The organism is Azospirillum canadense (assembly GCF_025961225.1).
Taxonomy (GTDB): domain Bacteria; phylum Pseudomonadota; class Alphaproteobacteria; order Azospirillales; family Azospirillaceae; genus Azospirillum; species Azospirillum canadense.
Genome location: NZ_JAOQNG010000002.1, coordinates 345,444 through 401,320 on the forward strand (window position 1 = coordinate 345,444; position 55,877 = coordinate 401,320).

The window sequence follows — 55,877 nt, forward strand, 5'->3', positions numbered from 1 at the left end:
ATGTTCATCCCGGCGACCTCGGTTCGATGGTGGATGCCGCTTCAAGCTGGGCCTTGTCTCTGCGGCCCTCCTCAAGCCGGCGGATGCGCCAGACGGCGATGGTGTTGAGGATGAGCAGCGCGGCGTCCGACAGGGCGAAGGCGGCGGTCATGGCGATGACGGCGCCGAGCGCCGGCAGGTCCAGCCACCAGACCGCCAGCATCGATCCGGCCACGGTCAGGAGCCGCCCGACCTCCCACGCCGACATCCAGCGGTTCAGGCCGTAGAGGTGCAGGCAGGAGGTCGCCTGGGCGGCGACGCCGACGATGCTGGACAGAACGACGATCCCGGCGAAGCGCCCGGCCTCCTGCCACGCCGCGCCGAATACGAAGCCGAAGATCTCCGGCCCGTAGGCGGTCAGGATCAGGCCCGGCGTCATCAGGGCGAATAGGCCGGCGTTGAAGATCAGGAACAGCAGCCAGAGCCGCCGCGGATTCTCGGTCTGGAGGCGGGCGGCGTTGCCCCACAGGACTTGGTTGGCCGCTTGCCCCAGCAGGGCCGTCGGCTGCCACAGGACCCGGTGCGCCAGCGACCATTGGCCGGCCATGGCAAGCCCATAGAGCGACGGCAGGACCACGTTGGGAAGCTGGCGCCCCACTCCGTTGATCACGCCGGACGGCGCTGTCAGGAGCGCGAACTGGCGGTATTCGACGGCGACGCGGCGCAGGCGGTTCAAGGACATTCCCCGGACGCTGCGCTCCAGGTCGGGCCGGCACTGGCTGGCCGCCCGGACCAGGCCCAGGGCGTAACCGCCGATGAAGCCGATCATCAGCCCATCGGCGTCCGGCTTCACCGCCGCGACCGCCAGCTGGCACACCGCGGTGCCCAGCAACGTCACGAAGCGCTGCCCGGCCACCTGCGGGAAACCCTGGTTGCGGATCAGCCAACTGGTCACGATTTCGTTCAGCCCGACGATCAGAAGCGCCGCGGCGAGGAGCAGGGCGTCGGCGAGGCGGATCTCCACCCAATCCTGCGGGAGGGCCACGGCCAGCGCCCCCACCAGCGCGACCAGCACCGGCACCGCGACGGTCACCACCAGGCACAGCGCCAGCAGGTCGGTCGCCGTCTCCTCGTCCTTCGGCAGCGGCAATGCCCAGCCGTAGCGCAGCGAGGCCAGCGGCGTCAGGATGGTGACGATGGCGCCCAGGATCGTGAAGTGCCCGAAATCGGCCGGGTCGTAGAGGCGGGTCAGCAGGGGCGAGGCGGCGAAGACCAGCGCCTGCGCCAGCCCCACCGCGCCCGCGATGCGCAAAACGTCGGCCGAGACCCGCCGGAAGAACGTGCCGTGATGCCGCACGCCGTCCCGGAAGCCTTCGGCCGCCTGCGCCAGCCTGCTCATTCCGCAGCGGCCTGCACGGCCCCGAGGCCCGACAGCAGGCTGTCGGCGATGTAGCGCTGGTCCTCCTCGGCCAGATAGGGGTGCATTGGCAGGCTCAGCACCGTGTCCATCAGCCGGTCGGTGACGGGGAGTGTCCCGCCTCCCGCTACGGGGTAATGCCGGTAGGCGCCCTGGCGGTGCAGCGGGCGGGCGTAGTAGACCGCCGACGGCACGCCATGCTCCTTCAACCGCGCCATAACCGCGTCGCGCGAGCCCGTGCGCAGCGTGTATTGCGCCCAGGCGGAGGTGCAGCCGGGCAACAGGACGGGCCGGGCCAGATCCGGCGGCAGCAGGGCATCGTAGCGGTCCGCCACCTGGGCGCGGGCCTCCAGCTCCCCGGCGAACAGCTCCAGCTTCTCGATCAGGATGACGGCCTGCAGGGTGTCCATGCGGCCGTTCAGGCCGAGCCGGACGTTGTCGTACTTGTCCGTCCCCTGCCCGTGCACGCGCAGTGATTTCAGGACGGCCGCGGTCTCGTCGTCGTCGGTGAAGATCGCCCCGCCGTCGCCGTAGCAGCCCAGCGGCTTGGCCGGGAAGAAACTGGTGGTGGTAATGTCGCCGATGGTGCCGACGTGGCGGCCGCGGTACATGGCGCCGAAGGCCTGGGCCGCATCGCAGATCAGCCACAGCCCGTTCTCGCGCACGATCGGCTCGATGGCGTCGTAGTCGACGGCTTGGCCGAACAGGTCCACGGTGATGACGCCGGCCAGCGGCAGCCCCTGCTCCCGTGCGGTCAGGACGGCAGCCTTCAGGCTGTCGGGGTCGAGGTTGAAGGTGTCCTCACGCACGTCGGCGAAGATCGGCACGCCGCCCAGCAGGCTGACCGCCTCGGCGGTCGCGCAGAAGGTGAAGCTGGGGACGATGACGGCCTCGCCGGGCTTCAGCCCCTTGGCCATCAGCGCCATGACGATGGCGTCGGTGCCGTTCGCGCAGGAGATGGTGTGGCGGGCGCCGCAGAAGGCGGAGAGCCGGCGTTCCAGCTCGGCCACCTCCGGCCCCATGATGTAGGCGCCGTGGTCCAGCACGCGCGCGAGGGCGGCGTCCAGCTTGGGGCGGATGCGCTTCTGCTGCTCGACCAGATCGATGAAGGCGATCGGGCGGCGCAGAGGAGTGGTGTCGGTCATCCTTGTTCTTCCTTTTGGGTCTGTTCCCTCTCCCCAGGGGGAGAGGGTTAATTGCCGGTCACGCGATTTTCGCTTCCTCGACGACCTCCACCAGACGGTTCGGGCCGTCGAGGCGGTAGCGGGTGCCGGTGCGCGGGCAGACCAGATCCGGGCCAAGCTTCTCGCCGGCGTGGCTCATCCAGCCGATGCGGCGGGCCGGGTTGCCGGCGACCAGCGCGTGAGGCGGCACGTCCTTGGTGACGACGGCGCCCGCCGCGACGAAGCTGTAGGCGCCCAGGCTGTGGCCGCAGACGATGGTGGCGTTGGCGCCGATGGTTGCGCCGCGGCCGACGGGGGTCGGGCGGAACTCGTCCTTGCGCTCGACCTCGGCGCGCGGGTTGTTGACGTTGGTGAAGACGCAGGACGGGCCGCAGAAGACGCCGTCCTCAAGCGTCACACCGGCATAGAGGCTGACGTTGTTCTGGATCTTGCAGCGGTCGCCGACCGTCACGTTGGGGCCGATCACCACATTCTGCCCGATGGTGCAGTCGCGGCCGATCACCGTGTTCTTCAGGATGTGGCTGAAGTGCCAGATCTTCGTGCCCGCCCCGATCGCCGCCCCGTCGTCGACGCAGGCGGTTGCGTGCGCCGTGTAGGGAGGCGGGGGAGGAGCTGCCGCCGGCTCCGCCGTGGTGAGGTCCACCGCTGCGCCGGACTTCATGGAGCGCTGCGCGGCCTCCAGCACCGCCAGCACGCCGATGCCCTCGGTCACGTCGGTGCGCGGCTGCTTGCCGTCGCGCACGCAGTCGAGGAAATGCAGGCACTCCAGCCGCAGCGGCTCGGCCGGAAGCACCTCGATGGGGATGGCGTCTGCCTTGTTCGGCTCCGGCATGCCGTCTCGCCAGTCCACACGGTGCGGGTAGAGCATCAGCTTGCTCGCCCAGGGCTCGCCGTCGTTGAACACCGCCATGCCCGCGTCGCCGACGACGACCAGCTTCTGCTCCTTGACGGGGTGCAGCCAGGAAACGTGGATGTGCCCGCTGATCCCGTTGCGGAAGGTCATGTGCGTGGTCGTCAGGTCGGCGATGCCGGTGTAGAGGAAGCTGTGGCCGACCGCGTGGACGCGGTCTGGCGGCCCGCCGGTGAGCGCCAGGATCATCGAGATGTCGTGGGGCGCGAAGCTCCAGAACACGTTCTCGGTGTTGCGGAATTTGCCCAGGTTCAGCCGGTTCGAATAGACGTAGCGCAGCCGGCCGAGCCGCCCTTCCGCCACCATCTGCTTCAGCCGCAGGAAGGCCGGATGGTATTGCAGCAGGTGCCCGACCATCACGACGCGCCCGTGCGCCTCGGCGGCCCGGCGCACCATCGCGGCGTCCGTCTCGGCAAGCGCCAGCGGCTTCTCGACGAAGACGTGCTTGCCGGCCTCGATGGCGCGGATCGCCAGGGCGGCGTGGGTTTCCGCCGGAGTGGCGAGCACCACCGCGTGGATGGCCGGGTCGGCCAGCACCGCCTCGAACGGCAGGGCCGGGACTTCGAACTGCCGGGACAGCTCGTCGGCCCGCGTCGGCGAGGCTTCGGAGATGGCCGCCAGCGCGCCCAGCGCGTGGAAATTGCGCACCAGGTTGATGCCCCAGTAACCGCAACCCACCACGGCCACGCGCACGGCCGGGCCCAGGGTGGAGTTTGGCACCGGTGCGACGTCGCTCTTCGGGGCGTCGTCTTTTTCGGCCTCTTTGGAGATGATCGTCATGCCTTGGCCACCACGTTCGCGAAATCGGAATGGAGCCCCAGCGCGCCGACGGTGTTGCGGGTGTCGATCACCAGCTTGGAGAAGCGCAGGAGCTTGACGTAGTCGACGTTGTCGTGATCGGTGACGATCACCGCCGCGTCGTAGCGGGCGAGCGCGTAATCCTCGAACGGGATGCACGCCTTGCCGGCGAGCGACGCGTGCTGGCGCGTCGGCGGGATGACCGCGAAATGGGGGTCGTAATAGTCGACCTTCGCGCCGGCCCGGTCGAAAAGCTCCATGACCGTCAGGGCGGGGCTTTCGCGCATGTCGGACACGTTCTTCTTGTAGGCGATGCCCATCACCAGGATGCGCGCGCCGGACAGGCCCTTGTGGAAGCGCCGGTCAAGCTCGTCGCGGGTGCGGTTGAGCACATAGGCCGGCATGCCGTTGTTGACCTCGCCCGCCAGCTCGATGAAATGCGTGGCGACGCCGAGTTCCCGCGCCTTCCAGGTCAGGTAGAAGGGATCGATCGGGATGCAGTGCCCGCCCAAGCCGGGGCCGGGGTAGAAGGGCATGTAGCCGAATGGCTTGGTCTTCGCGGCCTCGATCACTTCCCAGATGTCGATGCCCATGCGGTCGTAGACGATCTTCAGCTCGTTCACGAGCGCGATGTTGACGGAGCGGAAGATGTTTTCCGTCAGCTTCACCGCCTCCGCCGTTTCCGGCGAGGACACGGGCACCGTCTTGACGAACTGGTCGTAGAGCGCGGTGGCCAGCGCCAGCGCCGCCTCCCCATCGCCGGACACCACCTTGGGGATGCGCGCCGTCTCGAACTGGGCGTTGCCGGGGTCCTCGCGCTCCGGCGAATAGGCGAGGAAGAAGTCCTCGCCGGAGCGCAGGCCGCCGGCCTCCAGGATCGGCCGCATGACCTCGCGCGTGGTGCCGGGGTAGGTCGTCGATTCCAGCACGACCAGCTGGCCGGGGCGGAGATGCCGGGCGATGACCCGCGTCGTCTCCTCCACGAAGGACAGGTCGGGCTCGTGGTGGGGGCCCAGCGGGGTCGGCACGCAGATGAGGATGGCGTCGGCCTGCTCGAAACAGGCGCTGTCCACCGACGCGGCGAAGCGGGCGTCGGCAACCACCTGGCCGATGCGGTCGTCGCCGATGTGGCTGAGCGGGCTGCGGCCGGCGTTCAGGCGGGCGACGGTCGCGGCGTCGATGTCGTAGCCGAGGACGTGGAAGCCGGCCTCGCAGGCGGCGAGCGACAGGGGAAGGCCGACGTAGCCGAGCCCGACCACCGCAACGGTCGCGGTCCGCTCCTGGTAGCGCGCCAGCAAAGCCCCGACATCCGGGCGCCCGGCGTGTGCCGCCCGGCTCGACGTCGCGGGATCGGCGATCAGCCGCGCGGCCGCCCCGTCGTCAAGCGCCTTCAACGCTGTGCTGTCGATCTGGTGCATGTGACGTTTCCCTGCGCTGGGATCCGCCGGGCGCGCCGGCGGCATTGGTTGCGTTTTTGTTTTGCGGCGCTTTCGATTGCGCCACTATCTTATCTTATTGATCGGGCCGGTTCCGGATGGAAAAGGAGAAGTCCGGCGCCCGCGTGGGGCTAGTCCCGAATGGACGCCCGGCTTTCCGGCTTGCGCCCCTCCGGCTTGCGGAAGCGGTCCAGCGGGGAGCCCGCCGGCAGGCCGACGCCGAAGACCGCCAAAAGCCCGCGGACCACCCACAGGGCGTCCTGCGCCAGGGTGCGCCGCGGGAAATAGTGCAGGTCGGCCCGCGCCTTCGCCGGAAACAGCACGGTGACGTAGAATTCGTGCGGGTCGGCGTTGGCGGGGAACAGCGCGCCCTCGTTGCGGAAATACACCTGGTTGGGGCCGAAGATGCCCGGCCGGTGGTCGAGCACGGCGCGGTACCCGCCCTGGAAGCAGTCCGCGAAGTCCAGCGTCTCCGGTCGCGGGCCGACGATCGCCATGTCCCCTTTCAGCACGTTCCAGAGCTGGGGCACCTCGTCGATCTTCGTGCGCTCCAGGAAGCGGCCGACGCGGGTCATGCGCTCGTCGTTCTTCAGCGTCACCGCCCGCCCACCGGAGCCGTCGCGGAATTTCCGGAATTTGTAGAGGCGGAAAAGACGACCATGCTGCCCCAGCCGCGGCTGCGAAAAGAAAACCGGGCCGGCCGAGTCGAGCTTGATGGCGATGATGACCGGGATCAGGACCGGCAGGAAGCACAGGATGCCGGCCAGCGCGGTCACGATGTCGAACGCCCGGCGCACGGCCGCCTCCGGGCTGAGGGCGGCCGCCGGCCCTTCGCGGAATTGGGACTCGCTGGTCATTCCGACCCCTCCAGTTCCGCCACGCCTCGGACGTCCGCCCTGGAAAGCGCACGGACCAGCGCCTGAACCACCGTTTCCACCTGCGCGTCCTCCATCCTGGGATGCAGCGGCAGGGTCAGCTCGCGCCGGGCGAACGCCTCGGTCAGCGGCAGCGCGACACCCGGGCAACGTTCCCGGTACAGGGTGAAGAGGTGCACCGGCGCGTAATGGACGCTGGTCTGGATGCCGTCCGCGCGCAGGGCGTCCATCACGGCCTCCCGGTCGATCTCCGGCGGGAGCAGGACCGGCAGGATGTGGTTGGAGGACGCCTGGGCGTCGGCGAAGGGCATGAGCACATCCGGGCACTCGCTCCGCAATCGCTCGCGATAAAGCTCGGTGAGCGCCCGCCGCCGGGCGTTCCAGGCCGGCAGCTTGCCGAGTTGGACCAGACCGACCGCGGCGCGCAGCTCGTCCATCCGGTGGTTGTAGCCGAGCATCGTGACGTCGTAGCCCTGGGCGTGCCCGGTTAGGCGCTGGCGCGTGCTGCTGGTCATGCCATGGCCGCGCAGCCGGCGGATGCGTTCCAGCACGTCGGGATCGCGGGCGAAGACCATGCCTCCTTCGGCAGTGGTCATGTTCTTGTTGCCGTAGAAGCTGAAGACGCCGGCGTCGCCGATCGCCCCGGCGCCCTCGGCCCCGGCGGCGTGCGCCGCATCTTCGATCAGGCGCAGGTTGTGCGCGGCGGCGAAGGCGCGCCAGACGTCGGGATCGGGCAGAGCGCCGGCGTAGTCCACCAGGATCACCGCCTTGGTGCGGGCGGTGCGCTTGGCCTCGGCGTCAGTGAGCGACATCAGCGGCCGGTCGAGCGCGTCGATGTCCACGAAGACCGGCGTCGCGCCGGCGTGCAGCACGGCGTTGGCGGTGGCGACGAAGGTCATCGCCGGCACCAGCACCTCGTCCCCCGGCCCGATGCCGAGGCTTTCCAGCACGAGGTGAAGGCCCGCGGTGCAGGACCCCACGGCCACGGCGTCGTCGACACCGTGCGCGGCGGCGAACGCCTTCTCAAAAGCGGCCACGCGGTCGCCCATGGTGATCCAGCCGCTGTCGATGACGGCCGCAAGGGCGGCCTTTTCCTCCTCACCGAGGGTCGGCTCGGCTACCAGAAGCATGATGGTCTTCTCCGCAGGCCAGCAAAATTCAGGTCAGGCATGATTGGACGCGCCATTACGCGACCACGCGCGTCTCGTAGGCCGCCGGCCACTGCTCGTCCCAGGCCATCTCCTGCACCTTCTGGAAGTCCTCGACCCGCCCGATGTCGAGCCACAGGCCGCCGTGCTGGAAGGTGCTGACCGGTTCCTGCGCGGCCAGCATGGCGTGCATCAGGTTGTCGAAGCCGAAGGCGACTCCGTCGGGGATGTAGGACAGGATGTCTGGCTCCATGCAGTAGACGCCCATGCTGACGAGGTGGGTCAGGGTGGGCTTTTCCTGGAAGCGGACGACCCGATTGCCTTTTTCCTCGATGATGCCGAAGTCGGTCTGGATGGTGCGGCTGGCCGTCGCGATGGTCAGCATCGTCTCCTGCCGGCGGTGGAAATCGGCCAGGGCTGCGATGTTCAGGTCGGTCAGCACGTCGCCGTTGATGACCAGGAAGGTCTCGTCCAGCTCTTCCCGCAGCAGGCGCAGCGCGCCGACGGTGCCGAGCGGCTCCAGCTCTTCGGTGTAGCGGATGCGCAGGCCCCACTGCCGCCCGTCGCCGCAGACCGTGCGGATCAGGTGGCCCAGGTAGCCGGTGGTGATGAACACCTCCTGCACGCCGTTGCGGCGCAGCCACTTCAGCAGCAGTTCCAGGACCGGCTTCGATCCGACGGGCATGAGGGGTTTCGGCAGGACCATGGTGTAGGGTCGCAGCCGCATTCCCTTGCCACCGCATTGAATGACACCCTTCATTCCTCCCCTCCTCCTGTGCCGTGATCCGGTCGTTGTCGTGAGCGACCCGTCCGGGAGAGAGCCGCCTGTGGTCGCCGCATGCGGCCGGGTCGGCGATGCCGCGCCCCGGCGACGCCACGAGGCGTCTTACCGTCATGCTTTCTTATGCTATCGATAACGGGCGGTGTAAACACGCTCGCTGGATGTAAGCATAAGGCGCGATAGGATGAGGGATGGGTCGCGTTTTCGCAGTGCAGAACGCGGAAAGAAAGTGGCAGGAGGGCGCTCCCAGGGCCCATGCCATACCCCGCTTTAGGGCGGCGCTGCGTCCCGGACGTAACCTGTTTTTTCGCTTTCGGTTCATTTTCTTGCGTCTTACTCTCCAAAAACCGGCGAAAACGTGGAATCGGCCTGGCATTAAGTCGGGGCGCCCTCCCTGGCGCGCGATTCCGCCGATAAGAAAAGACGATGGCCGGCACCGTGCCTTCCATGACGGGGAAAGAGAAAGCCAATGGATCAGTTCGAGATCGTGCCCGCAGGCGTCCGCGATCCGGCGCCCTATGTGGTCCAGGACGCCGACGGCCCGGGTGGGGGTGGCGAGATCGACACCGTGGCGGCGCTGAAACGCCGGAAGGGTCTGATCGCGCTCGTGGTCGCGGGCGTCGCCCTGCTGGCCTTCCTGGTGACCCGCCTCATGACGCCGCTCTACGAGGCGGAGGCCGGCATCATGTTCAAGCCGCACGAGCTGACGCCCATGGGCACGCCGACCCAGATCGGGACGATGCTTCCGTCGGAGGAGACGGCGCGCAAGAACGAGATCGCCGTGATCCGCTCCCGCGAGCTGGCCGACGCCGTGGTGACCCGCCTCCAACTCGACCAGTTGCCGGAGTTCAACCCGGCCCTGCGGCCGCCCTCGCAGATCGACCATCTGCTGGACACGGCGCGCACGACGATCGCGTCCTGGGCCGAACGGCTTCCCGACGAGATCGCCGCCCCGATCGCCGCCCTGACGCTGAAGCAGCCTGAGAACTGGACGCCCGACCGCATCCGCAACGAGGTGATCGAGCGATTCCAGCGCCGGCTGGAAACCTCCTCCGCCGACGCGTCGCGAGTCGTGGGCATCCGGTTCTATTCGGAGGACGCACAGCGCTCCACCCTGGTCGCCAACACGATCGCGGAGACCTTCATCGACCGGAAGCGCGCCCGCGACCTGGCCGGGGCGGAGGCGCTCGTCGCCAACCTGACGCAGGAAATCGGCACACTGAACCACGACATCCAGGACTCGGAACGCAAGGTCGACGAGCGGAAGCTGTCGCTGGGCCTGTCCGCCAACGGCACCCGGGCGCTGGAGGAACGGCTGGCCGAGTTGAGCCGCCAACTGATGGGCGCCACCGCCGAACGCGTGCGGGCGGAGGCGCAGTTCGCCGAAGCGCAGCAGGTTCGCAATTCCGGCGACCTTCAGGCGGCGGCGCAGGTGCTCGGCTCGTCCCTGATCCAGCGCTTGCAGGAAGCGCAGGCGATGGCGACCGCTCGCGCCGGGCAGCTGGCGCTGCGCTACCAGGAAAACCACCCCCAGATGCAGGCCGCCCGGCAGGAACTGCGCGACATCCGCGCCAAGCTGGGTGAGGAGATGAACAAGATCCAAACCGCACGCCTGAACGCCGTCGCCATCGGCAAGGCGACCGAGGCCGGGCTGCACCGCCAAGTGGACGAGCTGAAGGCCCAGATGACCAAGGCCAACGCCGCCCAGGTGGACGTCGGCATCATGGAGCGCGAGGTGGAGGCCAAGCGGGCGCTGATGCCGCAGCTGACCGCGCGGCTCAACAGCGTCAACGCGCAGATCGACTACATGAAGAACCGCGGCGCCGACACCGAGGTGCTATCCCAGGCGGTGGTGCCGCGCCGCGCCAGCTACCCGCCGACCCTGGCGATCATGGCGACGGCCGTGATCATGGCCGCGGGCGGCGGCGGCATCCTGGCCGTCATGCTGGAACGCGCCGACAACACGATCCAGAGCACGTCGCAGCTGCGCCGCATGACCCCGCTGCGCGTCATCGGCACCCTGCCGGTGGTTCGCCGGCGCCGCCGGCGCGGTCCCCCGGCCGCGGAAGTGCTGAACGGCGGCGACACCTCCTTCCAGGAGCATCTGCGCACCATCGCGCTCCGCTCCGGCGTGTGCGGGCCGGCCTCGGCGAAGGTGATGCTGATCACCTCGGCCGTGTCGGGCGAGGGCAAGAGCAGCACGGCCTCCTCGCTCGCCCGCATGCTGTCGCTGTCCGGCCGGCGGACGATCATCGTGGACGCCGACCTGCGCGCGCCGGTGCTCCACCGCATCTTCGGGCTCCAGCGCGGGCCGGGACTCGCCGAATGCATCGAGGAGGGACTCGGGCTGGAGGAGGTGATCCAGCGCGACGAGGCGACCGGCACGCATGTCATCGCCGCCGGACAGGCCCGTGGGGCTTCGTCCGACGTGCTGCAATCGCGCCGTATGCAGGATTTGGTCGGGGAGCTGGCGCTCCACTACGACAACGTCATCATCGACTCGCCGCCGGTCCTGGCGGTCTACGACTCCAACATCCTGGCGCGGCTGGTCGACCGGACGCTGATGATCGTCCGCTGGCGGTCGACCCATTCCTCGACGCTGGCGACGGCCCTGCAGCGGCTGTCCGACGACAATGTCCCCGTGGACGGCATCGTTCTGTCGCAGGTGGACGGGCGCAAGTACAGCGTCTACGGCTACCCCGACTCGGAGGTCTTTTCTCCGGGCTTCCGCAAATACTACCAGAACTAAGGGTCCGCGGATGATGAGCCCGACGCCGAGCCGCCGTTCCCTTCTGGTCGCGCTTTCGATCCTGGGCGTGGCGATCGCATTGCCCGCAAGCGCCCTGCCCTCAAACGGACGTGCGGCGGGCGATCTGTTCGTCGCGGAGGGGGGATCGGACGGCAATCCCGGCACGCGGGAGGCTCCCTTCCGCACCATCGCGAAGGCCGCGGCGGCGGCGCGGCCGGGGATGACGGTCCATGTGGCGCCCGGCGTCTACCCCGGCGGCTTCAAGACCACGGCCGACGGCGTGACCTACCGGTCCGACGTCCCATGGGGCGCGCGGATCGAGCCGCCGCCGGGCGGTGCCGACATTGCTTGGGAAAACCGCGGTGCCAGTGTCGTCATCGACGGGTTCGAGGTGTCTGGAGCAATGTTCCGCATCGGGCTCTACACGACCGGCAGCGACTCGGTCGTGCAGAACGCAAGGGTGCACGACCTCGGCACCTTCCTGAACGGCCGCGGCGGGGCCGGCATTTACGGCGACGGCTATTACGGGGGCATGAACATCACGCTGCGCAACAACGAGGTCTTCCGGATCGGCCCGCCAAACACGAAGAGCCGGCTGGTGCACGGCCTCTACCACAGCACGACCGGCCTGATCGCCAACAACCTCGCCCACAACAACGCCGGTGCCGGCATCCACCTGTGGCACGACGCGCGCGACCTGGTGATCGTGAACAACACCCTGTTCCAGAACCACATCGGCGCCTGGATCGGGGCGAACGAGCATTACCGCCACCAGGGACCGGCCGACCGCATCACCTTCGCCAACAACATTGTCTACGACAATCGCGGCTACGGCATCGTGGAAGGCGGGGAAACCGGCACGAACAACCGGTACATGACCAACCTCGTCTTTGGGAACGGCACGGACATCCGCCTGCAGAACGGCCTGACGGCGACGGGAACCATCACCGCCGATCCGGGTTTCCTGCGCTACGCGCCGGACGGTGGGGGTGACTACCGTCCGGGTCCGGGGTCCCCGGCCATAGGGGCCGGCACCGTCGCCGTGGCCCCGCCGAGCGACCTCAGCGGCGGTCCGCAAGACGCGGCGGTGGACATTGGGGCCTTCGCGCATCGTGGGGCTCCGGTCGGTGCAACGGCGCCCGCCCTGCCGAAGCGGCCGAGTTCCGGATAAATCGCATGTCTCCGTTGAGTTGCCGCCCCGCCGATCGCGTTTTCGTACGGCGCCAAAGCGTAGCGTCCGGCGCGAACGCATAACCACTCCAAGCAACGGAATGAAAAAGCGTTGGTCACGAAAGGCCAATTGTCAGGAACCGTGCGTATTGGCGATGATGTGTGACGCTTTTTTATGCATTGCCAAGACAACACCGTCCACTCGGTGGGCATAGGACGATCTCACGTGCATAAGCCCGGCATTTTGTCCGGGTTGGCGCCAGGGATGAATGGGCCGTACAACGTTGGCGAGGCCGCCTGCGATGGACGATACGAACGCATCGGCATGTCGTGTTGACCATTGTCCGCCTTTTACGGTCTCGTCATTGTTGCGATGCGGCAGAGTGCCTCGAAAATCGATGTTTTGTTTGATCACCGATGTCAACGCCGTGACGTGCGCACCGATCGACTTGCGGCATTAGAACCGTCGGCGGTCAATTGCCGGCGGTCAATTCGGCCCATTCTCCATCCGGCTGCGGAGAATGATGACCAGTTTTTGGGCGGAGTCTTCCGCCTGACCATGGAATGAGCAAGCCGGTTCGTGCCGAAACGCAAGGCCACGGAGATGGCCGCGACAAACGAGCACCGGGGACAGGAGCCACGATAGGGAGGGGGTGGCATGGTCAGGATCAGTCTGCGGGGCATCTCCGTGACAGAGGCGGAATGTGCCCTGGCCAAGCTCTGGTGCCGGGTGGAGGAACTCGACGCCGCTCCACCCCGGCTGCGGTTCCGCTTTCTCCCGGACGGCCGTATCACCGTCCTGGCGAGCTTCCCCGACCCGGACACCGCCCAAAGGATCGTCCAGGCGCTCGGCTGGCTGCCCGGGCCTCATCTCGCCCGGTCAAACGCCCGAACGGCGGCGAACCCGCCGGAGGAACCCGCCGCGCAAGTTTAAAGCGGATTGCGATCCGCTTTGGACCGCGACGGCGGTCCCGGCCGCCCGTGCGGCCGAAGCCCGACCGGCGAATGAGGTCATATGAATCTAAAGCGAATGCAAATTCGCTTTAGGGCGGAAGCGCCCGTTGCGGAGGCATCCGATTTTCGGCCCAATGTGCCCCGTTGTGGCATTTTTGGGTGTGTCGCGGCCGGCACGCCGGTCAAAATACCCTCCGGATCCCAAAAATTATACACAAACATGACCGACTTTCGCCCCAAGGGGTCGGTCTATGCTGTTCTCACGAATGGGGCCACACCGGGCCGCACCGTTCTTGCCCTTGCCGCAGCCGGCAAGACGAACGGTGCATCGGCGCGGCAGCCCCTTTTGGGACAGCAAACAGGAGTTCCCGGCAATGGCGACCGGAACCGAAATTCCATCCTAGCCCTTCCCTTGACGAAGTCCGTTCGCCGGGCGTGACGCCGCCGGCCGAACCGCTGCGCACCGCGTGACGCCGCATCGGCGCGACGGACAGGGAAAAATCGATACCCGCAAGGCCAGGGCCGCGGGAACACGCGCGAATGACCGCGCCCCGCATGGGCCGCCCCGCATTGGCCGGTGACCGGCGAGGACGTCCAGCTTGGGACGCCCCTTTGGACGCCCATGACCGGCCACGCCCTGACCAATTGCGGCTTCAAAATTTTCGCAAAGCGAATGAATCAGAAGGACTGGTTTGACCATGGCTGATCTTTACGTTTCCACCACGGGCTCGGATTCCGGCAACGGCACCAAAGATTCGCCCTTCCGCACCATCGCGAAGGCCTCGCAGGCGGCCGGCACCGGCACCACGGTCCACGTGGCGAACGGCACCTACCAGGGCGGCTTCTCGACCTCGGCCAACGGCGTGACCTACGTCTCCGACACCAAGTACGGCGCCAAGATCGTCGCCCCGTCGGGCGGCGCCGACATGGCCTGGAGCAACAGCGGCTCCAACGTGACCATCAACGGTTTCGAGGTGTCCGGCTCGTCCTTCCGCATCGGGCTCTACACCACCGGCAGCAACTCGGTGATCGAGAACTCCAAGGTGCACGACATCGGGAACAACCTGAGTGGCACCGGTGGCGCCGGCATCTACGCCGATAGCTACAGCGGCGGCACCAACATGACGATCAAGAACAACGAGGTGTACAACGTCGGGCCGGCCGGGACGAACAGCAGCCTCGTCCACGCGATCTACCACAGCTCCACGGGCACCATCGCCAACAACCTCGTGTACGACAACGCGGGCGTCGGCATCCACCTGTGGCACGATGCCCATGACTTGACGATCGTGAACAACACGACCTTCAACAACTACATGGGCGCGTGGATCGGCGCGGACGAGCACTACACCTACAGTGGTGCGGCCGACAACATCAAGTTCGCCAACAACATCGTCTACGACAACCGCGCTTACGGCGTCGCGGAAGGCGGTACGACCGGCACGCACAACACCTACACGAACAACCTCGTGTACGACAACAGCACGGACTTCCGCCTGCAGAACGGCCTGAAGGCCACCGGCACGGTCGCGTCCGACCCGAAGTTCGTGAAGTACGTGGCCGACGGCGGCGGCGACTACCACCTCGCGGCGGGTTCGCCGGCCATCAACGCGGGCACCTCGACCAACGCCCCGACGACCGACATGAGCGGCGCGTCGCGCGAGGGGGCCGTGGACATCGGCGCCTACGAGTACAAATCCACGACCAGCGGCGGCAACACCCCGACGGCGCCCTCCGCCCCGAGCACGCCCACCACGCCGACCTCCCCCACCGCGGGCAGCTCGACCATCACGGTGAACGCGTCGGGCAACCCGGCCGGCGGCGTCAACGCCCACTTCAACCTGCTGATCGACGGCAAGAAGGTCGGCGAGGGCATGGCCGGCACGACCGCCAAGGACTTCACCTTCACGACCAACGCGACCGCCGACCAGGCGCACAAGGTCCAGGTGCAGTACGACAACGACGGCACCGTGAACGGCCAGGACCGCAACCTGATGGTCAACAAGATCACCATCAACGGCCATGCCGTGAACCCGACCGACAGCATCGTGTCCTATGACAAGGGCGCGCTGGACGGCCAGGACGTGGTGAAGGGCCAGTCGGGCATGTGGTGGAACGGCACGCTGGCCGTCAGCGCCGACAAGTCCTACTTCCCGGCGGGCGGCTCCGCCCCGACGGCCGGCAGCTCGAGCATCACGGTCAACGCGTCGGGCAATGCGGCCGGCGGCGTGAACGCCCACTTCAACCTACTGGTCGACGGCAAGAAGGTCGGTGAAGGCGTCGCCGACACGACCGCCAAGGACTACACCTTCAAGACCGATCTGGCGTCCGGCCAGGCGCACAAGGTCCAGGTGCAGTACGACAATGACGGCACGGTGAACGGCCAGGACCGCAACCTGACGGTCAACAAGGTCACCATCAACGGCCATGCCTCCAACGCCACGGACGCCAACGTGTCCTACGACAAGGGCGCGCTGGACGGGCAGGACGTGGTGAAGGGCCAGTCCGGGATGTGGTGGAACGGCACGCTGGTCGTCAGCGCCGACAAGAGCTGGTTCCCGGCTTCCGCCACCACCGCCGGCACGGCCACGGCCCAGTCGCTGGGCGACCAGACCGACGTGTGGACCCACATCGCCGTGCAGAACGTCGAGCATCCGGTGACCACCGCCGTGGACACGCAGGTCGCCTCGGTGGAGACCTACGACCACGGGCTGGACGCGGCGCACCTGCTGGCGCTGCACCACGACACGCACCTGTCGTCGGCGGCCTGACGCTCGGCGTCATTTGGCGGCCTGACGCTCTGCGTCACCGATTGGGAATACGGTTGGGAATGGGGTCGGCAGCCTGCGCTGCCGGCCCCTTTTCCGTTCTTGGCGTTTTCCCGGCTTATTTGCCTGTTGGTCTGCGTGATCATTTTGCGACGGCGGATGGCATGGCGTCGCAGGCCCGGCCTTGTGGTAGGATGTGGGCCGAACGACAGACGCCTTGGACCCCATGTCGAGCCTCTCCTCCGGCCTCAACTCCCTCGTCGCCACCGTGCTGGGCAGCCACCCGGCGCTGCGCCTGCTGCCGATCTCCCGCTACACGCAGGAGCAGGCGGCCGTCTACGCCACCGCCAACGGGCGGGCCATCGCGCACGAGGTGGATGAGGAGGGGCGGCAGTCGCTCCTCGTCGCGCTGGAAGGGCTCGACTACGTCAGCGTCTGCGACCTGGAGCATGATCTGAGCCCGCCGGGCGACCGGCCGCTGTCGCTTCTGATCCCGGAATTGCGGAGCGGCCTGCTGGCCCGATTCGCGCCGAAGACCGCCGGCGACGTGTGCCGCATCGTCGAGGCGGTCTGCCCGGCCTGACCGTCAGTCCGCCGCGTCCAGCGCTGGGGGCGGGGCCAAATCCGCCCGCTCTGCCCGCAGCGTGCCGAGCTTGGCCTCCAGCTTGCGGATCTTCCTATCGAGCTTCTTCAGGCGCTTGGCCGTCTTCTTCCGGTCGGCCCTCGGCTCCTCCAGGCCGAGCGCGCGCAGGCGCCCAACGATGGCGGCCTTCGTGTCGTCGGACAGGCGCTTCCAGTGCTTCACCTCGCTGCGCGTCCGCAGGCAGCCGAGGCAGGTGCCGGCCGAATCGAATCGGCAGACCTTGATGCAGGGGTTCCGGGTGTCGGGCGTGCTCATGGCCGAAAAGGATGGGAGCGCTGGCGCCCGATCGGAAGGGCCGTTCACGTGTCCGTGACCATCTGCGTTCACCGCATGGCCTACTGCGTTGCGCGCGCCGGCCGGCACGCCGCGCGCGCCTTCGCGTCCACGCTCCGGGCCAGGCTGCTGACCTCCCCGATGGCCGCGGCCGTGGGGGTGCTGCGGTAAAGCGCCGCCGGCAGCGGATAGCCGGTCCGCTCCCCCTCCCGCACATGCCACGCCAGGATGCAGGAGCACAGCCGCGTCGCCTCGGCCACGTCAGAACCGCTGCCAGATGCAAAGGGGCTGGCCTCGCAGGCGGCGAGGAAGCCGCGGTTGTCCACCGCGCGTCCGGAGTCGTCGGATGGGGTCCGGCCGAATACGATCAGGGCCGCGACGCAGCAGACGGCAAACAGAACCAGCAGGGAGCGCGGGCTTCGAAACACGGGTGTTTGTCTCCGGACCAGGGCGCGGCGTGGCCGCCACCCTCCTTTTGCACCAGAACCCTCCCCTCCTGCATCCCCTCATCGCGCTGGCACCGGGCGCAGGCTCTTTGAAATCCGTTGAGCGAAACCCGTTGAGCAAACCCCAGCGAGGAGGCCGTGGCCATGCCCAAACGCCGTGCCGCCTGGATCGGGGCGTTCGCCGTGCTGTTCCCCGCAGCGGCGGCCGCCCAGGGCTACACCCCCTACGACACCTACCGGGACGCCTATGGCGGCCCGCATTACACCAACAATCTGTCGCCCGACCGGGACGACCGCACCGCCCTGGGCCCGGTCGCCGGGGCCGGCGACCCATTCCTGGTCCGCACCCGGCCCGCCCGCGGCTGGGGCGAGGTGGATGACATCGGCGCCGGCTTCTGGGAATGGCAGGAGGACCGCATCCGCCAGCGCCGCCAATCGCACGACGAGCAGGACGCTTTCCGGCACGACCGCGACTTACGCCGGCGATAGCCAGAGTTGGGCGGGCAAAGATTTAGAGCGATTCAAAACGTATGAACAGCTGTTCATATAGATTGACGTTCCGAACCGGGCACTATACGGTCCGCCCCGTCATTGGGGAGTAGCCACCCTCCGTGGAGAGGGGCGCGTGCCAACAGACTCGGGGGTTCCCCCGTGGTGCGTGCGGCCGCCGGACTTCGGATCCGGCCAGCCCGGCAAGACCGATGGTGCGGCTGCAACCCGAAGGCCAAACGGGGGGCGGACGCGCTGTCGTGTCCGTTTGGCCGGAGTCACGTCCCATGTTCGGCTTCACCTCCCTCGCGCTCGCCGTCAGCCTTTCCATGGACAGCTTCGCCGCCGCTCTCGGTCGCGGCGCGGCGCAGAAGCGCCCGGGCGTGTCCGAGGCGATCCGCGTCGGCGCCACCTTCGGGGCCTGCCAGTTGGGAATGGCCGCCATCGGCTGGGGCGTGGGCGCGGCTTTTGCCGAAATGGTCCAGGCGGTCGACCACTGGATCGCCTTCAGCCTGCTGCTGCTGATCGGCGGATCGATGGTCCGCAACGCCGTCAAGGGCGAGGCGGACGACGAGGCGGCGGCGACCCGGTCGGGCTGGCTGGCCCTGCTGACCATGGCCGTGGCGACGAGCATCGACGCCAGCGCGGTCGGGGTCGGCCTTGCCATGGCCGACGTCGACATCGCCGTGACCGCGACGCTGATTGGCGTCGTCACCTTCCTGATGGGCTTCGGCGGGGTTCTGCTTGGCCGCGCTGCCGGCCCGCTGCTCGGCCGACGCGCGGAATTGGTGGGAGGGCTTGGCCTGATCGCCATCGGCGCCAAGATTCTGGTCGAACACACGCTGCTCTGATCGGAACAGGTTTCATGCACACCCATTCGCTGGACCGCTGGCGGCACGACCACGCCTTCGGGCAAGAGGAAGCCAGCGCCGCCGAGCGCCGGACCCTGGTCGTGGTCGCGCTGACCGCCGTCACCATGGTGGTGGAGGTCGCGGCCGGCCTGTGGACCGGCTCCATGGCCCTGCTGGCCGACGGCGTCCACATGGCCTCGCACGTGCTGGCGCTGGGCATCGCCGCCTTCGCCTACATGTACGCCCGCCGCCACGCCCACGACCCCCGCTTCAGCTTCGGGACGGGCAAGGTCAACGCGCTGGGCGGCTTCACCGGCGCGCTGCTTCTGGCCGTCGTCGCCCTCGGCATGGGGTGGGAGAGCGTCGCGCGCCTGATCACCCCCGGTCCCATCGCCTACGACGAGGCGATCCTCATCGCCATCCTCGGCCTGATCGTGAACGCCGCGAGTGTCCTGGTCCTCGGCGGGCACAGCCATGGGCACGGACATGGCCATGAACACGGCCATCATGGGCATGATCACCACGACCACGATCATCATGGGCACAGCCACCATGCGCACGGCCGCCATTCTCACGGCCACCACGCGCATGAGGACCACAACCTGCGCTCCGCCTATCTGCATGTGCTGGCGGACGCGCTGACCTCCGTGCTGGCCATCGCGGCCCTGCTCGGCGCCAAATATTCGGGGGCGACCTGGCTCGACCCGGTGATGGGCGTGGTCGGTGCGGTGCTGGTGGCGAACTGGTCGCGCGGGCTGATCGGCTCCACCAGCCGCGTCCTGCTCGACCACCAGGCGTCGGATTCCGTGCGCGAGGGCATCCGCGCCGCCATCGAGCGCGGGGACGACCGCGTGGCCGACCTGCATGTCTGGTCCATCGGCCCGGGCGTCAACGCCGCCATCGTCAGCCTGGTCACCCACGACCCGCAGCCGCCGGAACACTACCGCGCGCGCGTTCCCGCCTCGCTCGGCATCCGGCACCTCAGCATCGAAGTCAACCGCTGCGCTTAAGCCGCCCGGCGATGCCCGTCGGTACAGACGGGTGTTCTGCCGGAATTTCCCGTAGCGTTCGCTGCAAACGGCGGCTTGGCCGTCGAACTCCTGCCCTCCCCGCCTGTTGTCGCTTGCGCAAGGCAACATCGAACGGTGGGGAGACATCGAATGGCCGACCTCCAGAACATCCTCGGTACCATGCTCGCGACGGGCATGGGCGGGCGCAGCGGCATGGGGATGGAAAGCATGGGCTCCATGCTGAACAACAGCGGCGGCCTTGGCGCCGGACCGATGGGCGAACCTTCGACCGGCCGAAGTGGCTTGGGCGTCGGGCCCGTCGCCGGGCTCGGCGCGCTGGCCTACATCGCCTACCGCGCCTTCCAGGAGCGCCAGCAGAACATGCGTCCGGATTCCGGTCAGCCGACGGAGGCGCCCACGAGCGGAGCCCCGTCGAGCGGCGGCCTATGGGGCGGTGGGGCCGGCGGCGGAATCCTGGGCAGCATTTTCGGCGGCGCGGCCGGCGGTGCCGGCGGCGGCTCCCTGGGCGACCGGCTGTCGCAAATGCTCCAGCCCCGCGCACCGCAGCCGGAAGCGGCCCACCCCGCCCCGGCGGACGAAGGCGCCTACCCGGCCCTGGCGATGGAGGACCAGCACGCCCTGCTGCTCATCCGCGCCATGATCGCCGCCGCCAACGCCGATGGCGAGATCACCGCGCAGGAGCGCGGGCGCATCCTGTCCGCGCTTGATGAGGCCGGGGCCGGCCCGGAGGAGCGGCGGGTGGTCGAACAGGAACTCGACCGGCCGCAGTCGCTCGACAGCCTGGTCCAGGCTGTCCGTGACCCGCAGACGGCGGAGCAGGTCTATATGGCCTCCATGATGGCGGTGGACCGCAATTCGGAGACGGAGCGCTCCTACCTGCAGTATCTCGCCACCCGCCTGCGCATCGACCCGCAGCGGCTGCAGCAGATGAACCAGGCCGCGTAAGCGACATGCGCGTCACGGCAGGGCCTGGGCCTGGAAGTCATCGAATTCGGTGACGCTGTCGGCCTTGGTCCACAGGCCCACCTTGCCGGCCGCCTTGAAGGTCGGGTCCTGGGCTTCGAACAGCGGCTGGCCATCGAGGGAGACCTGGAGCCGGTCCCCCTCGACGGTCAGGCCCAGCGTGCGCCAATCGCCGGTGCGCAGGTCGGCGGGCTTTCCGGTGATCTCCGAGCGGAGGCCAGCCACCACCTTGTACAGGTTGACGTTCCCTTCCAACGCGTTGGCGCGCACGACGTAGTAGTTTCCGGAATCCCGGAACCGCGCCACAAGGCCGGCGCCTTGGTCCACCCTGCCCGACACCGGCTTGAAGCGGACGCTCAGCCGGACGTTGGCCGTGGTCAGGGCGTTCTCGATGCACAGCGGAAAGCGGTTCCCGGTCGCGTCGGCGCTGGACTGCGTCAGCACCTTCGGCCCCGCCAGCGAGGAAGAATCCTCCGTCACAGCCCAGCGCGGCGGTTGACCCTTGCCCGTCTGTGCGACGGAAAAGCCCGGCGGCAGACCGCCGACCTTGTCCCCTTCGAAGTCGAAGCGGATCGATTGGCCGACCGGTCCGGCCGCCAGGGCGGAACCGGAAGCGGCGGCCAGGACAGCCAAGGCAACCAACGCACCAACGCGCACCGTCATGGCGATCTTCCCTCTGATGTTGGCATCTCAGGGAAACAACGCGCGGCAAGCGCCAAGCTCCGCACATGAACGCGCGCCACCGCCTCGGCGCGGTCCGGATCCCGATCGCGGATCGCGGCGACCAGATGCGCGTGGTCGTCGCGCCGGACCGACAGGTCCTCCCGCGTTGTCGGACGGCCGCGGCACATGGTCCGCGTCTGCGCGTAGAGCGCCTCCAGCATCCGCCCGATGGTCTCGTTGCCGGCGATGCGCAGCACGGCCTGATGGAAGGCCAGCGCCGCGTCGGCGTAGCCGGTGTCGTCACCCGCGTCCAAGCAGGCCTGCTGCTCTGCCAGCGACCGCTCCAGCGCCGCCACGTCGGCCAACCCGGCCCGCTCCGCCGCGAGGCGCGCAGCCATGCCCTCCAGCGCTTCCCGCGTCTCAAACAGCTCGGCCAAGCGGCGCGCGTCGAAGCGCACGAGGAAGACCCCGTGCCGAGGCACGACCTCCAGCAGCCCTTCCGATTCCAGCCGCGCGATGGCGTCCCACACCGGCGACCGGCTGACCCCGAGTTCCTGCGCGACGGCAATCACGTTGACCTTGGCGCCCGGCGCGTAGCGGTCGCTGTCCAGCAGCAGCGCGCGCAGGCGCTCGTAGGCCTCCTCCCCCAGGTTTGGGCGACGCATCCGGACGATCATGGTTTTCCCACATGCAATGTCACCATTGACGGTAACATGTTACCAGTGCACAGTCGAGGCCATCCGCACCGTTTCACCCACACCGAGGAGCCCGACCCATGCTGGTGGATGCCGCCGTCGACCACGTGCTGCGCGACCTGGAGAGCTTTGGCCGCGAGAACGACAGCCGCGAGGGCGACCGCGCCCGCAAGATGCTGAACCTGGAACGCGAGACGGCCGAATTGGTGCATGTCCTGGTGCGCAGCGGGCGGCGCCGGCGCGTGCTGGAGATTGGTACGTCCAACGGCGTCAGCACCCTCTGGCTCGCCGCCGCCCTGCGCGCGACCGGCGCCACGGAGCCCCTGATCAGCGTCGAGCGTGATCCCGCCAAGAGCGCCGAAGCCCGCGCGAACCTGGAGCGCGCCGGGCTGGCCGACCGCGTCCACCTGCTGGTCGGCGACGCGACGGAGGTGGTGGCCGGCCTGCCCGGCCCCTTCGACTGCGTCTTCTTCGACGCCGACCGCTGGAGCGCTCCGGACCAGCTGCGCCTGCTCCTGCCGAAGCTGGAACGGGACTGCCTGCTGCTGGCTGACAACGCCCTGTCCCATCCCCAGGAGATCGCCGGCTACATCGCCGCCGTGGAGGCACTGCCCGATTTCGGCTCCACGACCTTCCCGGTCGGCAAGGGGCTGCATGTGGCGCATCGGGGGTGAGGGGCGTGGGGAGCGTGGTCGCGTTGGGCCCCCTCCCGACCTCCCCCGCGAAGTGGGGGGAGGTCGGGAGGGGGCCCAGTACAACCACTCATCCCCCTCCCCGACCTCACACCCCCTCCCCCGCCAACGCCTCCGCGGCGAGGCGCATGACCGCCGGGTAGTCGGTCTTGCCGGTGCCGAGCAGCGGGATGCTCGTGGCGCGGACGATGTCGCGGGGGATGGCGAGTTCCGGGGCTCCCCGGGCTTTGGCGGCGGACACCAGGGCGTCGCGTGACAGGGCCGGGCTGGCGGTGACGAGCACGATGCGCTCCCCGCGCTTGGCGTCCGGAAGGGCGACCGCGGCGTGCGGGGCCGCAGGGTCGGCCTGCACCGCCAGTTCTTCCACAACGCCCAGGGGCACCATTTCGCCGGCCACCTTGGCGAAGCGTTTCACGCGGCCGACGATGCGGATGAAGCCGTCGGCGTCGATTTCCACGATGTCGCCGGTGTCGTGCCAGCCGTCCTCCGGCGCCTGCACCTCGCAAGGGCGGTCGGCGAAGAGATAGCCCTTCATCACGTTCGGCCCACGCACCCGCAGCCGCCCGCCGACGGGGACGCCGGGAACCGGCACCAGCTGCGTCTCGATGCCCGGCAGCGCCTGCCCGACCGTGCCGGGCCGGAAGCGGGCGGGCGTGTTCACCGCGATGACCGGCGCAGTTTCCGTGGTGCCGTACCCCTCCAGCAGGTGGACTCGCAGCCGTTCCGTGTAGGTGCGCCGCGTTTCCTCCTGCAGCCGTTCCGCCCCGGCGAAGACCAGCCGCAGCGAGCGGAAGTCGTAGGGATCCGCCGCCCGCGCCCAGGCGTTGAGGAAGAAGTCGGTGCCGAACAGGACCGTGGCGTTGGTTTGGTAGACCAGCTCCGGAATCAGCCGCACGTGCCGCGGGTTGGGGTACAGCACCGTTTTGACCCCGTTCAGGATCGGCAGCAGCATCCCGCCCAGCAGCCCGAAGGAGTGGAAGACCGGCAGGCAGTTGAACACCACGTCCTGGCGGGTGAAGTCCACCACCGACGCCACCTGCGCCATGTTGGCGAGCAGGTTGTCGTGGGTCAGCGCCACGCCCTTCGGCGGCCCCTCCGACCCCGAGGTGAAGGGGATCGCCGCCACGTCGTCCGGCTGGCCTTGCGGCGGCAACAGCCGTTCCGGCGCCACCAGCGCCGCGAGCGCACGCAGCTTGTCGCCCAGCGTCAGGCCGCGCTTCACGTCCTCCAGATAGAGGATCGCGTGGTCGGCGGCGAGCGCGTCGACCAGCGGGCCGAGGCGGCCCTTCTCCACGAACTGGGCCGAGGTGACGATGCGGCGCACCCCGGCGGCGCGGCAGGCGGCCTTAATGGACTCCACCCCCGCCGTGAAGTTCAGCATCGCCGCCGGCCGGCCATACGCCACCAGACCGAAGAAGGCGGCCGCGGTGGGCGACGCGGTCGGCAGCAGCAGACCGACCGCCTCCCCCTGTGCCGTGCCGCGCGTCAGGATGCGGCCAAGCACCAGCGCCCGGGCAATCAGCGCGCGGTAGGAAACTGTGGTGAAGTCGCCGTCCTGCACCGCCGCCTCCCCCCGGCCGGTCCTGCGGCTGGCGTCGAGCAGCGCGCAGGCCAGGGTGGGCGGCCGTTCGTTGGCGGCGAAGACGGTTTCCGTCATCACGCGCGACAGCCAGGACTTCAGCGCGGCGCGGCGCTTCTTGCCGACAAGGCCCGTCACGTCCGGGGTGGCGACCGGCGGCATGACGGTGATGGTGATGCGCGGGAACAGCCCCAGCCGAAGACGCCCGTGCATGCGCGACAGGACGGAGCGCTGGGCACCCTCGATGCAGACCGGCACAATGGGGCAGCGCGCCTTGTCGGCCAGCATGCCGGGACCGCCGTTGATCTTCATCAGCGAGCCGGTGACGGTGATTCGCCCTTCCGGGAAGATGCAGATCTTGTGGCCCTCGGCGAGTGTGCGGGCCAGCACGCGCGTGCCCATGGGGTTGGTCGGGTCGATGGTCACGTGATCGGCCAGCGCCAGGAAGGGCTTGGCCCAGGCCTGTTGCGCGATGAAGGTGTCCACCGCGAAGCGCATGCCCGGCAGGAAGGCGGCGAGCAGCGCGCCGTCCAGGAAGGACTGGTGGTTCGGCGTGATGACCGCAGGGCCGTCCAGGTCCGCCAGATGCTCAGCCCCGCGGACCTCCACCCGGAAGGCGAGGCGGAACAGGCCACGGGCCAGGGACCGGCCGATCTCCACGGCGTCGTTGGACAGGGCCAGCACCACGGCGGCCAGCATGCTCGCCCCGCCCACGGCGGCCACGGTCAGCGGCGACAGGCCGAGCGCCAGCATGGCCGCGGCGACGCCGGAGCCCACGACCATGAAGAGCGCGTTGACCACGTTGGCCGCGGCGATGACCCGAGCGCGGGCCGACACCGCCGCCCGGTGCTGGATCAGCGCGTAGAGCGGCACGGCGAAGGCTCCACCCGCCGCCGCGATCACGAACAGGTCCACCAGCAACGGCAACGCCCAGGGCTGGGCCAGCAGGGCCATTGGCGACAGGGGCTCGGCGGACGGCGTGGACGGGGTCAGCAGCGGCAGCGCCGCGCCCGCCAGCCCGGCCACGAGGCCGGCCAGCGCCGCCCGGCGCGCGTCGGCGGTGGAGGGCGTGCGGTGGCCCAGCCCGGCCAGCACCGAACCGACGGCGACGCCCACGGCGAACACCGCCAGGAGCAACGTCGCCCCGGCGCTGTCCGCGCCGAGATCCTCCCGCGCGATGGCCGGGAACTGCGCCATGACCACGGCGCCGACTCCCCAGAAGACGGAGATGCCGTAGATCGCCCGCATGGAGGCGGGATCCTGCGCGGTGGCGCGCAGCACGCGCAGCGTCACCGACACGGGGTTCAATCCGACCCGCACCGCCGGGTCGGCGTTTCCGGCCCGCGGGATGAGCAGGGACGCGCCCAGGCCGAGCACGGACGACGCCCCCAGAAGGGCCGGGACCGCCCAAGGGTCGGCCAGGGCGAGGGATCCGCCGGCGATGGTGCCCAGCAGGATGGCGACGAAGGTTCCCGCCTCCACAAGGCCGTTGCCGGCGCTCAGCTCGTGGGGGGGCAGCAGGTCGGGCAGCAGGCCGTACTTCACCGGCCCGAAGACGGTCGAGTGTGCCCCCATGCCGACCAGCGCCGCGATCAGGATGGGCAGGCTGGCGTCCAGGATGCCCCAGGCGGCGATGGCCATCAGCCCGATTTCCGCGACCTTCACCGCGCGGGCGACCAAGGTGCGGTCGTAGCGGTCGGCGAGTTGGCCGGCGGTGGCGGAGAACAGCAGGAAGGGCAGCGTGAAGGCGCCCGCCGCCAGTGTGGACACGAGCGCGCCGTTTCCGGCCATGCCGCCTTCCGAGACACCATAGACCGCCAGCACGGCGATGGCGCCGCGCAGGACGTTGTCGCCGAAGGCGCCGAGGAACTGGGTCAGGAACAGCGGCAGGAAGCGCCGCGCCGCCAGAAGGCCCAACTCGTTCGTCACGGGATCGCTCATGACACCGCTCCTTTCCGGGCCAAACCGTTCAACAACGCATCGGCGATGGTGCCGGCAAGGTCGCCGAGCGGGGTCGCCTGACGCCCGTAGACCTGGGACTGCACGTTCATGACGATGGCGCCGATGACGATGTGGGCCAGCGCTTCGCAGTTGGCGTCGCGGACGCTGCCCTCCTTGATGCCGGCGCCGATGATGGCGCACACCACGTCCACCGGGGTTTCCTGCCCGTCCGGCACCAGCGGCAGGCCGTCGTGCTGCGACAGCAGCAGGAAGCGCGCCCGGTCGGGGGCCGCCTCGACCAGCCGGAAGGCCCATTCGATCACGCGCCGCAGCCGGTCCGGCGCCGGGCCGGTTCCCGCGGCCTCGCGCAGGGCTTGGGACAGGGCAGTGTATTCCGCCGCAAACAGGTCGGCGGCAAGATCCTCCTTGCTCGCCCAATGGCGGTAGAGCGCGCCCTCGGACACTCCGGCCGCGCGGGCGATGTCCTTGATTGTCGTAGCCTTCACGCCCTTTTGCGCGAACAGTGCGAGTGCCGCGTCCCGAACTTTCTGCCGAACATCGATGGGCATGATGCCTCCGTCCCCGCCGACTGGTCATGAGTGAATGTTCACTCACATCATGCCGCAGACAATTGCGCGGTGCAAGATGCCGTTTCATACGGCCGGCGCATGAACAGTTCCATGATCGGCCGGCCGTATGCCCCTTTCGCACATGGCTGCGCCATGTGCTGTCGGGTTTGAACCGAAGGTGTTTGATGGAAGCCATCAAACACCTTCGGTATCGGCCATTCACCGTTTGCGCTGGCAGGAATTGACGGGGCGTTGTCATTGTGCCAGTGGACCGCGCGCCGCAAGGTCGCCGCCGCTCCCTTGACGCCACACGGATCAACAGTGATGAAGATCGTGCAATCGCGGTCCTTCCGCCCCGCCACCGCTTGGGCGGCGCTCGACATCGCGGAGATCGACGGCGCCACCGTGCGCCTGCATTGGACCGACAAACCGTACCGCTGGCACGTCAACGCCGGCGACGAGGTATTCGCCGTGCTGGGCGGTGCGGTGGATATGCATTTCCGCATTGATGGCCGGGAGGAGGTTGCGCGCCTTGGCCCCGGCGATCTCTTCCACGCCGGGGCTGGGGATGAGCATGTCGCCCACCCCGTCGGCGAGGCGCGCATCCTGGTCATCGAGCGCAAGGGCAGCGTGTAGCCGCCCCTGCTCTCCTCACATCCTGGGCCTCAGGCCGCGATCGCCGTCAGCCCACGAGTCATCTGGGCGAAGGCGTCGCGGAAGCGCGCGAGCGACGCGTCCGCCTCGGCAAAGCGGACGTGCACCGTCTCCTTGTCCTTGGCGCGGACCTCGAAGCTGAGCGACAGGCTGAAGCGGTCGATCCGCACCGTCCCGTGGTCGCCGATGGACAGGCCGGACACGCCGGTCAGCATGGCGCCGCCGCAGGACAGGTCGCGGATGCTGCAGGTCTGGTCGACCCCACGCACCACGACGGTGCAGGGCTCGTTGACGCGGTAGCGCGGGTTGCGGCGGCGGTCGGCGTCGGCGGTGGAGGTGCGGACGACGCGCACCAGCACGCGGCGCAGCTCGTCGATGCTGGTCGCCACCTCGTCGGACCCGGACCGCACGCCGGTGGCCTGGGCCCCGGTCTGGTCGGCGTCGCGCGACACGTCGGCGATGCGGGCCGACACCTCCTGCGCGGCGCTGGACGTCTCGACGACGTTCCGGCTGATTTCCTGCGTGGCGGCGGCCTGCTCCTCCATCGCGGCGGCGATGGCGCTGGAGATCTGGTCGATCTCGCCGATGGTCTCGCCGATCTCCGCCACGGCCGACACGGCGGTGCCGGTCACGCCCTGGATCTCCGCGATCTGCCGGGTGATCTCCTCGGTCGAGCGCGCGGTCTGGTTGGCGAGGTTCTTGACCTCCTGCGCCACGACCGCGAAGCCCTTGCCGGCCTCGCCGGCGCGGGCGGCCTCGATGGTGGCGTTGAGCGCCAGCAGGTTGGTCTGGCTGGCGATGTCGGTGATCAGCTTGACCACCTCGTCGATTCGGCCGACCGCTTCCGACAGGGACTGGATGGTGCCCTGCGTGCGCTGCCCGTTCTCCACGGCCTTCCGGGTTACGGCGCTGGAATGGGCGATCTGGCTGGAGATCTCGCGGATGGAGGCCGCCAGTTCCTCCGTGGCGGCTGCCACGGTCTGGGCGTTGGCCAGAGCCTGCTCCGCCGCCGCCGCGACGCTCTGCGCGTTGACGCTGACCCGCTCGGCGGAGCCGGCCATCGCGTCGGCGTCCTGGGCCATGGAGCCGGTGCGCAGGGCCACCTGCTCCACCGCCCGCCCAGCCTCGCGCTCCACCGTCTCCGCCATGGACTGGAGGGCGGCGATACGCTCCTCCTCCGCCTGGCGCTGACGTTCGGCGCGTTCCTGCAGGGCGTAGTTCAGCTTCGCCTTCACCGCGCGCAGCTGCGATCGGATGCGCGCGAATTCCGCGACGCCGGAGCCGGGGATGTTGGCCATAAGGTCGCCGCGGGCGATGGCGTCGAGATGCTGCTCCACAAGACCCAGCGGCCGGCGTACGGTGCCCAGCACGCCCAGCGTTCCGAACAGCGCCAGCAGGAAGGCCACGACCAGCAAACCGGCGACGACGGCCGGCGGATCGTTGTCCGTCAGCGTCATCCAGCCGAGGACCAGGGTGATCAGCACCAGCCCGAGGTTCATTGCGACCATGCGGCCGGCGATGCTGGACACCAGGCCGCCGATCCAGGCGCCGAATCCACGATGGACGATCTGGCCATCCAGCAGCCCGTATTCCTTGCCGCCCCCGGCGCGGATCGCGGCGTAGACGCGCTCCGCCTCCGCCACCGCCTCGCGCGAGGGCTTGGAACGGATCGAGATGAACTCGGTGACCTGCCCATTCTCGGTCAGGGGCGTGACGTTGGCCTTCACCCAATAATGGTCGCCGGTCTTGGCGCGATTCTTGACCAAGCCCTCCCACGGACGCCCGGCCTTGATGGTTTCCCACAGGTTCGCGAAGGCGACCGGCGGCATGTCCGGATGCCGCACAAGATTATGAGGCGCCCCGAGCAATTCCGTTTCGGAGAAGCCGCTGATGTCGACGAATGCCTTGTTGACGAAGGTGATTTTGCCGCGCGTGTCGGTGCGTGACACCAGCAGCACGCCGTCGGCCATTTCAATTTCACGGTTGGTAACGGGTCCGTTATCGCGCATGCCCCAGCAACCTCTCAACGGTGAGGAGTCAGCCACATATACCTAATGCATATTTCTACAGTGATAATCCGCGAAACGCACGCCATTATTATCGTGATGCTTGCGTCTCTAAACCAATTTCGATTTTTGACACACCGGGCGAATGCCGGTGCCACTCAGTTTGACGCGGGGTAGATGCAGAGAAGCCGCTGTTGCTTCTGCTGGTAGCCGACCAGCCCGCGCAGGGACAGGGGGCGGGTGCCAATGGCGCGATTGGCCGCCGCGATGTCGAACATCAGGGATTGCTGGTGGAACAGGTCGGCGTAGACCTGGCCCAGCCCCATGTCCGGGTCCCAGACGTGGATGGCTTCCGCCCCGGCCCCGTTGACCTCGATGATGCGGAAATCCTCGCCGCGGGCCAGCCGGTCGGCGGAGGCGAAGCGCAGGTCGAAGCGGCCGAAATGAAACCCCGGCATGGCGTCAGCGATCGCGTCGAATTGCCGGATCAGGGCGGGGGTGATCAGGCTGCAGCCATCCTTGTAGAGGCCCCCGACCCGGCTGCTGCCGACCAGGGCAAGGCGCACCACCTGCCCGGCCGCGGGCACCTCGTCCAGCCGCCCGCGCAAGGCGGCGCGGTGCAGGTCGCCCTTCCACGATGCCCGCGCGTCGCGGGCGATCAACTGCTCCAGAGTGGACAGTCCGTCGCCGACCACATGCGGGAAATAGCGCAGCGTCAGAGAGAAGATGGTCCCCTGCGTCTGCCCTGGGTAACGGGCGTAGAACACGCCGGCCTCCCCGGCGAAGGGAACGAAGGCCTGCAGGATGAAGGCGCAGCCCTGGGGCATCTCCGCCAGATAGGCCTGGAGTTCCGTCGCATCCTGGACCAGCCGCACGCCGAACCCGCGCCACCCGATGTCGGGCTTGGCGACCAGCGGAAAGGTCAGCCCTGCGTCGGCCGCCAAGGTTTCCAGCCGCTCGACCGACCAGGATCCATCGTTCACGGCCGCCCGGCAGTCGGCGACCCAGTGGTGGGCCGCCGGGCCGATCAGGTCCATGCACCGGATCTTGGATTCGCCCAGCAGGCCGCCGGCCTCGATGGACGGGTTCGCGGCGGTCGGCAGGGTCAGGCTGCGGTGCCGCAGGCCGAGTGCCAGCCATTGCAGGGCCAGCGGGATGTAGAAGAGCAGCGGCGGGATGCGTTCCGCCAAGCCGATGGGCCGGTATCCCGCCGGCACCAGCGGCATGCCCGGCAGCTGCACCGCCTGCGTGGGCGCCGGCGCCTCGCCCGCCACCGAATCGACCAGCTTCGCCGGCGCTCCGAACAGGCTCGCTCCCTTGGCCATCAGCGCGCGGCCGTTTCGCGTGCGCGCGCCGATCAGCAGGACCGCCAGCCCCAGTCCGGCCATCGACACGTCGCCCGAGGTCAAGCCGATGGAGGAGGTCAGCAGCGCCAGCAGGATCCCGACATGCAGGACGGCGGTAGCCAGCGTCGTCAGCAGAAAGCGGTCGAACCGCACCCGGATCACGCCGCAGGCGAAATACATGGGGAACAGGACGCCGGGCACGAGCCTGGCCGTGACCAGGGTGGCGAGGAGGTTGCTCTCCAACGCCGAGCGGCATTTGGCGAAGACCGGGCGCTCGGTGTAGCGCCGGAGCCGCCCGACCCGCGTCGACAGCAGCCCGAGCGAATAGATCAGGCAGTCGCCGCCGATGATGCCCGCCAACAGGGCCATGGCGGTGAGGCTGAAATCCATGGTTCCGGCGCTGACCAGCCCCGCCCCCGCGGCGATCGCCACGTCTTCGTGAAGAATGGTCAGGGCCGCCAGCGCGATGGGAAACGCGAGAGGCATCTCGTTGATCAGGGCGAACACTTCGGCAAGCACCAGGCGCGTTTCCGATAACAATCGATCCGACCACTTTGTGTCACACCGCCCTCGCATTCAAAGCACAAAGAGTCCCCACTTTTCAAATATCGCTGCACTTGTCACGGGCGCCGACGCCCAAAGGTTGGGGAGGAACCGGCGGAGTTCACCCTCCGGTGAAATCGACGCCGAGCAGGAGCGTTCCCGCGACGCTCGCCAAAGCCATCAGGCCGAGGACGGCCACAACCGTCAGGATCACGCGGTTCGTGGCCCGGATGGACCGGCACCGCGCGCAGAACCGGTGCGGTTCCGCGGTCGCTTCGTCGCAACGTTCGCAAAGATGCAGGCTCACGCGCCAACCTTAGTGTGTGGAAAGATTCGCTCAGCGCCACCAAAGATTACACCGGACGAATTCTTGCCCAGCGACGGAAATCTTCTAGCGCGACGAGAAGAAATCAGATCATTAAATTAATTTAATTGCAGGATCGAAAGGATTTATCATAAGCCTTGGGGCGAATCGGACGGGTCGCATCGCACGGCACTCCCCCACATGAATTTCGTCTCGCAAGCGTCCGGAGGGGCATCCCTTCGGAACGCCGTCGCGCGCTGGTCGACGCGGCACCGGCTTTTCGCCCGCTGGCCTCTCGCTCATTGGCCTTTCGCCTTTTGGGGGCTGTTCACGCTGGTGATGGGCGCCGTCGCGGTGCTGAAGCCCGGCCGGCCGATCACCCACATTTACCGGGACGCCACGCGCGACTGGTGGGCGGGCGTGCCCGTCTACACCGACGGCATTCACGGCTTCCTCTATTTCCCCTCCAGCGCGGTGCTGAACGGCCCACTGGCGGCGCTGCCGCTGGGGATCTGCGACCAGGTGTGGCGCTTGGCGCTGGTGCTCGTCTTCTCCACTGCGGTGTTCCGCGCCGCGTCCGTGCTGCGGCCGGATGCGGGTGCACGGACCGCGTCGTGGGTGCTGGCGCTCGCCATTCCCACAGCCTCCATCAACGTGCTGCGCGGGCAGTGGGAGCTGATGATGCTGGCGGTGGTGATGCACGCCGCCGTGGACATCGCGCGCGAGCGCAACCGGCGCGGCGGGGCCTTGCTCGCGCTCGCCGTCGCGCTGAAGCCGCTGGCCCTGGTGCCGGCCCTCCTGTTCGGCGCCCTGAGGCCGGAGGCGCGCCTTCCGCTGCTTCTCGGCATCGCCGCGGCCTTCGTGGTGCCCTTCCTGCACCCCGATCCCGCCTATGTCGCCGGGCAGTATGTTGCGATGATCGCGAAGTTGACCACGGCGGCGGCACCCGACAGTGGACGCTGGTTCGACCTGTCCCGGCTTCTGACGGAAATCGGCCTGCATCCCGACTACGCGCTCATGACCCGGTTGCGCGTCGCGGCGGCGGTGCTGACGCTGGTTGCCGCCTGGGCGGCGTCGCGGCGGCTCGACCGTCCGACGGCGTCGCTGGTCACGCTGATGCTGGCGGTGTTCTACCTGGTCCTGTTCAACCCGCGGACCGAGGAGGGATCCTACCTCAACGTTGCCGCCCTGGTAGCGCTGACCGCCTTTGCGGAGATCCGGCAGCGGCCCGGGAGCCTCGTGCCGGCGCTGCTTCTGCTGGCCGTGTTCGGGCTCGGCGCGCATTTCTACGGCGACTGGGTTTACCGCCCGACCCAGATGTGGCTGAAGCAGACGGTCACCCTGCTGCTCTACGGCTACCCGGCGCTGGCCATCGCCACGCGCCGGAGCCTGTTCGACGCCGGCGCTCAGCCGGTCGCCAGCGGGGAGCGACGGTAGCGCAAACTGCTCGCCACGCAACCGGCCACCGACAGGGCGCAGGCCAGGGTCAGCGCGATGCCCGTGCCGTGAACGGCGTGGGCGGTGAACAGCAGGCCGACGAAGGCCGCACCCAGCGTCTGGCCGAGCAGCCGGGCGGTGGACTGGATGCCGCTGGCGCCGCCGCTGCGCTCCTTCGGGGCGCTGGTGATCAGCACCTTGTTGTTGGGCGACTGGAACAGGCCGAAGCCCAGGCCGCACACGGCCATGCGCCAGACGATGTCGGCCGTTGCCGGATCCGCCGGCAGCAGGGCGAGCGACCCCAGCCCGACCGCCAGGATCGCCAGCCCAAGCCCGCCCAGCAGGCCGGGGTCGTAGCGGTCGGCCAGCCGCCCGGACAGCGGCGCCATCAGGGCGGTGCCCAGCGGCCAAGGCGTCATCAGCAGGCCCGTCTCGACCGCCGACCGGCCGATCACGTCCTGCAAATAGAAGGGCAGCGCCACAAAGGCCATGGTGTGCGCGGCGAAGGATCCGACGGACGTTGCGACCGACAGGGCGAAGACCGGTAGGCGCAGCAGGTCGACCGGCAGAAGCGGCGCCGCCTGGGCCAGCTGCCGGCGCACCAGGACGACGCCCAGCGCCAGGGCTCCCGCCAGTTCCACCGCGGTCAGCGCCGCGGCCTGGCTGCCGTCCAGCCCCTTGATCCCGCAGATCAGCGCGCCGAAGACCATGGCGTTCAGCAGGGCGCTGACGCTGTCGAAGCGGTGGTTCGAGCGCGGCGCGTGCGGCAAGGAGCGCGACGCGATGACCAGCGCGACCGCGCCGAGCGGCACGTTGATCGCGAACAGCCACTGCCAGGAGGCGACCGACAGCATGATGCCGGCGATGGTCGGCCCGGCGGCCGAGGCCACGGCGACGATCAGCGCGTTGTTGCCGACCCCGCGGCCAAGTTCCCGGTGCGGGTAGATGAAGCGGACCAGCGCGATGTTCACGCTCATGATTCCGGCGGCGCCGAAACCCTGCACGACGCGCGCGATGGTCAGCGCCAGCAGGCTGTCCGACATGGCGCAGGCAGCCGACGCCACGGTGAAGACCAGCAGGCCCCACCAATAGACGCGCCGGTAACCAACGATGTCGCCCAACGAGGACAGCGGGAACAGCGACACCGTCACCGCCAACTGGTAGGCGTTCACCACCCAGATCGACCCGGCGGCGGTGGTGCCTAGGTCCTTGGCGATGGTCGGCAACGCCACGTTGGCGATGGCCCCGTCCAGGACGGCCATAACCAAGGCGATGCCCATGGTCAAAATGGCCCACTGCCGTTGCGGCGTGGGCAACCCGTCAGCTGCCAACATTCTAACCCTGCGATTTCTTGTGTTTTGAGCGTCTTGTTATTCCATCACCGCCGCGTGGTCCTTGTCGGCGGGCTTGGTCGGCTTGCGCATCAACAGTACGATGGGCATCGCGACCAGCGCGATGACCATCATCAGCTTGAAGTCGTCGATGAAGGCGATGCTGGTCGCTTGCCGCGTGATCTCCGCATCCAGCGCGGCGCGTCCGGCGGCCGTCATCGGGTTCCAGAAACGGGCGACGTCCGGCAGATCGAACAGGCGGTTGTAGGGGGTGACCGCCTGCACGATCTCCGAATGGTTCACCTGGGTGTTCTGCACCAGCAGCGACGACACGACGGAGATGCCGATGCTCGACCCGATGTTGCGCGACAGGTTGTAGAGGCCGGTCGCCTCCGTCCGCTGCTCCGGCGCCAAGGTGGCGAAGGTGACGGTGCTGAGCGGCACGAAGAGGAAGCCGAGGCCGGCGCCCTGCACGAAGCCGGTGCGGATGATCATCCATTGCGACACGTCCGGCGTCCAGCCGGTCATGTCCCACAGCGCCACCGCGGTGAGCACGAGCCCCAGCAGGATCAGCAGCCGCGTGTCGACCCGCCCGATCAGCCGCCCGACGATCATCATCGCCATCATCGTGCCGAGCCCCCGCGGCCCCATGACGAGGCCGGCGGTGATCACCGGATAGCCCATCAGCGTTTGCAGGTAGGGCGTCAGCAGCGCCAGCGTAGCCAGCAGGATGATGCCGACCAGGAAGATGAAGAACATGCCGGTCGCGAAGTTCCGGTCGCGGAACAGGGCCGGCGTGACGAAGGGCCGGTCGGCCGTGAACATGTGGACCAGGAACAGGTAGAAGGCGGAGGCACAGACCACGACTTCCAGGATGATCTCGGTCGAGCCGAACCAGTCCAACTGCTCCCCGCGGTCGAGGAACATCTGCAAGGCGCCGATGGCGAGGCTGAGCGTGCCGAAGCCGAACCAGTCCAGCTTCGCCCGCGCGTTGCGCACCGTCTCCGACAGGAAGGCGGAGATGCCCAGGAAGGCCAGGATGCCGACCGGCAGGTTGATGTAGAAGACCCAGCGCCAGTTGTAGTTCTCGGTCAGCCAGCCGCCCAGCGTCGGCCCCAGAATCGGCCCGACCATGATGCCCATGCCCCACACCGCCATGGCCGAGCCCTGGCGCTCCTTGGGGTAGATGTCCAGCATCACGGACTGCGACAGCGGCACCAGCGACGCGCCGAACAGGCCCTGGAGCAAACGGAACAGCACGATCTGCGGCAGCGACTGCGCCATGCCGCAGAGCATGGAGGCCACCGTGAAGCCGGCGATCACCACCAGGAACAGCCGCTTGCGCCCGAACCGGCCGGCCAGGAAGCCGGTCGGCGGCGTCATGATGGCGGCGGCCACGATGTAGGAGGTCAGGACCCAGTTGATCTGGTCCTGGCTGGCCGACAGGCTGCCCTGCATGTAGGGCAGTGCCACGTTGGCGATGGTGGTGTCCAGCGCCTGCATGATCGTGGCCAGCATCACGCAGACGGTGATGGCGCCCCGGTGTTTGGCCTCTCCCCCCGTTTCTCCGGCTGCGGCGGCCATGGCTTACGAACTCCGGCTGTCGCCGAACAGGGCGGCCAGGAAGTGCGGCAGGCCGCGCGCGTGTCCGGTGTCCACGTCGACCACCGCGCTCATCCCCGCGCGCAGCGGCGGCAGGTTCTTGTCCGAGGTGTCGATGCGCACGCGGATCGGGATGCGCTGCACCACCTTCACCCAGTTGCCGGACGTATTCTGCGCCGGCAGGAGGGAGAACTGCGCGCCGCTCGCCGGGCTCAGACTCTCCACCGTGCCGTGCCATTCGACGCCGGGGTAGGTGTCGACCGTCACCGTCGCGGTCTGGCCGGGGCGGACGTAGGTCAGCTCCGTCTCTTTCGGGTTCGCCTCGATCCACATGTGGTCGGTGGCGACCAGGCTGAAGGCCGGCGTCGCGGATTCGAGATACTGGCCGGGCTGGAGCGAGGGCACCTGCGTCACCACCCCGTCCATGGGCGCCTTGACGGTCGTGTGCGCCAGCTCGCGCGCGGCCTCGTCGCGCTGGGCGATGGCCTCCAGGTAGCGCGGATGCTGCTCGATGGGCTGGTCCGGGTCGCCGTTCAGGTTGGCGGCGATGGCGGCCAGCTGCTGCTCCAGCGAGGCGACCTTCTGCTGCGCGGCCGTCAGGTTGTGCCGGGCGGTGTCGAAAGTGGCCTGCGCGGCGTACTGCTGGCGGGTGAGGTCCTGCTGGCGCCGGAACTCCCGGTCGTAGAACTCGACGTCCGCGTGGGCCTGCTTGATCTGCTCCTGCATGTCGCGGTAGTTGGCCTTCAGCGCGTTCAGGTCGTTGCGCGTGATGCCGACCTGCGCCTCGGCCCGTTGCAGGGCCAGCCGGAAGGGTTGGTCGTCCAGCGTGAACAGGACGTCCCCGGCCTTGACGGTCTGGTTGTCGTGCACATTGATGGCCTGCACGATACCCGACACGTCGGTGGACACGCCGACCTTGTCGGCCTGGAGGTAGGCGTTGTCGGTGGACATCACAGCACCACCGGTCACATAGACGTAGCCGCCGGCGATCAGGACGATCGGCAGCAGCAGGAACAGGGCCCAGCGCACAAGCCGACGCCGCCGGGCGGGATCGGCTTTCCGAACGGCCGCACCCCGGCTTGCGACGCCGGAATCCACAGCGCTCTCCCGAAGCTCAGCCGATTGAACGGTGGGCCCAACGGCGGGTCCGCTGCCGTCAGCCATGATTCTTGCTCCTTACGGAAACGTCGTCAGCCGCCGCATTCGCTGCAGTGTTCGGGGCGACGAGGTTGGTCTTCATCTCGGTCAGGATGTCGGCGAGCAGGGCCCGCCGCTCCTCCGGCATGCCCGCGCAGGCGTCGTCCATGACGTCGGCCGCAATGGCGCGGATGCGTTCCAGGACCGCGTGCGCGGCGGGGGTCAGGCGCAGCAGGCGGGCGCGCCGGTCGGTCGGGTCCGCTTGCCGCTCCACGAACCCCAGTTCCTCCAGGCGGTCGAGCAGGCGGACCAGGGTGATCGGCTCGATCTCCATGATCTGCGCCAGACAGGCTTGGTTCACGCCCTCCTGCCGCGACAGGTGAGCGATCACGGAGGCCTGGGCGCGGGTCAGGCCAAGTTCCTGGGCACGCGCCACCTGTTCGAAATGTTTGCGCATCAGCCGCGCCACGTCGTGCAGCAGCCAGCCGATGGTGCGGTCCGTTCCGGACGTCATGCCAACGCCGAGCCTCTAAATGATGAGCTTCCTTATTATAAGGACGCAAATGTAACGATGAGCACGCCCGGCACCGGCGGCAAGGTCCATCGGACGGGTGCAACCGCAGGGCCGGCATGCACGGTGCGCATCGCGCACCGGCACGCGCGCGGAACCGCTTCATCGCCCCCTTGTTGGACGGATACACACAACCGCAGCAGGAGGTTTCCCATGCGGCGTACACTGATGCTCGCATCCGCTCTCGCGGCTCTGGCGGTCGCCACGCCGAGCCTGGCCCAGCAACGCGGATCGCTCGACAAGGCGGACCGGACCTTCGTCGAAAAGGCGGCGTCCGGCGGCCTCGCCGAGGTCGAGATGGGCCAGATGGCTCAGCAGAAGGCGCAGAACGATCAGGTCCGCCAATTCGGCCAACGCATGGTAGACGACCACTCCCGCGCCAACCAGCAGCTCCAGCAGATCGCCGCGAACAACAACATCACCCTGCCGAGCGGGCCGGACAGCAAGCACCGCACGAAGTCGCAGGAGATGCAGAAGCTGTCAGGCGCCCGGTTCGACCGCGCCTACATGCAGGACATGGTCCAGGACCACCGGCAGGACATCGCCCTGTTCGAGAAGGAAGCCAAGCAGGGCAAGAACGCGGACCTGAAGCAGTTCGCCGAGCAGACCCTGCCCACCCTGCGCGAGCATTACGATCTGGCGAAACGGACCGAAGCCGGGTTGGCACCGGCGCAGGCGAGCGCCACCCAGGGCAAGGGCCACGGCACGATGTCCAGCGGATCGTCCGGGACGATGAACCGCTCGACGGGGTCGTCGCAGGCGCAGTAGGGGGTGTTTGAGTGAGTGGTCGCGTTGGCCCCCCACCCTAACCCTCCCCCATCTTCGGCGTCAGGCGAACGCCAAAGGCGTTCGCCTGACGCCGTCAGCGCATGCAAGCATGCGCGAGAGGCGGGGGAGGGAACTCCGCCGCTCCGAAGCCAGTTCCTCCCCTCGCGAAGTGGGGGGAGGTCGGGAGGGGGGCCCAGTGCAACCACTCCAATAAAATTCTAAGCCCCCTCACGCCGTCCCCGGCAGGATCACGCAGAGGATGATCGGGCGCTTGCCGTTGCCGTCCGGGTCCAGGTAGCAGGCGTGGGTTCGGCCGTCCGGTGAGGACACGGGGAGGATCGTGCCCGGCGACACGGAAAACCACTGGTCGCCGATGCGGATCTGGTGCCCCTGGTCGGCGCTGTAGCGGTATTCGACCGGCCGGCAGTCCTGGTTGCCGCAGCAGGAGCGCCCTTCGGTGGTGTGCAGGTCGCCGTACCAGTCGTGCGCTTCGGCCCGGGCACCGGCCTGCGCGGCCAGTAGAATCACGCTCACCGCTACCACCGCTGATCCACGCACGGCCACCTCCCCAAGACGGAACCCGCAGGCTTCGTCTCTACGATGACGACGAACGCGAACCACTCAAAGTGAAAATTTGTTCATTCTACCAACAGTGAAATGAACACGGAGTATTTGCGAAGCATTCTCGTGGAAATTAACAGGAAATATTATCGGCGTTGCGCGATGTCGGTGGTCGACCGGGCCGCCGCCTCTTGTAGGGAAGTCGCAAGCGAGCGGGCGATGCAATCGTAGCCGAAATCGTTCTGGTGGATGCCGTCGGGGCCGACGAGGTCGGTCATGGAGGCCTGATGGGTCTGCACCCACTGGCGCATCACGGCGAAGCGGTGGAACAGGCCGACGCCCTCCTCCTCCGCGACGCGGGCGATCAGGGTCTGCATCTGCTCGTGCTGGGGCTTGGACAGCATGGCGGGGGCGTATTGCAGGTCCATCAGCACGACGTCGAAGCCGGCCGCCTTCAGCTTCCGGATGCCGGTGCGGATCACCACCTCCGCGGCGTAGGGGTCGTCACCCTTCAGAACGGTGTTCGCGCCGACCTGCCAGATGACGAGGTCCGGCTTCTCGTCCATCACGTCGCGCTGGAAGCGGCGCAGCATCTCCGCGCCGACCTCGCCGTTGGCCCCCTTGTTCAGGACCGCCACCTCGACGCCTGGAAAGCGCAGCCGCAGATGGTCGGCGAGCCGCGCCGGGTAGCTGTGCTCCGGCCCGCTCGCCCCGGCCCCGGCCGTGGAGGAGGAGCCGATGGCAACGATGCGCAGCGGCCCGCCGCCGGCGAGTTGGCGGGACACCCGCGGCAGCGGCGCGGTCAGCGCGGCCGATTGGGCGGAATAGGTGCAGGCGGAGGCCGGGTTGCCCGACGGCGCGGCCTTGGCCGGGCCGTTCGCCAGCGGCGGTGCAGCGAACAACAGCGCGACGGCGACGGCCGCCGCCAGCCGGGCGGAATTACGGGACAGGAAGGACCGGCTCATTGGGCCGGCCTCGCGGCGCGGTCCAGCATGGCGGTGACGGCGTCGGCCAAGTGGCGGCCGATGCAGCGGTGGACGAATTGAAAGGCCTTCAGCATGTCCTCCTTGGAGTCCGGCGTGAAACCGACCCGCCCTTCCTCGAACCAGTAATGCATCATCTCGTAGCGCGGAAAATGGAACACGTCGTTGTTCTGGGTCACCCATTCCACATAATCCAGGTACGGCTGGAAGGTGATCAGCTGGGTGGTCTGCGGGCTGTACTGCATGTCCATCACCACGATGTCCGCACCCCGCCGGTGCGCCGTCGCGATGCCCGACGATATGGCCTCGCCAAAGCTGTCGGGACCGATGTTCCGCATCGCGTCCACCGTTCCGACCTGCCACACCAGCAACGAGGGCCGCTCCGCCGTCAGGGCGGAATCCAGGGTCGGCAGCATCTCCTGCGCGGTGGCGCCGGGAACATTGCGGACCACGACGCTGACTTTCCGGTCCGGCAGGCGCGCCGACAGGTCCCGTTCCAGCAGGCCCGGGTAGCTGCCCTCCGGCCGGTTGGCGCCCGGTTTCGCGGTGTTGACCACCAGAATGGGGAGGGCGTTGGCGCGCTTCATCCTGTCCAGGGCGCGGGGCAGGGATGCGTCGATGGTAAAGATGCGCTCCGGCACCTCGCAGGGATCGGCCGAAGCCGTGTCCTCGGCGCGGGCCGACCCAAGGCCTGCGCCGAGCAGGAGGCCGATCAGGAGGCCGATCAGGAACAGGACGGAGAAGCGCGTGCCCATCATGCACTCGGGTCCTTGGCCGGGTCCTTGGCGGATGCCGTTTGCCGTGATGCTGGCGGGCGTGGCAGCCGGTCGACGGTCTGATACCAGGTCAGCGCCCGCGCGGCCGCGATCATCATGGCTATGCCAACAATTGTGATCGAAAACTGTGCAAAAAGCGAGTTTGTCCATTGGTTCAAAATCGTTTGCCCGGCGAAGGACAGAAAAATACCAAGGCAGAACACCTGCAACGACTGCCGCCCGCACAGGATGACCGGCGCCAGCAACGGCGACCGCAGCCACGCGCTGTCGTACCGGGCCACCTGAAGCACGATGTAGGCAAGCGCGCAAAAGTGGATGAGCCGCAACGGGTCGAGATCGGTCTTGCTGATCGGGTACAGAATGTCGGCCAGCCGCGTCGGCATCAGCGCGCCCAGTGGCGCGATCTGCCAGGACAGGACCACCAGCAGCGAGGCGAACAGATAGGCCGCTGCCGCCACCAGCAGCGCGCGCCGCGGCCGCGTCAGGGCCATGGAGACCTCCGGAAACCGCTGCATGGTGGAGCCCAGCACGAACAGGAGTTGCCAGGCGAAGGGGTTGAAGAACCACACGCCGCCTTCCGGGTAGGTGGGCAGGTTCCAGCGGAACCCGCGCGCCGCCGCGTAGAGCGTCACCGACCCCGCCAGCAGGGCCAGCGGCCAGCGCCGCAGGACCGGCAGCAGCAGCGGGAAGGACAGCAGCAGGACGATGTAGAGCGGCAGGATGTCCAGGTTCGCCGGCCGGAACTTCAGCGCCAGAGCCTGTGTCAGCGACCGCGCCGGGTCGGTGAAGAAGCTGGCGATGCCCAACTCCTCGCTGAACAGCGGGTTGTTGAAGACGCGCGCGGTATAGGCGACCTGGGCCGTGAAAGCGATGAACAGGAACAGGTACGCGATGTAGAGCGTCCAGACCCGGTGCACCACTTTGGCCGTCGCGAAGCGCCAGCCGTGCAAGGCGTAGATCTTGGAATAGACCAGCGACGAGGTGTAGCCGGAAATGAAGACGAACACCTCCGTTGCGTCGCTGAGCCCGAAGTTCCGCATCGTCACCCAGGCGATCTGGTTGCCGGGGATGTGGTCGATGAAAATGAACCACAGCGCCAGCCCGCGGAAGAAGTCCAACCGCAGGTCGCGGGTCCCGCCGGGCACCCCCGGCCCGCGCCCAATCGGACCCTGGCCGACCGGACCATGGCCGTCCGGACCATGGCCGTCCGGACCCTGCCCAATCTGACCCTGGCTGTTGGGAGTCGATGTCGGCGACGGCGTCATCGGGCGGTTCCCCAAGGTTCGGCGATTCGCGGTGTCATGCTGCGGGCGCTCACATACTCTTAGATGGCTCTAAAATGGGATGCGAACGGAAACCGGTGATGCCCCGACCGTGGTGCACCCTGGCTCTCGCCGTTGCAAAACAGGTGGTTAACACCGATTGAACGCCCCGATCGGCCTAGCCATTCCCTCCTTTGCGTGCCACCATGATTGCTGCACGGGGAAGCCGTTTCGGCACTCCGCAAAGAACGACCAACGCACCAAGAACCAAGACAGCAAGAAGAAAGAAGGAGGAGAGGATATGCGCAGGATTCTGCTTGGGGCCACCGCGGCCCTCGGTCTTGCCGCCCTCACGCTGGCTTCCATTGGGGTTCCCACGGGGGCGCAGGCGCAGGATCTGCCCGCCGGCTATCCCGCCGCCTACAAGGACACCGTCGCCGCCGCCAACAAGGAAGGAAAGGTTGTCGTCTATTCGTCGACCGACGCCTCGCAGGTGCGTCCGCTGCTCGACGATTTCAAGGCGCTCTACCCCAACATCACGGTGGAGTACAACGACCTCAACTCCACAGAACTTTACAACCGCTTCATCTCCGAGGCCGCGGCCAACGCCGGCACCGCCGACGTGCTGTGGAGTTCGGCCATGGACCTGCAGATCAAGTTGGTCAACGACGGCTACGCCCAGGCCTATGAGACGCCGGAGCGGAAGGCCCTGCCCGACTGGTCGGTGTGGAAGAACGAGGCCTTCGGCACGACCTTCGAGCCGGTGACCTTCATCTACAACAAGCGCCTCGTCGCGGAAGGCGACGTGCCGAAGACGCACGCCGACCTGGAAAAGCTGCTGAAGGCCAAGACGGCCGAGTACAAGGGCAAGGTCACCGCCTATGATCCGGAGCGGTCGGGCGTCGGCTTCCTGTTCGTGACGCAGGACGCGGCCGCCTGGCCGGACGCCCGCAACCTGTTCCGCGCCTTCGGGCAGTCGGGCATCAAGCTCTACACCTCCGCCGGCGCGATGCTGGAGCGCGTGTCGTCGGGCGAGCACCTCATCGGCTACAACATCTTCGGCTCCTACGCGCTGGCGCGATCGAAGAAGGACCCGAGCATCGGGATCGTCTACCCGCAGGACTACACGCTGGTGATGTCGCGCATCGCCTTCGTCCCGAAGGCGGCGAAGAACCCGAACGCCGCGAAGGTCTTCATGGACTACGTGCTGTCCAAGCGCGGGCAGACGCTGGTCGCAAACCAGGCGGAGCTGTTCTCCATCCGCGAAGACGTGGAGGGCGACGCGACCGCGCGCGCGGTCAACCAGCAGCTGGGCGACAAGGTGAAGCCGATCCGCGTCGGGCCGGAGCTGCTGACCTACCTGGACCAGGCCAAGCGCCTGACCTTCATCAAGCAGTGGCAGCAGGCCATGCAGGGCAAGTGATCCCTCGCCCCTATCCGAAGGCCTGACCATGTCCACATCCCGGCCCCAGTCCTGGGCGCGGGTGTCGGTGATCCTGGTGACCGCGCTGGTGGTGCTCGCCCCGCTGGCGCTGGTCTTCTACCAGAGCTTCCTCGACAACCCCTTCTTCGCGCCCAAGGTCCAGTTCACCCTGTCGGCGTATGACTTCGTCCTGAACGACGAGGATTTCCACAGCGCCTTCCTCAACTCCCTGATGATCGCGACGGGCATGACCGCCATCGCGGTGCCGCTGGGCGGCCTGCTGGCATTCCTGATCGTGCGCACCGACCTGCCCGGCCGGCGCTGGATCGAGCCGCTGCTGCTGCTGCCGGTCTTCCTGTCGCCGGTGGTGCTGGCCTTCGGCTACGTCGTCGCCGCGGGGCCGGTGGGCTTCCTGTCGCTGCCGGCGGAATCGCTGTTCGGCTTCGTGCCGTGGGACATCTATTCCATCTACGGGCTGGTCCTGGTGGCCGGCCTGACGCACGTGCCGCACGTGTACCTGTACGCGTCCTCCGCGCTGCGCGGCGTGTCGTCGGACCTGGAGGAGGCGGCGCGCATCGGCGGCGCCGGCCCGTGGCGGGTGGCGCTGGACGTCAGCCTGCCTATGGTCATGCCGGCGCTGCTCTATTCCGGCGTGCTGGTCTTCTTCCTGGGCTTCGAGCTGTTCGGCTTGCCGCTGGTGCTGGGCGACCCGCAGGGCATCCTGGTGATGTCCACCTACCTGTACAAGCTGACCAACCTGCTGGGCACGCCGTCCTACCAGCTGATGGCCGTGGTGGTGGTGGCGCTGGTGCTCGTCACCTTCCCGCTGGTGATCCTGCAACGCCGCCTGCTGCGCCAAGCCGGCAAGTATGTGACGCTGAAGGGCAAGGGCGCCCGCCAGACCCCGCTGAAGCTCGGCGGCTGGAAGTGGTTGGCCTTCGCCATCCTGGCGCTATGGCTGGTCGCGACGGTGGTCGTGCCGCTGGCCGGCATCGGCCTGCGCTCCGTCGTCAGCAGCTGGGGCCGGGGGGTCACCCTGTCCGACCAGCTGACGCTCGCCCACTACCGCGACCTGTGGCAGTACCCGAACCTGATCCGCGGCATCCTGAACACGTTGGGTGTCGGCGTGATCGGCGGCGCCCTGTCGGTGGCGTGCTACACCGTTATCAGCCTGGCCGCGCACCGCTGGCAGTCGGGCTGGACGCGGCTGCTCGACTTCCTGGTGCTGGTGCCGCGCGCCATGCCGGGGCTGGTCGCCGGTCTCGCGATCCTGTGGATCTTCCTGTTCGTGCCGGGGCTGGGCGTGCTGAAGAGCACGATGATCAGCGTCTGGATCGCCTACACGGTGGTCTGGCTCGCCTACGGCATGCGCCTGATCAGCACCGCGCTGCTCCAGGTCGGGCCGGAGCTGGAGGAGGGGGCGCGGGTGGTCGGCGCCGGGCCGCACCGGGTCAACATGGACATCACCATCCCGCTGATCCGCTTCGGCATGCTGGGCAGCTGGCTGCTGATCTTCATGATCTTCGTGCGCGAGTATTCCACCGGCATCTATCTGCTGGGGCCGGGGACGGAGGTGATCGGCTCGCTGCTCGTCTCCCTGTGGGGGACGGGCGACATCGACCTGATCTCCGCCCTGTCCGTGATCAACGTTGCAATGGTCGGGGCGGGCCTGCTGACCGCGCTCCGCCTGGGAGTGCGCCTGCATGGCTGAGCTGACCGTCGAGAACCTGCACCTGCGCCTTGGCGGGAACGAAATCCTGAAGGGCGTGGGCATGAGCCTGGAGCGCGGGCAGGTCGTGGCGCTGCTGGGTCCGTCAGGCAGCGGCAAGACCACGCTGCTGCGCGCGGTGGCGGGGCTGGAGCAGGCTCACGCCGGGCGCATCACGCTGGGCGGCAAGCCGGTGTTCGACGCCGAAGCGGGCGTCGACCTGCCGGCGGAGAAGCGCAACCTCGGCCTCGTCTTCCAGTCCTACGCGCTGTGGCCGCACAAGACCGTGTTCGACAACGTCGCCTACGGCCTGAAGCTGCGCGGCACCGGCCGGGAAGAGATGCGGGAGCGCGTGCAGGCGGCGCTGAACCAGATCGGCCTCGGCAAGCATGGGGAGCGCTTTCCGCACCAGCTCTCCGGCGGGCAGCAGCAGCGCGTGGCGCTGGCCCGCGCGCTGGTCTACAAGCCGCCGGTTATCCTGCTGGACGAGCCGCTGTCCAACCTCGACGCCAAGCTGCGGGAGGAGGCACGGGCTTGGCTGCGCGAATTGATCGTGACCCTGCACCTGTCGGCGCTCTGCGTCACCCACGACCAGGTGGAGGCGATGGCCATCGCCGACCGCATCCTGCTGCTGAACGCTGGCGTGGTGGAGCAGGAGGGCTCCCCCCAGGACATGTACGGCGCGCCGCGCAGCCTGTTCGCCGCGGAGTTCATGGGCGCCAACAACCGCATCGAGGGCACGGTGGCCGAGCAGCGCGACGGCTACGCCGCCCTGGCTGTGGCGGGTCGGACGGAGGACGAGCCCTTGTTGTGGGGCCGCCTGCGCGCCGACCGGACGCCCGGCGGCCCCGCCACGGGGATCGTCCGGCTGGAATCCGTGCGCCCCGCCGATGGGCCGGGTCCGAACCGCTTGGCGCTCGATCTGGTGACCAGCATGTATCTGGGCGAGCGGTGGGAGTACCTGTTCCACCGCGGCCCGCTGAAGGTGCGGGCCTACGGGAACGAAGCCCTGGAGCCGGGCCGGCATTGGCTGGAGTTCCCGGCGGATCGGGTGTGGGTGTTTTGAGTTCTGGCCGCGATAGCCCCCTCCCTAACCCTCCCCCGCCGTTGGCGGCGGAGGGAATTCAGGCCCCCTCTCCCGCGAAGCGGGGGAGGGTCGGGGAGGGGGCAGCAGGGCTCGCGCCTTTACGGCTCGTCTTTCAGATACCCTTCCCGCGTCGGGTCGCGCATGGTCAGCGACACGACGAAGCTGATCGCGCAGAGCGCCGTCACGTACCAGAAGAAGCTTTCCTCCATGCCCGCCGACTTCAGCCATAGGGCCACATATTCGGCGGTGCCGCCGAACAGGGCATTGGCGATGGCGTAGGACAGGCCGACGCCCAGGGCGCGGACCTCCGGCGGGAACATCTCCGCTTTGATCAGGCCGCTGATCGACGTGTAGAAGCTGACGATGGTCAGCGCGGCGATCACCAGGAAGAAGGCCATGTAGGGGTCGGTCACGCCGCGCAGCGTGTCCAGGATCGGCACGGTGCACAGGGTCGCCAGGGCGCCGAAGATGATCATCGAGGCCTTGCGCCCGATCCGGTCGGAAATGCCGCCGATCACCGGCTGCAACAGCATGTAGACGAACAGCGCCACGGTCATGATGCGGCTGGCTGTCTCGGCGTTCATGCCGGCGGTGTTGACCAGATACTTCTGCATGTAGGTGGTGAAGGTGTAGAAGATCAGCGACCCGCCGGCGGTGAAGCCAAGCACCGTCAGGAAGGCCCGCTTGTGGTTCATCAGGCCGGCCAGCGTGCCGGCCTCCTTGCGGCCGCGGGTCTCGCTGGTCGAGGTCTCCGCCAGCGAACGGCGCAGCAGAAGCGCGACCAGGGCTGCGGCGGCGCCGATCACGAAGGGGATGCGCCAGCCCCAGGCCTTCAGCTCGTCCACCGTCAGCAGGCTTTGCAGGATCACCAGGACCAGCACGGCCATCAGCTGGCCGCCGATCAGCGTGACGTACTGGAAGGAGGCGTAGAAGCCGCGGCGACCCTGGAGGGCGACCTCGCTCATGTAGGTGGCGCTGGTGCCGTACTCGCCGCCGACCGACAGGCCCTGGGCGAGGCGGGCGAGCAGCAGAAGCGCCGGAGCGGCAACGCCGATGGTGGCGTAGGTCGGCAGGACGGCGATCATCAGCGAGCCGCCGCACATCATGAAGACCGAGATCATCATGGCGGTGCGCCGGCCCAGCCGGTCGGCGATGCGGCCGAACATCCAGCCGCCGATCGGGCGCATCAGGAAGCCGGCGGCGAAGACGCCCGCGGTGTTCAGCAGCTGCGTCGTCGCATCGCCCGCCGGAAAGAAGGCGGGTGCGAAGTACAAGGCGCAGAATGAGTAGACGTAGAAATCGAACCACTCGACAAGGTTGCCGGACGAGGCGCCGACGATGGCGAACACGCGCTGTGCCGAGGTTGGTCCGGTGGTGGTTTCCTGTGTGTAAACGGTAGACACTGTCTCATTCCCTCTTTTTGTCTTTATGCCTTTCGGGAAGGCTGTGCGTCCGGAGCAGATAACGGCGAACGCTTGCCGCGCACTCTGTCAGGCGAGGGCCATACGTGCACGCATGGAGCCCGGCAGGGCAGCCATGCCGAATTGGCGGCCCACAGCGCTGCGATGGGCAACGCTTGCGTCGCCGGAGTCGGCCCGGAATGATGAACAGCCGGGAACAACGAAAGAGCCGAAATGACCACACTCGCCGTCTACATCGCCGCCGCGGCGGGGGAAATCGCCGGATGCTTCGCCTTCTGGGCGTGGCTGCGCCTGGGCAAGTCGCCGCTGTGGATCGCGCCGGGGCTGCTGAGCCTGATGGCCTTCGCGTGGCTGCTGACCCGCGTGGACGCCGACTTCGCCGGCCGCGCCTACGCCGCCTATGGCGGCGTCTACATCGCGGCGTCGCTGCTGTGGCTGTGGATCGTGGAAAGCCGCGCGCCCGACCGCTGGGACCTGATCGGCGCCGCGGTCTGCGGCGTCGGGGCGGCTATTATCCTGCTGGGACCGCGAAACGCCGTCCCGCAATGACCGCTACGACGTGCGGCCTTCCAACAGGGCGCGGTCTTGCGCGAAAGCGTCGCCCATGAAGTCCATGAAGGCGCGCACGCGGCCCATGTGGCGGAGGTCTTCGTGGGTCAGCAGCCAGATCTTGCTGCCGACCTCCTCGACGAGCGGGCCGACGCGGCGCAACCCTGGGCAGCGGTCGGCGAGCCCGCAGGGCAGCAGCCCCAGCCCCGCCCCGGCCTTCACCAGTTCGAGAACCGTCGCCACCGAGTTCACCCGGCAGGCGATCCGGTCCGGCGGCACCGACTTGCGCAGCCACCGCATCATCGACGTGTGGTCGAAGGTCTCGTCCAGCCCGACCCAGACATGCCCGGCCACGCCGTCCGCTGCCGGCGCGCTGTCCAGGTAGGAGGCGGAGCCGTAGACGGCGAAGGCCAGCCACGCCACCGCGCGGCCGACGAGGTTCTCCGGCGGCCGGTTGGTCGAGCGGATGGCGACGTCGGCCTCGCGCCGGGTCAGGCTCAGCGACGCCTCGGCCACGATCATGTCCACGCTCAGCGTCGGGTGCAGCGCGCGGAATGCGGCGATGTGCCGGGGCAGGATGTGCAGGGCCAGGATGTCCAGCGTCGTGAAGCGCAACGTGCCGGAGATCTGGGCGTCGCTGCCGGACAGGCGACGGCTGGCGGTCGCCAGTTCCTCCTCCACCTTCAGGGCGACGCGGTGCATCTCATCGCCGGCTGAGGTCAGGATATAGCCGCCGGGCCGCTTGTCGAACAGCCGGACGCCCATGGACTCCTCCAACGCCGCGACGCGGCGGAGCACCGTCGAATGGTTGACCCCCAGCGCCCGCGCTGCCGCGGACAGGGACCCGTTCCGCGCCACGGCGAGCAGGAAGCGCAGGTCGTCCCAACTGTCCTGCTCATTCATGCAGAGGCTTTGTGCAAAGTTTCCGAATTCCCGCTCATGGAAGCACATCATACGGTCGCGCGGAAGCCTCCACTGATCTTTCGACCGAGCGCATGTCCAACCTTCTCCATGATCCCTTCGTACAGTCCAGCGTCCTGCCCCTGTTGTTGGGCTTGGTGGCGGTTGGCGTCCTGCACCGGCTGGCGCCGGGGCGCCTCCTGGCGGTGGCTGGCATCGGGGCGACCTTCCTGGCCGTCTTCGCGTTGGTCGTCGGCGTCCCCGCCCTGCCCCCGCCGTCCAGCATGGGCAAGGTGTTCTGGTCCGTCGCCGGCGGGTTCGTCCTCGGTGTGGTTGCCGACGCGGTCGGCGTGAAGGGCCGCGCCGGATCGCTGCTGGCCGCCGCGTGGCTCGCCGCGTCGCTGGTCTGGATCGCCCTGCCCGCGCTCGACACGCCGGTCGCCTTCGCGACCCTCCTGGTGCTTCTACTCGTCGGGGCCTGCGTTGTCTTCGGGCGGACCGGGTCCGACGACGGCCAACGCGGCAACGCGGTCGCTCCGGCGGCGGTGCTGCTGGCCCTGGCGCTGGCCGTCGGCGGTACGGCGCTGATCGGCTCCTCGGCGTCCATCGCGCAGATGGCGCTGGCGCTCGCCGCGGCGACCGGCGGCTTCCTGCTGTGGAACTGGCCGGTCGAGCGCCATGGATGGGGCGTGTCGGGCCGGGTGGCGTCGGGCATCGCCGTCCTGCTGGCCGGCGTCCTGGCGCTCTTCACCCAGACGGAGGCCGCCGTCCTTCTGCTGGCGCTGCCCGCCCTGCTGGCCGAGCGTGTCGGCCGGCGGCTGCCGTTGCCCGACAGCGGCCTGGGCCGGGCGGCAGGCGGTGCGGTGGTCACCGTCCTCACCGTTCTTCCGGCGCTGATCGCCATCGGCGTCGCCTATCTCCTCGGCGGCGCGGAAGCGTCGCCCTACTGAAACCTACCCATTCCATCCCCATTCTGACTTCGGAGTTTCCTTGATGAAGAAGACCCTGTTCGCCGCCGCCCTGTTCGCCACCGCTGCCATGGGTGCCCTCGCACCGGCCTCGGCCGCCCCGGTCACCTACAAGATCGACCCGGCGCACCTGAGCGTGGCGTTCATCGTCAACCATGTCGGCTTCTCCAACGTGATCGGCCGCTTCAACACCGCCGCCGGCGATGTCACCTTCGACAAGGACGCCGTGGAGAAGAGCGCGGTGAACGTGTCCATCGACACCGCCAGCGTCGACACCAACCACGCCAAGCGCGACGACCACCTGCGCTCCCCGGACTTCTTCAACGCGAAGGAGTTCCCGAAGTTGACCTTCAAGAGCTCGAAGATCGAGAAGACGGGCGCCAAGACCGGCAAGCTGTACGGCGACCTGACCATGCTGGGCGTCACCAAGCCGGTCGTCCTGGACGTCACTTTCAACAACGAGGGCGTCAGCCCGGCCAGCAAGCTGGAGACGGTCGGCTTCTCCGCCCGCGGCACGGTCAAGCGCACCGACTTCGGCATGAAGTACGGCGCCCCGGCCATCGGCGACGAAATCCAGCTGCTGATCGAGGCCGAGGCCGTGAAGGCCTGACAGCTCGGCTGTTAACCCCTGGAGGGGACCGGTCCGCCGGTCCCCTTCCCTATTCATCCAGGCCGTTTCAGGAGCCGTCATGCCGCAGTTGGTGAATGGCGAGTGGGTCAAGGGCCACATCGCCGCGAGCGAGATCAAGGACGGCGCTTTCCATCGCGAGCCGACGCGCTTCCGGTCCTGGATCACTCCGGACGGTTCCCCCGACGCTGAGGGCAACCCGACCCTGCCGGCGGAGGCCGGGCGCTATCACCTCTATGTCTCGTACCTGTGCCCGTGGGCGTCTCGCACGCTGATCTTCCGCGCGTTGAAGGGGCTGGAGCGGGTGATCGGCCTGTCCGTCGCCGAGCCGGTGATCGGGGAGGACGGCTGGGTCTACGCCGAGCCGCAGGTCGCGGCCGAGGGCATGGCGCCCTTTCGGGAGCACTGGCACCTCTACACCGCGTCCGACCCGACCTACACCGGCAAAGTGTCGGTCCCCGTGCTGTGGGACCGCAAGGAGCGCCGCATCGTCAACAACGAGTCGGCGGACATCATCCGCATCCTGAACAGCGCCTTCGACGGGCTGACCGGCAACAGGCTGGACCTTTATCCGCAGACGCTACGGGCGGAGATCGACGCCTGGAACGACCTGATCTACCCCAACGTCAACAACGGCGTGTACCGCTGCGGCTTCGCCAAATCGCAGGCGAGCTACGACGAGGCCTTCGACAGCCTGTTCGCCACGCTGGAGAGGCTGGAGGAGCGTCTGGAACTCAGCCGCTATCTGGCCGGGGAATACTTGACCGAGGCCGACTGGCGCCTGTTCGTGACGCTGGTGCGTTTCGACAGCGCCTATCACGGCGCCTTCAAATGCAACCTGAAGCGCATCGAAGACTATCCGAACCTGTCGAACTACCTGCGGGAGCTGTACCAGTGGCCCGGAATCCGGGACACGGTGAACCTCGCCCACATCAAGGCCGGCTACTACATCAACCCAGCGATCAACCCGACGCTGATCGTCCCGAAAGGCCCGCTGCTGGATCTCGACCGGCCGCACGACCGCGACCGGCTGCCGGGCCAGGGCATCTGGCGCTCTGCGTAAGCGGGCCCAGGGTCACAGCGCGGCGGTGGCCACCAGCCGGTCGCGCAGCCAGCGCTGGGCCGGGTGGTCGGTCGTGCGGTCGTGCCAGACCATGGCCATGCTGAAGCCCGGCACAGGCACTGGCGGTTCCAGCACCCGCAGCCGGGCGGCGCGGTCGCGCGCCACATGCTCCGGCACCAGCGCGATCATGTCCGACCGCTCGATGATCTCCGGCACGATCAGGAAGCCGGGGGCCGACAGGACGACGCGCCGTGACCGGCCGTGCGCCGCAAGCGCCGCGTCGGTCGGCCCGGTAAAGCCGCCCCCGCGCGGCGACACGATGACGTGGTCCAGCGCGCAGAAGGTGTCGAGGTCGAGCGCATCGCCGACCGAGGGGTGGTCGCGGCGCACGATCGCCACGTAGCGTTCGGCGAACAGGACGCGCATGCGCAGCGGCTCGGGCGCCGCGTCCGGGGTCATCAGGGCGAGATCAACGTCACCCCGCTCCATCTGTGCCACGAGGGTGCCTGCGTCGAGCGCGCGGAAGGCAAACCGAAGATTCGGAGCCTCCTGGGACAGCGCGAAGACGAGCGGCATCAGGATGGCGTACTGGACGAAGTCGCTGGCCGCGATCGACACCGCGAAATCCGCGGCGATCGGGTCGAACGACGCCCCCGCGGCGACCACGCCGCGAAGCTCCTCCAACGCGCGGCGCAGCGGTTCCTGGAGGTCCAGCGCCCGCTGCGTCGGGATCATCCCGCGTTGCGCCGGCAGGAGCAGCGGATCCCCGAACAGGTCACGCAGCCGCGCCAGCTGCGCCGACAGGGCCGGTTGGCTAAGGTTCAGCCGCTTGGCGGCGCGGGTCACGTTGCGCTCCGCCAGCAGCGCGTCGAGCGCGACGAGCAGATTGAGGTCGACGTTCCTATCCATGATATGGATACCAGCACAGAGATTTCGCGATTTCAAGAATAGCAGACCATGGCGCCAGATTGAGTTAATCCTTTCCAACCCACGGAGCCTGACCCGTGAACGTCTTCCTGATCCACGCCCATCCCGAACCGAATTCGCTGAACGGTTCCCTGAAGGATCTCGCCGTCGAAACCCTGACCGGGCTCGGCCACAGCGTCCAAGTCTCCGACCTCTACGCCATGAACTGGAAGGCGGTCGCGGACGCCGACGATTTCGCGAACCGGGTGAACCCGGAAAAGCTCAACTACGCCTACGAATCCAAGCACGCCTTCCTCGGCGGCACGCAGCGCGACGACGTCGCCGCGGAGCAGGCCAAGCTGCTGTGGGCGGACGCGGTGATCCTGCAATTCCCGCTGTGGTGGTACTCGATGCCGGCCATCATGAAGGGGTGGTTCGAGCGCGTCTACGCTTATGGCTTCGCCTACGGCGTCGGGGAGCATGCGGGCGAGCGTTACGGCGAACGCTTTGGGGAGGGCAACCTGCTCGGCCGGCGCGCGCTGGTGTCGATGACCGTCGGCGGGAAGGAGTCCCACTACACCCCGCGCGGGGTGAACGGCGCGCTGGACGACGTGCTCTGGCCGATCCAGCACGGGACGCTGTTCTATCCGGGCATGGCGGTGCTCGATCCCTTCGTCGTCTATCAGGCCAACCGCATCACCCCCGGCCAGTGGGAGGACATTGCGGACCGCTACCGCGCGCGCCTGCGCGGCCTGTTCACCGACACGCCGATCCCCTTCCGGCGGCAGAACGGCGGCCATTACGACGGGCAGCAGGTCCTGAAGGACGGGCTGGGCGGAGCCGAGACGGGAACGCGCATCCATCTGGTGCAACCCGGCGACCCGCCGGAATACCCGCTGCCGCCGCGCTGAAGTCAGCCGGCCTTGTCGGCGACCGCCGTCCGGTTCGCGATGAAGCGGGCGAGCGGCGGGCCGACCAGAAGCACCAGCACCAGCCGCGCCGTCTGCATCGCCATCACGAAGGGCACGTCCACCTGGCTCGACGTCGCGATGATCGCCACGGAATCGGCGCCGCCGGGGCTGGTCGCCAGATAGGCGGTCAGCGGGTCGACGTCGGCCACGAGGACGAGGCCCATGGCGAACAGCCCGCACAGCGCGATCAGGGCCAGGGTGGACCCGACCACGTGCGGCAGGGCACGCGCCACATGGACGAAGATCGCGCGGTTGAAGCGCAGGCCGATGCTCCAGCCAATGAAGGCGTAGCTGACGGCCAGCAGCCAGGGCGGCAGCTCGATGGTCAGCCAGCCGCCCCCGTGCAGCGCCACCCCCGCCGCCATGGGCAGCAGCAGCGGCCCGGCGGGGACGCGCAGAAAGCGCGCCGCCACGACGCCGAAAACGGCGACGGCCAGCGTCCCGGCGAAGGGGCCCCAGGCGACGGGCGGGAACCACACGATGTCCGGAACAGCCCCGGACGCGCTCGCCCCGAACAGCTTGGCGACCAGCGAGGCGGCGGCGGCAACGAAGAAGACCCGCAGATACTGCATGAAGGCGACCAGCCGGACGTCGGCGCCGTAGGCGTCGGCCATCAGCGTCATCGCCGACGCCGCCCCGGCCGAGGATCCCCACACCGCGGCCGTGCCCGGCAGGACGCGCCAGCGGGTCAGCAGGTAGCCAAGCGCGCTGCTCGCCACGATCACCGACCCGATGCCGCCCAGGAACAGCGGCCAGTCCCGGGCCATCTCCGCCAGGATGGATGGCGGAATCGCCCGCGCGATCATGCAGCCGAGGATGGCCTGCGCGCCGACGACCGTCTGCTTCGGCAATCGTACCGTCCCGCCGCCGACCGACAGGACGATCGCCGCGACCATGGGGCCGAGCAGAAGCGCCGCCGGAAGACGCGCAAGCTCCAGCAGAGCGACGAAGGCCAGGGACAGGGTGAGAAGGCTTGCCCAGCGCAGGGCGGGTCGGTCAAGCACGGTGCGCGTCATCCCGCGGCATGGATGGGTCCGAGCCCAATATTGGCGACGGCGCCGCCGGGAAGGAGCGTTGATACAGTGGTGCAGACATCCCCGCTCAACATGGCGAGGAGACATTTACTCCTGATCGGCGGGCTCCGCGGCGCGTTCGGGGAAGACCTCCTCCACGCGGACGCCGGATTCGCGGCAGATGCGGCCCAGCCGTTCGGACGGCAGCGCGTCGGTCACGAAGGTGTGGATTTGCGAGATGTGGCCGATGCGCACCGGGGCGGTGCGCTCCAGCTTGCTGCGGTCGGCGACCAGGATGACGTGGCGGGCGTTCGCCATGATGGCCTGCGACACCCGCACCTCGCGGTAGTCGAAGTCGAGCAGCGCGCCGGTCTCGTCGATGGCCGAGGCGCCGACCACGGCGAAATCCACCATGAACTGGTTGAAGAAGTCGATGGCCGCCTCGCCGACGATGCCACCGTCCGACCGCCGCACCACGCCGCCGGCCACGATCACCTCGATGTGCGGTTCCGGCCGCAGGAGGTTGGCGACGTTGATGTTGTTGGTGATGACCACCAGCCCCGACCGGCCCTGGAGCGCGCGCGCCACCTCTTCCGTCGTCGTGCCGATGTTGATGAAAAGAGAGGAGTTGTCGGGCACCAGTTGCGCCGCGCGCTGCCCGATGGAGCGCTTCTCCTCCTGCGCGATCAGCCGCCGCGCCTCGTAGCCCAGATTCTCGATGCCCGATCCGGCCACGGCGCCGCCATGCACCCGTTGCAGCAGGCGGCGGTCGCACAGCTCGTTCAGGTCCTTGCGGATGGTCTGCGGGGTGACGTTGAAGCGCGACGCCAAATCCTCCACGACCACGCGCCCCAGGTTGCGGGCGATCGCCAGGATCTCGGTCTGCCGGGGTGTCATCATCTCCATGTTGCGCGGAACCCCTCCCCTAGTCTGCCTATTCAAGCAGCAACCAAGG

At 68.4% G+C, this 55,877-nt stretch carries 51 protein-coding genes and 1 riboswitch (1 of these 52 only partly in view); of the genes, 21 read left to right on the top strand and 30 right to left on the bottom strand.

The window, feature by feature from the left end:
* The 8 genes from M2351_RS16180 to M2351_RS16220 form a co-directional block, all read right to left on the bottom strand.
* Positions 1-8 carry the beginning of a glycosyltransferase family 4 protein gene (locus M2351_RS16180; RefSeq protein ID WP_264657146.1) on the bottom strand. The gene continues 1,228 nt to the left of window position 1, outside the view, so 8 of the gene's 1,236 nt are visible here — the first part of the coding sequence; it begins with the start codon at positions 6-8; its stop codon lies off the left edge, out of view.
* Positions 5-1,378, bottom strand: coding sequence for a lipopolysaccharide biosynthesis protein (locus tag M2351_RS16185; RefSeq protein ID WP_264657147.1), 1,374 nt, complete (start codon positions 1,376-1,378; stop codon positions 5-7). Before M2351_RS16185 ends, M2351_RS16180 begins: the two co-directional genes overlap by 4 nt.
* Complete coding sequence (locus tag M2351_RS16190) at positions 1,375-2,541, bottom strand: DegT/DnrJ/EryC1/StrS family aminotransferase (protein ID WP_264657148.1); 1,167 nt, start codon at positions 2,539-2,541, stop codon at positions 1,375-1,377. The genes M2351_RS16185 and M2351_RS16190 overlap by 4 nt, the downstream gene beginning before the upstream one ends.
* Before the next feature lie 58 nt (positions 2,542-2,599).
* Positions 2,600-4,270, bottom strand: coding sequence for a Gfo/Idh/MocA family oxidoreductase (locus M2351_RS44935; RefSeq protein ID WP_319801892.1), 1,671 nt, complete (start codon positions 4,268-4,270; stop codon positions 2,600-2,602).
* On the bottom strand, positions 4,267-5,706 hold the full coding sequence (locus tag M2351_RS16205) for a nucleotide sugar dehydrogenase (protein ID WP_264657149.1): 1,440 nt from the start codon (positions 5,704-5,706) through the stop codon (positions 4,267-4,269). Before M2351_RS16205 ends, M2351_RS44935 begins: the two co-directional genes overlap by 4 nt.
* A 149-nt stretch (positions 5,707-5,855) precedes the next feature.
* Entirely contained in the window at positions 5,856-6,581 is a 726-nt protein-coding gene (locus M2351_RS16210) for a sugar transferase (protein WP_264657150.1), read from the bottom strand.
* Entirely contained in the window at positions 6,578-7,729 is a 1,152-nt protein-coding gene (locus M2351_RS16215) for a DegT/DnrJ/EryC1/StrS family aminotransferase (RefSeq protein WP_264657151.1), read from the bottom strand. Before M2351_RS16215 ends, M2351_RS16210 begins: the two co-directional genes overlap by 4 nt.
* A gap of 55 nt (positions 7,730-7,784) precedes the next feature.
* On the bottom strand, positions 7,785-8,507 hold the full coding sequence (locus M2351_RS16220; RefSeq protein ID WP_264657152.1) for a nucleotidyltransferase family protein: 723 nt from the start codon (positions 8,505-8,507) through the stop codon (positions 7,785-7,787).
* 490 nt (positions 8,508-8,997) lie between these two features.
* Between M2351_RS16220 and M2351_RS16225 the strand changes: the two genes are divergently transcribed.
* The 5 genes from M2351_RS16225 (at position 8,998) to M2351_RS16245 (ending at position 16,752) form a co-directional block, all read left to right on the top strand.
* Entirely contained in the window at positions 8,998-11,277 is a 2,280-nt protein-coding gene (locus M2351_RS16225; protein WP_264657153.1) for a GumC family protein, read from the top strand.
* A 10-nt stretch (positions 11,278-11,287) separates the two neighbouring features.
* Complete coding sequence (locus M2351_RS16230; RefSeq protein ID WP_264657154.1) at positions 11,288-12,448, top strand: right-handed parallel beta-helix repeat-containing protein; 1,161 nt, start codon at positions 11,288-11,290, stop codon at positions 12,446-12,448.
* 657 nt (positions 12,449-13,105) lie between these two features.
* Positions 13,106-13,381: a hypothetical protein gene (locus tag M2351_RS16235; RefSeq protein WP_264657155.1), complete on the top strand. Its 276-nt coding sequence runs from the start codon at positions 13,106-13,108 to the stop codon at positions 13,379-13,381.
* Positions 13,382-14,099: 718 nt separating this feature from the next.
* Entirely contained in the window at positions 14,100-16,172 is a 2,073-nt protein-coding gene (locus M2351_RS16240; protein ID WP_264657156.1) for a carbohydrate-binding domain-containing protein, read from the top strand.
* A 223-nt stretch (positions 16,173-16,395) separates the two neighbouring features.
* Positions 16,396-16,752 carry a hypothetical protein gene (locus M2351_RS16245; protein ID WP_264657157.1) on the top strand — a complete coding sequence of 119 codons (357 nt, stop codon included), beginning with the start codon at positions 16,396-16,398 and terminating at the stop codon, positions 16,750-16,752.
* A gap of 3 nt (positions 16,753-16,755) precedes the next feature.
* Here the strand turns inward: M2351_RS16245 and M2351_RS16250 are convergent, their stop codons facing one another.
* Positions 16,756-17,067, bottom strand: a complete 312-nt coding sequence (locus M2351_RS16250) for a DUF1289 domain-containing protein (protein WP_264657158.1) — start codon at positions 17,065-17,067, stop codon at positions 16,756-16,758.
* An 80-nt stretch (positions 17,068-17,147) separates the two neighbouring features.
* Positions 17,148-17,513, bottom strand: a complete 366-nt coding sequence (locus M2351_RS16255) for a hypothetical protein (RefSeq protein WP_264657159.1) — start codon at positions 17,511-17,513, stop codon at positions 17,148-17,150.
* 162 nt (positions 17,514-17,675) lie between these two features.
* Between M2351_RS16255 and M2351_RS16260 the strand changes: the two genes are divergently transcribed.
* The 4 genes from M2351_RS16260 to M2351_RS16275 all read left to right on the top strand — a co-directional run bounded on the left by M2351_RS16260 (position 17,676) and on the right by M2351_RS16275 (position 20,847).
* Entirely contained in the window at positions 17,676-18,020 is a 345-nt protein-coding gene (locus M2351_RS16260) for a hypothetical protein (protein ID WP_264657160.1), read from the top strand.
* Between the two features lie 92 nt (positions 18,021-18,112).
* A riboswitch (yybP-ykoY riboswitch) is annotated at positions 18,113-18,243 on the top strand.
* Between the two features lie 64 nt (positions 18,244-18,307).
* Positions 18,308-18,871: a manganese efflux pump MntP gene (locus M2351_RS16265; RefSeq protein ID WP_264657161.1), complete on the top strand. Its 564-nt coding sequence runs from the start codon at positions 18,308-18,310 to the stop codon at positions 18,869-18,871.
* Between the two features lie 14 nt (positions 18,872-18,885).
* Entirely contained in the window at positions 18,886-19,881 is a 996-nt protein-coding gene (gene dmeF / locus M2351_RS16270) for a CDF family Co(II)/Ni(II) efflux transporter DmeF (protein WP_264657162.1), read from the top strand.
* Positions 19,882-20,031: 150 nt separating this feature from the next.
* Entirely contained in the window at positions 20,032-20,847 is an 816-nt protein-coding gene (locus tag M2351_RS16275) for a tellurite resistance TerB family protein (RefSeq protein ID WP_264657163.1), read from the top strand.
* Positions 20,848-20,859: 12 nt separating this feature from the next.
* Here M2351_RS16275 and M2351_RS16280 read toward each other — a convergent pair whose 3' ends face one another.
* Together M2351_RS16280 and M2351_RS16285 are read right to left on the bottom strand one after the other, a co-directional pair.
* Positions 20,860-21,528 carry a hypothetical protein gene (locus M2351_RS16280; RefSeq protein WP_264657164.1) on the bottom strand — a complete coding sequence of 223 codons (669 nt, stop codon included), beginning with the start codon at positions 21,526-21,528 and terminating at the stop codon, positions 20,860-20,862.
* Complete coding sequence (locus M2351_RS16285; protein WP_264657165.1) at positions 21,525-22,193, bottom strand: GntR family transcriptional regulator; 669 nt, start codon at positions 22,191-22,193, stop codon at positions 21,525-21,527. The genes M2351_RS16280 and M2351_RS16285 overlap by 4 nt, the downstream gene beginning before the upstream one ends.
* A 110-nt stretch (positions 22,194-22,303) precedes the next feature.
* On the opposite strand from M2351_RS16285, the gene M2351_RS16290 reads away from it, so the two are divergent.
* The gene (locus M2351_RS16290) at positions 22,304-22,897 is read left to right on the top strand and encodes an O-methyltransferase (protein ID WP_264657166.1); all 594 of its coding nucleotides are present in this window, start codon (positions 22,304-22,306) and stop codon (positions 22,895-22,897) included.
* A 106-nt stretch (positions 22,898-23,003) separates the two neighbouring features.
* Here M2351_RS16290 and M2351_RS16295 read toward each other — a convergent pair whose 3' ends face one another.
* Together M2351_RS16295 and M2351_RS16300 are read right to left on the bottom strand one after the other, a co-directional pair.
* Entirely contained in the window at positions 23,004-26,435 is a 3,432-nt protein-coding gene (locus M2351_RS16295) for an acyl-[ACP]--phospholipid O-acyltransferase (protein WP_264657167.1), read from the bottom strand.
* Entirely contained in the window at positions 26,432-27,004 is a 573-nt protein-coding gene (locus M2351_RS16300) for a TetR/AcrR family transcriptional regulator (protein WP_264657168.1), read from the bottom strand. Before M2351_RS16300 ends, M2351_RS16295 begins: the two co-directional genes overlap by 4 nt.
* A gap of 324 nt (positions 27,005-27,328) precedes the next feature.
* Here M2351_RS16300 and M2351_RS16305 point away from each other — a divergent pair, with 324 nt between their 5' ends.
* Positions 27,329-27,640, top strand: coding sequence for a cupin domain-containing protein (locus M2351_RS16305; protein WP_264657169.1), 312 nt, complete (start codon positions 27,329-27,331; stop codon positions 27,638-27,640).
* A gap of 29 nt (positions 27,641-27,669) precedes the next feature.
* Here M2351_RS16305 and M2351_RS16310 read toward each other — a convergent pair whose 3' ends face one another.
* From M2351_RS16310 to M2351_RS16320, 3 genes are all read right to left on the bottom strand, one after another.
* Entirely contained in the window at positions 27,670-29,667 is a 1,998-nt protein-coding gene (locus M2351_RS16310; protein ID WP_264657170.1) for a methyl-accepting chemotaxis protein, read from the bottom strand.
* A gap of 155 nt (positions 29,668-29,822) precedes the next feature.
* Positions 29,823-31,529 carry a hypothetical protein gene (locus M2351_RS16315; RefSeq protein WP_264657171.1) on the bottom strand — a complete coding sequence of 569 codons (1,707 nt, stop codon included), beginning with the start codon at positions 31,527-31,529 and terminating at the stop codon, positions 29,823-29,825.
* A gap of 145 nt (positions 31,530-31,674) precedes the next feature.
* Complete coding sequence (locus M2351_RS16320; RefSeq protein WP_264657172.1) at positions 31,675-31,860, bottom strand: hypothetical protein; 186 nt, start codon at positions 31,858-31,860, stop codon at positions 31,675-31,677.
* 336 nt (positions 31,861-32,196) lie between these two features.
* Here M2351_RS16320 and M2351_RS16325 point away from each other — a divergent pair, with 336 nt between their 5' ends.
* On the top strand, positions 32,197-33,294 hold the full coding sequence (locus tag M2351_RS16325; protein WP_264657489.1) for a glycosyltransferase 87 family protein: 1,098 nt from the start codon (positions 32,197-32,199) through the stop codon (positions 33,292-33,294).
* On the opposite strand, the gene M2351_RS16330 is transcribed toward M2351_RS16325, so the two are convergent.
* Genes M2351_RS16330 through M2351_RS16345 form a run of 4 tightly spaced genes read right to left on the bottom strand, consistent with a single transcriptional unit; the run spans position 33,264 to position 37,878 of the window.
* Positions 33,264-34,628: an MFS transporter gene (locus M2351_RS16330; RefSeq protein WP_264657173.1), complete on the bottom strand. Its 1,365-nt coding sequence runs from the start codon at positions 34,626-34,628 to the stop codon at positions 33,264-33,266. The two genes, M2351_RS16325 and M2351_RS16330, sit on opposite strands and share 31 nt — an antisense overlap.
* Positions 34,629-34,664: 36 nt before the next feature.
* Positions 34,665-36,209, bottom strand: a complete 1,545-nt coding sequence (locus M2351_RS16335) for a DHA2 family efflux MFS transporter permease subunit (RefSeq protein WP_264657174.1) — start codon at positions 36,207-36,209, stop codon at positions 34,665-34,667.
* Between the two features lie 3 nt (positions 36,210-36,212).
* Complete coding sequence (locus M2351_RS16340) at positions 36,213-37,325, bottom strand: HlyD family secretion protein (protein ID WP_264657175.1); 1,113 nt, start codon at positions 37,323-37,325, stop codon at positions 36,213-36,215.
* A gap of 58 nt (positions 37,326-37,383) precedes the next feature.
* Positions 37,384-37,878: a MarR family winged helix-turn-helix transcriptional regulator gene (locus M2351_RS16345; RefSeq protein WP_264657176.1), complete on the bottom strand. Its 495-nt coding sequence runs from the start codon at positions 37,876-37,878 to the stop codon at positions 37,384-37,386.
* Positions 37,879-38,088: 210 nt separating this feature from the next.
* Between M2351_RS16345 and M2351_RS16350 the strand changes: the two genes are divergently transcribed.
* Positions 38,089-38,703, top strand: a complete 615-nt coding sequence (locus M2351_RS16350; protein ID WP_264657177.1) for a DUF4142 domain-containing protein — start codon at positions 38,089-38,091, stop codon at positions 38,701-38,703.
* Positions 38,704-38,931: 228 nt separating this feature from the next.
* On the opposite strand, the gene M2351_RS16355 is transcribed toward M2351_RS16350, so the two are convergent.
* From M2351_RS16355 to M2351_RS16370, 4 genes are all read right to left on the bottom strand, one after another.
* Entirely contained in the window at positions 38,932-39,237 is a 306-nt protein-coding gene (locus M2351_RS16355; RefSeq protein ID WP_264657178.1) for a hypothetical protein, read from the bottom strand.
* Between the two features lie 173 nt (positions 39,238-39,410).
* Positions 39,411-40,229 carry an SGNH/GDSL hydrolase family protein gene (locus M2351_RS16360; RefSeq protein WP_264657179.1) on the bottom strand — a complete coding sequence of 273 codons (819 nt, stop codon included), beginning with the start codon at positions 40,227-40,229 and terminating at the stop codon, positions 39,411-39,413.
* Positions 40,226-41,005, bottom strand: coding sequence for an SGNH/GDSL hydrolase family protein (locus M2351_RS16365; protein WP_264657180.1), 780 nt, complete (start codon positions 41,003-41,005; stop codon positions 40,226-40,228). Before M2351_RS16365 ends, M2351_RS16360 begins: the two co-directional genes overlap by 4 nt.
* Positions 41,002-42,288 (bottom strand): OpgC family protein, encoded by a 1,287-nt coding sequence (locus M2351_RS16370; protein ID WP_264657181.1) that lies wholly within the window; start codon positions 42,286-42,288, stop codon positions 41,002-41,004. Before M2351_RS16370 ends, M2351_RS16365 begins: the two co-directional genes overlap by 4 nt.
* 298 nt (positions 42,289-42,586) lie before the next feature.
* Between M2351_RS16370 and M2351_RS16375 the strand changes: the two genes are divergently transcribed.
* From M2351_RS16375 to M2351_RS16385, 3 genes are read left to right on the top strand one after another with little or no spacing between them, the layout of a single operon-like run.
* Positions 42,587-43,708, top strand: a complete 1,122-nt coding sequence (locus M2351_RS16375; RefSeq protein ID WP_264657182.1) for an ABC transporter substrate-binding protein — start codon at positions 42,587-42,589, stop codon at positions 43,706-43,708.
* A gap of 28 nt (positions 43,709-43,736) precedes the next feature.
* Positions 43,737-45,419, top strand: a complete 1,683-nt coding sequence (locus M2351_RS16380; RefSeq protein ID WP_264657183.1) for an ABC transporter permease — start codon at positions 43,737-43,739, stop codon at positions 45,417-45,419.
* Positions 45,412-46,482, top strand: a complete 1,071-nt coding sequence (locus M2351_RS16385; protein ID WP_264657184.1) for an ABC transporter ATP-binding protein — start codon at positions 45,412-45,414, stop codon at positions 46,480-46,482. Before M2351_RS16380 ends, M2351_RS16385 begins: the two co-directional genes overlap by 8 nt.
* Before the next feature lie 119 nt (positions 46,483-46,601).
* Here the strand turns inward: M2351_RS16385 and M2351_RS16390 are convergent, their stop codons facing one another.
* Positions 46,602-47,906 (bottom strand): MFS family transporter, encoded by a 1,305-nt coding sequence (locus tag M2351_RS16390; RefSeq protein ID WP_264657185.1) that lies wholly within the window; start codon positions 47,904-47,906, stop codon positions 46,602-46,604.
* A gap of 231 nt (positions 47,907-48,137) precedes the next feature.
* On the opposite strand from M2351_RS16390, the gene M2351_RS16395 reads away from it, so the two are divergent.
* Complete coding sequence (locus M2351_RS16395) at positions 48,138-48,473, top strand: YnfA family protein (protein WP_264657186.1); 336 nt, start codon at positions 48,138-48,140, stop codon at positions 48,471-48,473.
* Between the two features lie 3 nt (positions 48,474-48,476).
* Here M2351_RS16395 and M2351_RS16400 read toward each other — a convergent pair whose 3' ends face one another.
* Positions 48,477-49,376, bottom strand: a complete 900-nt coding sequence (locus tag M2351_RS16400; protein WP_264657187.1) for a LysR family transcriptional regulator — start codon at positions 49,374-49,376, stop codon at positions 48,477-48,479.
* A 92-nt stretch (positions 49,377-49,468) separates the two neighbouring features.
* On the opposite strand from M2351_RS16400, the gene M2351_RS16405 reads away from it, so the two are divergent.
* From M2351_RS16405 to M2351_RS16415, 3 genes are all read left to right on the top strand, one after another.
* Positions 49,469-50,323, top strand: coding sequence for a hypothetical protein (locus M2351_RS16405; protein ID WP_264657188.1), 855 nt, complete (start codon positions 49,469-49,471; stop codon positions 50,321-50,323).
* Between the two features lie 43 nt (positions 50,324-50,366).
* A complete protein-coding gene (locus tag M2351_RS16410; protein ID WP_264657189.1) occupies positions 50,367-50,951 on the top strand; it encodes a YceI family protein in 585 nt (194 codons plus the stop codon).
* Between the two features lie 79 nt (positions 50,952-51,030).
* Positions 51,031-52,032 carry a glutathione S-transferase family protein gene (locus tag M2351_RS16415; RefSeq protein WP_264657190.1) on the top strand — a complete coding sequence of 334 codons (1,002 nt, stop codon included), beginning with the start codon at positions 51,031-51,033 and terminating at the stop codon, positions 52,030-52,032.
* 12 nt (positions 52,033-52,044) lie between these two features.
* Here M2351_RS16415 and M2351_RS16420 read toward each other — a convergent pair whose 3' ends face one another.
* Positions 52,045-52,941 carry a LysR family transcriptional regulator gene (locus tag M2351_RS16420; protein ID WP_264657191.1) on the bottom strand — a complete coding sequence of 299 codons (897 nt, stop codon included), beginning with the start codon at positions 52,939-52,941 and terminating at the stop codon, positions 52,045-52,047.
* Between the two features lie 95 nt (positions 52,942-53,036).
* On the opposite strand from M2351_RS16420, the gene M2351_RS16425 reads away from it, so the two are divergent.
* Positions 53,037-53,849: an NAD(P)H-dependent oxidoreductase gene (locus M2351_RS16425; RefSeq protein WP_264657192.1), complete on the top strand. Its 813-nt coding sequence runs from the start codon at positions 53,037-53,039 to the stop codon at positions 53,847-53,849.
* Positions 53,850-53,851: 2 nt separating this feature from the next.
* Here M2351_RS16425 and M2351_RS16430 read toward each other — a convergent pair whose 3' ends face one another.
* On the bottom strand, positions 53,852-54,913 hold the full coding sequence (locus tag M2351_RS16430) for an AbrB family transcriptional regulator (RefSeq protein ID WP_264657193.1): 1,062 nt from the start codon (positions 54,911-54,913) through the stop codon (positions 53,852-53,854).
* A 117-nt stretch (positions 54,914-55,030) separates the two neighbouring features.
* A complete protein-coding gene (locus M2351_RS16435; RefSeq protein ID WP_264657194.1) occupies positions 55,031-55,828 on the bottom strand; it encodes a DeoR/GlpR family DNA-binding transcription regulator in 798 nt (265 codons plus the stop codon).
* Positions 55,829-55,877 lie beyond the last annotated feature (49 nt).

What these genes read in the sequence shown, in the direction of transcription:
- M2351_RS16185 (WP_264657147.1), bottom strand. Translation starts at nt 1,378, where the DNA reads ATGAGCAGGCTGGCGCAGGCGGCCGAAGGCTTCCGGGACGGCGTGCGG.
- M2351_RS16190 (WP_264657148.1), bottom strand. Translation starts at nt 2,541, where the DNA reads ATGACCGACACCACTCCTCTGCGCCGCCCGATCGCCTTCATCGATCTG.
- M2351_RS44935 (WP_319801892.1), bottom strand. Translation starts at nt 4,270, where the DNA reads ATGACGATCATCTCCAAAGAGGCCGAAAAAGACGACGCCCCGAAGAGC.
- M2351_RS16205 (WP_264657149.1), bottom strand. Translation starts at nt 5,706, where the DNA reads ATGCACCAGATCGACAGCACAGCGTTGAAGGCGCTTGACGACGGGGCG.
- M2351_RS16210 (WP_264657150.1), bottom strand. Translation starts at nt 6,581, where the DNA reads ATGACCAGCGAGTCCCAATTCCGCGAAGGGCCGGCGGCCGCCCTCAGC.
- M2351_RS16215 (WP_264657151.1), bottom strand. Translation starts at nt 7,729, where the DNA reads ATGCTTCTGGTAGCCGAGCCGACCCTCGGTGAGGAGGAAAAGGCCGCC.
- M2351_RS16220 (WP_264657152.1), bottom strand. Translation starts at nt 8,507, where the DNA reads ATGAAGGGTGTCATTCAATGCGGTGGCAAGGGAATGCGGCTGCGACCC.
- M2351_RS16225 (WP_264657153.1), top strand. Translation starts at nt 8,998, where the DNA reads ATGGATCAGTTCGAGATCGTGCCCGCAGGCGTCCGCGATCCGGCGCCC.
- M2351_RS16230 (WP_264657154.1), top strand. Translation starts at nt 11,288, where the DNA reads ATGATGAGCCCGACGCCGAGCCGCCGTTCCCTTCTGGTCGCGCTTTCG.
- M2351_RS16235 (WP_264657155.1), top strand. Translation starts at nt 13,106, where the DNA reads ATGGTCAGGATCAGTCTGCGGGGCATCTCCGTGACAGAGGCGGAATGT.
- M2351_RS16240 (WP_264657156.1), top strand. Translation starts at nt 14,100, where the DNA reads ATGGCTGATCTTTACGTTTCCACCACGGGCTCGGATTCCGGCAACGGC.
- M2351_RS16245 (WP_264657157.1), top strand. Translation starts at nt 16,396, where the DNA reads ATGTCGAGCCTCTCCTCCGGCCTCAACTCCCTCGTCGCCACCGTGCTG.
- M2351_RS16250 (WP_264657158.1), bottom strand. Translation starts at nt 17,067, where the DNA reads ATGAGCACGCCCGACACCCGGAACCCCTGCATCAAGGTCTGCCGATTC.
- M2351_RS16260 (WP_264657160.1), top strand. Translation starts at nt 17,676, where the DNA reads ATGCCCAAACGCCGTGCCGCCTGGATCGGGGCGTTCGCCGTGCTGTTC.
- M2351_RS16265 (WP_264657161.1), top strand. Translation starts at nt 18,308, where the DNA reads ATGTTCGGCTTCACCTCCCTCGCGCTCGCCGTCAGCCTTTCCATGGAC.
- dmeF (WP_264657162.1), top strand. Translation starts at nt 18,886, where the DNA reads ATGCACACCCATTCGCTGGACCGCTGGCGGCACGACCACGCCTTCGGG.
- M2351_RS16275 (WP_264657163.1), top strand. Translation starts at nt 20,032, where the DNA reads ATGGCCGACCTCCAGAACATCCTCGGTACCATGCTCGCGACGGGCATG.
- M2351_RS16280 (WP_264657164.1), bottom strand. Translation starts at nt 21,528, where the DNA reads ATGACGGTGCGCGTTGGTGCGTTGGTTGCCTTGGCTGTCCTGGCCGCC.
- M2351_RS16285 (WP_264657165.1), bottom strand. Translation starts at nt 22,193, where the DNA reads ATGCGTCGCCCAAACCTGGGGGAGGAGGCCTACGAGCGCCTGCGCGCG.
- M2351_RS16290 (WP_264657166.1), top strand. Translation starts at nt 22,304, where the DNA reads ATGCTGGTGGATGCCGCCGTCGACCACGTGCTGCGCGACCTGGAGAGC.
- M2351_RS16295 (WP_264657167.1), bottom strand. Translation starts at nt 26,435, where the DNA reads ATGAGCGATCCCGTGACGAACGAGTTGGGCCTTCTGGCGGCGCGGCGC.
- M2351_RS16300 (WP_264657168.1), bottom strand. Translation starts at nt 27,004, where the DNA reads ATGCCCATCGATGTTCGGCAGAAAGTTCGGGACGCGGCACTCGCACTG.
- M2351_RS16305 (WP_264657169.1), top strand. Translation starts at nt 27,329, where the DNA reads ATGAAGATCGTGCAATCGCGGTCCTTCCGCCCCGCCACCGCTTGGGCG.
- M2351_RS16310 (WP_264657170.1), bottom strand. Translation starts at nt 29,667, where the DNA reads ATGCGCGATAACGGACCCGTTACCAACCGTGAAATTGAAATGGCCGAC.
- M2351_RS16325 (WP_264657489.1), top strand. Translation starts at nt 32,197, where the DNA reads ATGGGCGCCGTCGCGGTGCTGAAGCCCGGCCGGCCGATCACCCACATT.
- M2351_RS16330 (WP_264657173.1), bottom strand. Translation starts at nt 34,628, where the DNA reads ATGTTGGCAGCTGACGGGTTGCCCACGCCGCAACGGCAGTGGGCCATT.
- M2351_RS16335 (WP_264657174.1), bottom strand. Translation starts at nt 36,209, where the DNA reads ATGGCCGCCGCAGCCGGAGAAACGGGGGGAGAGGCCAAACACCGGGGC.
- M2351_RS16345 (WP_264657176.1), bottom strand. Translation starts at nt 37,878, where the DNA reads ATGACGTCCGGAACGGACCGCACCATCGGCTGGCTGCTGCACGACGTG.
- M2351_RS16350 (WP_264657177.1), top strand. Translation starts at nt 38,089, where the DNA reads ATGCGGCGTACACTGATGCTCGCATCCGCTCTCGCGGCTCTGGCGGTC.
- M2351_RS16360 (WP_264657179.1), bottom strand. Translation starts at nt 40,229, where the DNA reads ATGAGCCGGTCCTTCCTGTCCCGTAATTCCGCCCGGCTGGCGGCGGCC.
- M2351_RS16365 (WP_264657180.1), bottom strand. Translation starts at nt 41,005, where the DNA reads ATGATGGGCACGCGCTTCTCCGTCCTGTTCCTGATCGGCCTCCTGATC.
- M2351_RS16370 (WP_264657181.1), bottom strand. Translation starts at nt 42,288, where the DNA reads ATGACGCCGTCGCCGACATCGACTCCCAACAGCCAGGGTCAGATTGGG.
- M2351_RS16375 (WP_264657182.1), top strand. Translation starts at nt 42,587, where the DNA reads ATGCGCAGGATTCTGCTTGGGGCCACCGCGGCCCTCGGTCTTGCCGCC.
- M2351_RS16380 (WP_264657183.1), top strand. Translation starts at nt 43,737, where the DNA reads ATGTCCACATCCCGGCCCCAGTCCTGGGCGCGGGTGTCGGTGATCCTG.
- M2351_RS16385 (WP_264657184.1), top strand. Translation starts at nt 45,412, where the DNA reads ATGGCTGAGCTGACCGTCGAGAACCTGCACCTGCGCCTTGGCGGGAAC.
- M2351_RS16395 (WP_264657186.1), top strand. Translation starts at nt 48,138, where the DNA reads ATGACCACACTCGCCGTCTACATCGCCGCCGCGGCGGGGGAAATCGCC.
- M2351_RS16400 (WP_264657187.1), bottom strand. Translation starts at nt 49,376, where the DNA reads ATGAATGAGCAGGACAGTTGGGACGACCTGCGCTTCCTGCTCGCCGTG.
- M2351_RS16405 (WP_264657188.1), top strand. Translation starts at nt 49,469, where the DNA reads ATGTCCAACCTTCTCCATGATCCCTTCGTACAGTCCAGCGTCCTGCCC.
- M2351_RS16410 (WP_264657189.1), top strand. Translation starts at nt 50,367, where the DNA reads ATGAAGAAGACCCTGTTCGCCGCCGCCCTGTTCGCCACCGCTGCCATG.
- M2351_RS16415 (WP_264657190.1), top strand. Translation starts at nt 51,031, where the DNA reads ATGCCGCAGTTGGTGAATGGCGAGTGGGTCAAGGGCCACATCGCCGCG.
- M2351_RS16420 (WP_264657191.1), bottom strand. Translation starts at nt 52,941, where the DNA reads ATGGATAGGAACGTCGACCTCAATCTGCTCGTCGCGCTCGACGCGCTG.
- M2351_RS16435 (WP_264657194.1), bottom strand. Translation starts at nt 55,828, where the DNA reads ATGGAGATGATGACACCCCGGCAGACCGAGATCCTGGCGATCGCCCGC.